The sequence below is a fragment of the Cellulomonas sp. RIT-PI-Y genome (assembly GCF_025642745.1).
In the GTDB taxonomy this organism is placed as follows: domain Bacteria; phylum Actinomycetota; class Actinomycetes; order Actinomycetales; family Cellulomonadaceae; genus Cellulomonas.
Map to the genome: position 1 here is coordinate 1 of NZ_JANZKP010000005.1, position 57,671 is coordinate 57,671.

The following is a 57,671-nucleotide window of genomic DNA, read 5'->3' on the forward strand; positions in this document are numbered from 1 at the left end:
CTGGCATCGGCTCGGTGGGGGCCGATGCGGTGTGGGTCGGCTCAGCCGGAGTCGGGTTGGTGGGAGTAGCAACGGCCTGCGCCGGCTCGGCGGGAGCCGGCTCCGTGGTGGATGCCGCAGGCGGTGTCGCGGTCTCGGTCGGCACCGCGTCGGCACCGGTGGCCGCGTCGGTGGGGTCGTCCCCGGCGGCCTGCGCCGGGCGGGGAGTGATGGTCGATCCGTCCGTCGGCCCGGCCGTGCTGCGCAGGGACGGCCAGGAGCGAGCAGAGCTCGGGGCGCCCGCCGGGGTGCCACCGCTCGGGGCCGAGGGGGCGGCGTCGGCGACCGGCCAGGACCAACCCGGGGGAGCAGCCGGAACCGTGGCCCCGCCCGTGGAACCGGCGGAGTCCGCCGGGGCCGAGGGCGCGCCGGCAGGGGACGCAGGGGGCTCCTGCGCGTCGGACGGGCTGTCCGTCGTGGGGGCGGTCTCGGCCGGAGCGGGGTCCGATCGAGACAGGTCGGGCTCGCCCGCCGCGGGAGGGTCGGACGGACGACCAGGGGCGGTCTCGGTCGTGGGGGCGTCATCCGCGCCCGTGGCAGCGGCGCCGGTCGCGGCTGCAGTCGCGCCCACGCCAGCAGCGATCGAGCCGGCCGCACCGGCCGCACCGATCGAGCCGGCCGAGCCGCCCGCACCCCCGGAGCTCGCCCCGGTCGGCCTCGCGCCCACCGGACCCGCACCGCCCGCACCGCTCCGACCCGGACCGCCCGACGCGCTGGTCACGGAGGGCCACCGCCCGGCGTCCGCCGCATGGAAGAGCTCCTGCGCGTGCACCGGTCGCCACGGCTCCAGCTCGCGGACGACCTCGCCGGGGCTGTGCGGGCCGTCCTCGTGCGGTCCGAGCGTGACGGCGCACAGGGTGTCGAGGTCGGCCGGGACACCGGGGACGACCTCGGTGGGCGGTGCGGACGCGGTGCCCAGGGTGGGCGCGGCGGGCAGACCCGGATCGGGCTCCGTGAGCGGGTCGTCCGCGCCGGGCGTCTGCCACTCGGCGAAGGTCGGCAGAGCGCCGGTCGTCGTCGGCGGGGCGGGCCACCGGCCGGTGAGCGCCGCGTAGAGCACCCGAATCAGATCGATGGCGTCACGCCGACTGGCGGCATGGGCACGGGTGTCGGCGAGTCCGAGCAGGGCTCCCTCGACCGCGAGTCCGCGCAGGGTGACCCGTCCGGCGGGGGTGATCACGATGGAGCGGGGCCGCAGGGCCAGGTGGTGCAGGCCGCGGCGGCGCGCCTCCTCGAGCGCTCCGGCGACCTCACCGACGACGGCGCGGGCCTGGTCGGGTGCGAGCGGCCCGGCGGCGGCGAGGTCGGCGAGCGAGCGGCCCTCGACCTCCCCGGTGACGATGATGCCGAGATCCCCGTCCTGGGTGACCTGCAGGATGCGCGCGAGCCGCGGCTCGGTGACCAGGGCGGCCCGGCGAGCGGCGTCGAGGGCTGCGGCGGTGCGCGGTCCGGTGAGGAGATCGACCCGGACCGGGCGGTCCAGGATGGTGTCGGTGGCCGACCAGGGCTCGGCGCCGGGCACGTCGGGGACCAACGGTCGCACCAGCCGATAGCGGCCGCCGACGGTCGTCCCGGTCGACCCCCGACGGGCGCCGCCGGGAGAGGTGCCGGGGCGCTGCTGTGCCACGGGGGTCCTCCTCGGTGTGCTCGGTGCAGGGTGGTCGTTCCCGTCCATGCTAGCCAGCCGACCCGTGCGCGGCGGGGCGGCGCGGCCGGGCGATCAGCGCTTGAGCCGTCGCAGCAACGGGGCCACGGCGGACCGCAGCTCGGTGACGCGCAGTGCCACCAGGACTCCGACGTAGACCCCGGACATCAGCGCACCGCCCAGCACGCAGGCCAGCAGGGCGTCGGCGAAGCTCTGCACCGGGCCGAGGACGGCCAGCAGCCCCAGGCCCGCCGCGGCGGCGAGCACGGCGGCGATCAGCGCCTTCACGTGGGTCTGCAGGACACGGCGGCCGTCGATGCCGTGCAGTCGCCGCCGGATCAGCACCACGGCGACCGCGGCCCCGATCCAGTACGACAGCGCCATCGAGGCACCGGCCGCGGCGACCCAGGACGTCCGGTCGAGGGTGAAGCGGCCGAGCACGGTGCCGGCGACCACGATCGCGGCCATCAGGACCTGGATCGGGAACATCGACCGGGCGTCCTGATAGGCGTAGTAGATCCGCTGGCAGAGGGACCAGACGCCGAAGCCGGTCAGGCCCAGCACCATCGGGACGACCACCTGGGCGAGCGCGTGCACCGCGGCGTCCGGCTGGCCGACGATGAGCAGCCGGCTGAGTGGATAGGCGAGCACGGCGATGCCGGTGGTGCCCAGCACGGTGAACAGGCCGACGGTGCGCAGGCCCAGCGAGAGGTCCGCACGCACTCCCGGGACGTCCTCCGCGGCGGCCTTGGCGGACAGCCGGGTGAACAGGGCGGTGGCCAGCGACACCGTGACCAGCGAGTGCGGCAGCATGAAGATCAGGAACGCCCGGTCGTAGATCGCGTTGCCGGCCGAGCCCCCGTCGCCACCGGCCGCACTGGCGACCACGCTGATCGCCCACACGCCGACCTGTCCGACCAGCAGCCCGGCGAAGGTCCAGCTCGCGACCCGTCCGGCGGAGCCCAGTCCGGAACCGCGCAGTCCCCAGCGCGGGCGGTAGCGGAAGCCGCTGCGATAGAGCGGGATCAGCAGGATCAGCGCCTGGGCGACGATCCCCAGCGTGGCCGACCCGCCGAGCACGACCGTCTGCGCGGTGGACCAGGTGTCCAGGTCGGTGGCCTGCTCGACGCTGCCGAACAGCCGGGAGAACAGCAGGATGCCGCTGATGAACACCAGGTTGTTGACCACCGGTGCCCACATGTACGGCCCGAACGATCCCCGGGCGTTCAGCACCTGGCCGAGCAGGGAGTACAGCCCGTAGAAGAACACCTGCGGGATCGACCAGAACGCCAGCGCGGTGGCGATCGCGGTGGTGCGTGGATCGGCGTAGTCCGAGTACACCCGGACCCACAGCGGCGCTGTCATGGTCAGCAGCAGGGTGAGTCCGCCCAGGAACACGATGCCGACCGTGAGCAGCTTGTCGACGTAGGTCTGCCCGTCGGGACGCCGGTACGCCCGGACCACCTGGGGGACCAGCACCGCGTTGAGCACGCCGCCCGCGATCAGCAGGTACAGCGTGTTGGGCAGCTTGTTCGCCACCGAGAACGCGTCGGCGACGTTGGTGACCGTGCCGATCGCCGCGCCGAGCAACGTGATGTTCAGGACGCCGAACAGCCGGGAGACCGCGGTGCCGGAGGCCATGATCGCCGACGCGCGCCCGAGCCGGACGGTCGAGGCCGCTGCCTCCTCGGTCGACGCGCTCGCGGGGTCGGGGGCGTCTTGGCTCATCAGTCGTCCTTCGTGGTCTCCGCCGACCCTTCGGCCAGCACTCGTGCCCCCCGGCGTGTGGTCTGCCCGCGGCGCACGGTGCGGTAGATGCCGAATGCGAGTCCGGCGGCGAGCAGGGCACCGATCACGATGGTGCCGACGCTCTCGATCGTGGGCGCCACCCGCAGCGAGATGGTCTGCGGCGTCGACAGCTCCCGGCCGTTCTCGGCGATCAGCGAGACGTCGACGTCCACGTCGCAGTTGGCGGTGGCACGCAGGGTGAGGACCACCGGGGTCTCCGAGTCGGCGGCGACCGGCACCAGCGGCGATCGGGTGGTCTCCAGGCAGCCCTTCTGCGGGCGCAGCTCGACCCGGACCGTCGCGTCCTGATCGAGCTCGTTGCGCACGTTCACGGTGATCTGGGAGGACGAGCTGATGACGGTGAACTGTTCGTTGAGCAGGACGGACAGCCCGCTCTGCCGAGCGGTGGCCTGGGCGATCGCGGCCTCGACCGCGGCGGCCCGGCCGTCGGCGTCGGCGCGCCAGGCCACGGACAACGGGGCCAGCACATCGGTGTCCAGTCCGCGCAGCAGCGTGGTCGGGTCCTCGACCACGCTGGCGAAGTCCTCGGCCGACTCCCACTGGGTGGCCAGCGCGTTCACCCAGGCGGGGGTGAGCTCGGCGCTGTCCCGCTCGGTCTGCGGCAGGTCGGCCCGGGTGCTGCCGGTGACCTCCCCGGCTGCCTGGGCCGCGACCAGCTCGCTGATCGAGGTGCTCTGCACCCACGGCGCGGACTCCAGGGCGGTGAGCTGCGCGTCGGCGGCACTGCTCTGCGGGCTCCAGTCGCGCGGGGTGGTGATCAGCACGTAGCTGCCGCCGGAGTCGTCGCCGCGGGCGATGACGGCGGTCTCGGCGAGCATCCGCTGCGCGGCGACGGCCGGGCTGCTCCCGGCCTGCACGGCGTCGGGGTCGGTGAGCAGCTCCGACAGCTGGGTGTCCGGGATCAGCGCGGTGACCGCGCCGCCGTCCGTCTGCACCGTGGCGGGGGCCGAGGCGGTGCCGGAGTCGGAGGAGGGCATCGACCCGGTGCCGGCGACCAGGGCGGCACCCTCGCCCTGCGCGGCGGCCAGCTCGGCGGTGTCCTGGTCGAGGACGGTGTTCGAGCCCCAGAGCAGACTGCTGGAACCGGTGAGCAGCTCGTCGGTCGCGGCCGTCGACGACGTGAGCGCCTGGCTGAGCAGGTCGGTGCTGCCGGAACGGCCGGAGTGCGCCAGCGCGGCGAGATCGGGATCCCCCCAGGGCAGGCGCAGCACCTCGCGGTCCGCGCCGGCGGTGGTGAGGGCGTCGGACCAGGCCCGGTCGGCCCGGCTGCCCGCACTCACCTGGCGGAGCAGGGCGGGGTCGACGGCCCAGGACACCGACTCGTGCTCGGCCGTGGCCTGCAGCAGCCGGTTCAGCCGCCCGCCGGAGGAGGTCAGGGCGTCCAGGCCGCTGTCGGTGCTCCCCGAGTCGGCGGTCGGATCGGCGGTGGGGGTGTCGGCGGGCGTCTCGGTGGCGGACGCCGTCGGGGCGCCCGTCGCGCCCGTCGTTGCGGTGGCGGTCGGGGTGGGCGTGGGCTCTGGCTCGACGCCCTCGTCCTCAGCGGCGGTCGGGGTGACCGCCGGCCCGGTGATCGGGGTCAGGACGCTGACCTGGGTCGGCGTGACCTCCGCGTCGGAGTTCCACAGCAGGAAGCTGCGCTCGATCCCGACCCGGCTGGACCCGTCGCCGACGTCGACCGTCAGCCCACGGGGCCCCCAGGCGTCGGAGGTGCGCGACAGCCCGATGGACCGGGACGGGACGGTGATCGTGACCGAGGCGGTCCCGCCGGGCGGGATCGGGGTGTCCAGGGTCTGGGTGGCGGCCACGTCGCCGTACGGTCCGCTGTCGGTGCTGCTCGCCCACTGCTCCAGCTGCTCCCGGGTGGACATCCGGTAGCGGTAGATCCGGACCGACGCCCGCGGGGAGGTGATCTCCTCGTCGCCGTTGTTCCGCAGGGTGACCGTGACGGTCAGGTCCTCGCCCGGGTCCAGCACCTGCGGGGTGATCGCGGTCAGGCTGACCGCCACCGGCAGATCGTCGCTGGACGGCGCGGCGCTCGCGGGGACGGCGACCAGGCCGGCCAGTCCGAGAGCGACCAGCACGGTGAGCAGCAGCGCCGACCTGCGACGCCTCGGGGCGACCTGCCTCATGCCCCGCCGGCCAGCACCGCGGAGGCGGTCTCGGCCAGTCGACGCTCGTTCGGGTACGCCAGCCGGGACGGCAGTTCCGAGACCGGGACCCACGCCGCGTCCTCCGCCTCACCGTCGGGGTCGTCCTCGACGGTGAGCTCGCCGCCCACGGCGCCGAGCAGATAGTGGTGCACCATCTTGTGCACCCGGCGGTCGTCGCCGGTGAACCAGTAGTCGATGACCCCGAGGCGCCGCACGATGGTGCCGATGATGCCGGTCTCCTCCGCGATCTCGCGGACCGCGGCCTCCTCGGTGGTCTCGGTGCCCTCCAGGTGACCCTTGGGCAGGCACCACTCCAGGCGACCGGCGCGGTTGCGACGGGCGATCACCGCCGCCACGTGCACGCCGCCCGCGACGCGGACCACCAGGCCACCGGCGGAGGTCTCCTCGACCACCGGGAGGGTCCCGCGGGACCGGGTGCCGCGCGGGTCGATCCGCAGCGCGTGACCGCCCGGGGGCGCGGGGATGCCGGCCGGGGGCATGGCTCGGGTCGGCTCGGGCATGCGGCCACTGTAGCCAAGCCACCTCGGCAATAGGCGGGAGCGGCGATCTGGCAGGCTTGGACACCGTGTCCGACCCTCAGAACCCCGACGACTCCCTGGCGACCCTGCGCAAGCGGGCGTTGACCGTCATCGCCGAGCTGGCCCCCGCCGCGCTGGAGCTCGGTGAGCTGTTCCGCGCCGCCGGGCACGAGCTCGCCCTGGTCGGCGGCCCGGTCCGTGACGCGTTCCTCGGCCGGGCCAGCGCGGACCTCGACTTCACCACCTCCGCGACCCCGGACGAGTCGGAGCGGATCCTGGCCCGGTGGGGCGACGCGCACTGGGACATCGGCCGCGAGTTCGGCACCATCGGCGCGCAGAGGCACGGACGCGGTCGCGGCGACGACGTGGTCGTGGAGGTCACCACCTACCGCACCGACGCGTACGACCCGGCCTCCCGCAAGCCCGAGGTCGCGTTCGGCGACACCCTCGACGGCGACCTGTCCCGCCGGGACTTCACGGTGAACTCGATGGCGATCCGGCTGCCGGACCTCACCTTCGTGGACCCGTTCGACGGGTTGAGCGACCTGGCGCGCGGCGTGCTGCGGACACCGGTCGACCCGCGGCAGTCCTTCGACGACGACCCGCTGCGGATGATGCGCGCCGCCCGCTTCGCCGCCCAGCTCGGCTTCACCGTGGACGACGCGGCGCTCGCGGCCGCCACCGACATGGCCGAGCGGATCACGATCGTCTCCGCCGAGCGGGTGCGCGACGAGCTGGTGAAGCTGCTGCTGTCCGCGAACCCCCGTGCCGGCCTGCGGGTGCTGGTCGACACCGGTCTGGCGGACCGGGTGCTGCCCGAGCTGCCGGCGCTGCGGCTGGAGATCGACGAGCACCACCGGCACAAGGACGTCTACGAGCACTCGCTCACCGTGCTGGACAAGGCGATCGCGCTGGAGACCGGCCCGGACGGCGCCGTGCCCGGCCCCGACCTGGTGCTCCGGCTGGCCGCCCTGCTGCACGACATCGGCAAGCCGCCGACCCGCCGGTTCGAGGACGGCGGTGGCGTGAGCTTCCATCACCACGAGGTGGTCGGCGCCAAGATGACCGCCAAGCGGCTGCGAGCGCTGCACTTCGACAAGAACACCGTGAAGCAGGTGTCCCGGCTGGTCGAGCTGCACCTGCGGTTCCACGGCTACGGCGACGGCGCCTGGACCGATTCCGCGGTGCGCCGCTACGTCACCGACGCCGGTCCGCTGCTGGAGCGGCTGCACCGGCTGACCCGGTCCGACTGCACCACCCGCAACCAGCGCAAGGCCCGGCGGCTGTCCGAGGCCTACGACGACCTGGAGCAGCGGATCGCGGAGCTGCGCGAGCAGGAGGAGCTGGCCTCGATCCGGCCCGACCTGGACGGTTCGCAGATCATGGCGATCCTGGGCATCCCGCCGGGGCGCGAGGTGGGTGCGGCGTACCAGCACCTGCTGGAGCTGCGGATGGAACACGGCCCCCTGGGCGAGGAAGCGGCCCGCGAGGCGCTGCTGGCGTGGTGGAGCGAGCGGCAGCAGGGCTGAGACGGTCAGTCGTCGCTGAAGTAGGCGTCGGGGTCTGCGGGGTCGAAGTCGGCGAAGTCGTCGGGGGAGAACTGGCAGGGGCCGATGACGTGGATGTTGAGGAAGAACGGGCCATCGTCGGTGTCGTCGTCGGTGACGGTGGGGCTGAACCGGATGGCGACGCCGTCCTTGCTGATCTGCAGGGAGGGTGAGACGCGGTAGTCGAGCTGGTCGCGGTCGATGGTCCACCCGTGGTCGAGGAAGGCTTGGGCGATGGGTTCGACGAGGTGGACGGTGCCGGGTGGCTCGGCCGGGGTGACCGTGAGGAATCGGCTGGGGGTCCAGTGGATGGTCTCGGGAGCTTCCGTCCAGGTGCTGGTTGCACCGGCGCAGGCAGACCAGTCGTTGTCCCGCCGCTGGTCGAAGTTCAAGTCGAAGTTCAAGTCGGGGAAGGTCTCGCGGGCGTGGGTGACCACGGCATCGGCGAGGGTAGTGGTGTAGTCGTAGGTGCGTTCGGCGTCCCGATCGCGCACCTGCGCCGACGGGCGGTGCGCACACCCCGTGAGCAGTAGGGCCAGCGCCACCGCTGCGGCCAGGATCCGACCTCGGGGCCGGATGGTGGGTCTCGGGTCCCGTTCAGTCATCGGTGAAGTAGGCGTCGGGGTCTGCGGGGTCGAAGTCGGCGAAGTCGTCGGGGGAGAACTGGCAGGGGCCGATGACGAAGATCTTGAGGAAGAACGGGCCATCGTCGGTGAGGTCGTCGGTGACGGTGGGGCTGAACCGGATGGCGACGCCGTCCTTGCTGATCTGCAGGGAGGGTCTGACGCGGTAGTCGAGCTGGTCGCGGTCGATGGTCCACCCGTGGTCGAGGAAGGCCTGGGCGATGGGTTCGACGAGGTGGACGGTGCCGGGTGGCTCGGCCGGGCTGACGATCAGCTGGCGGTCGGGGATCCATTGGATGGTCTCGGGAGCTTCCGTCCGGCTGCTGGTCGCACCGGAGCAGGCAATCCAGTCGTCGTCGAACTTCTGGGTGTAGTTCAGGTCGAAGGTGAGCTCCGGGAAGACCTCCCGCGCATGTGCGACCACCGCGTCGGCCAGAGTGGTGGTGTAGTCGTAGACCCGCTTCGCGTCCCGATACCGCACCTGCGCCGACGGGCGGTGCGCACACCCCGTGAGCAGCAGCGCCAGCACGGCGAGTGCGGCCACGACCCGGCGCCGCGCGTTCACGGCACGTCCCGGGTGGCCGGAGTGAAGGCGGGGTCCTGCATCGGGTGCTCGTACTGCGGGTCCATCAGGCCGAGGGCGACGGCGTCCCGCCGGTCGGTCCACACCGAGACCTGCCCACCGGTCATCACCTGCTCGATGTTCTGCCACGCGTCGGTCTGGGTGTCGAACACCTTGCTGTGTGAGTCGAAGCCCTGGAGGATCGGGCTGGTCGGGTCGGTGCGATCGGTACGGCCGGTCTCCAGGCGGGTGATCCCGGCGAGCCGGTCGGGGTCGGCGCCGTGGCCGAGGATGCCGCCGTTCTTGCCCTGGGTCAGCTCGATGAAGTCGCCGGGGGCGGTCATGGAGTAGCGGGGGGTGTCGGGGGCGGCGTAGTCCTGGATCGAGGTCACCCCGGGTCCGGCGCCGGCGGACTCGATGTGCACGATCCGGTCCACGACCATGCCCTTGGCTTCGGCGGCGCCGACCACCGAGCCGCCGTAGGAGTGCCCGGCCACGGTGATCGTGGCGCCGGTGACCGCCCGTACCCCGTTGGCGAAGGACGCCAGCTTCGGGGCGATGCACGTCGCGTAGATCGACAGGGGTGCTTGGTAGAGCTCGGGCGGCATCGGACCGCCGAGGTAGGTGATCACGGCCAGGCTCTTGCCGTTGTCCGTGACCAAATCCCAAGCACGGGCCCGTTGCTTGTCCATGTTCCCGAACTCGGTCCCGGTCCCGCCCAGCAACACCGCGACGTTGGGGGCACCGGCATGGCCCACCAGCTCCCCGAACTGCCCAAGTGCCGGGTCGAACAGCACGAGCTGGTGCCCGGTGACGATGACGGGTCGACCGTCGGCATCGATGGTGTCGACCTTCTCGGTCAGCAGCCCGTCGTACCAGGCCCGGCTCACCTGCACCGCGCTCAGCTCGGTCAGCAGCTCGGCCCGCTCGCGCAACGCGGACGTCTGGTGGTTCCCCTCGCCGGCCTCGATCAGCTCCAGCAGCGCGGCGATCCGGTCGTCCGCCTCCGTCCGTGCGGCGATGACCGCGATCCGGTTGGCGTCGATCCGGGTCTGCAACGGCATCCCGTCCAGGTTGCCGACCAGGCCGGGGTGGAGCCGGGACAGCATCGCCAGCTCGGCGGCGTCCAGTCCCGCCGTGGCCGCGACGATCGCCGCGATCCGCTGGTCGGTGTCCCGGATCCGCATCGCGGCCACCAGCTGCGGGTACCGGGCGGCGAGCGCACCGGTGGTGTCGGTCCGCATCAGCCGGATCGCGAGTCGGGGGCACGCGGCGAGCAACGCCTCGAACTGCTCGGCGGTCAGTTGTTCGGCCAGCCACCGTGCCGCGGCGTCCCCTGGTGCGCCGTCGGGCAGCGTCTGGACCCACTCCGCCATCGCGGGGGTGGAGCGCGCGAGCAGGTCGACCGGTGCGTCACTGGTGAGTCGCCCCGCCCCGGACCACAACGGCGAGACATCCGCCTGGAGGGCGGCGATCATCGCGTCGTCCAGGCTCTGTCGCTCCCAGCCGAGGCGGTCCAGGACGGCACGGTGGTCCAGGACCTCCTGCTCCCAGCGCTGGACCGCGAGCAGCGCCAGGCGCCGGTCGTCCTGGTCCGGATCGTCCTGGCGCTGGATCGCATGCCAGGCGTCCTCGGCGCGCTGGAGCGCACGCTGGGCGTCCGCGAGGTCCTCGTGGGCGTTCTGCGCCCGGGTGCGGATGCTGTACAGGGTGTGCAGGTAGGTGTTGATCGCCTCCGCCCCGCGCCGTTCCTGCGATTCCAGGGCCGTGATCCGGGCCCGCCGGGCGGCCACCGAGGCCCGCCAGGCGTCGGCGCTCTGCCCGGTCCAGGTCGCCTCGGTGCGATGGGCGACCGCGCCGATCTGCTGGCCGATCTCGGTCAGGGTGTCGAGGTGGTGGGCGAGTCCGAGGACCAGATCCTCCAGCGCGTCCGGGTCTCCGGCACCGGGGTCGTCCGGGGTCCAGGCGCTCATCGCGCGGCCTCGACCCCGGTGGTGGACCGGGTGGCGGCCGCGATCCGGCGGTCGGCGTCCTCGATCAGTTCGCCGCTGCGCCGGATCTCGTCCCCGGCGGTCCAGAGCGCGGCGGACAGGGACCGGCCGGCCTGCGCCTGCCACGACAGCCAGGACTCCAGCGCCGTCTGGACCCGCGGCGACCCGCAGTCGGCCGCGGACAGGTCCAGACCGACCCGCGCGGACCAGTGGTGCAGCTCGGCCTGCGCGGATCGAGCCTCGGCGTCGTCGAGTCGGAGATCGCTCATGGCGACCACCGTCGTGGCGATCAGGCCCGGACGGGGCCGGACCGATCAGATCTGAGTGGTGCCCGCCCGGAATTGAGTGGCACCGCTCAGGTCAGGCCGCGGCCCCCACCGGGTTCGGCTCCGTCGCCCGGGTCCGGTAGAGCACCCCGACCGCCAGGTACGCCACCGCCAGCACCGCGAACACCGGCCGCGACCACCCGGTGTCCGGCAGGGTGAACGCCCCGAGCGCCGCCGCCCCGACGAAGGCCGCGTTGTAGAGCACGTCGTAGAGCGAGAACGCCCGGCCGCGGAACTCGTCGGCGGTGTCCCGCTGCACGATGGTGTCGACGGCGATCTTCGCGCCCTGGGCGGCCAGGCCCAGCAGCAGCGACCCGGCGATCACCGCGGGCCAGGCCACCGTGAACGCGAGCAGCGCCTGGGTCACCGCGGCGAGCACCATGCAGGCGGCGATCCACGAGTGCGGGCCGATCAGCGGGGACACGATCGGGGTGACCACGATGGCCAGGGCGAAGCCGATGCCGGTGGCCGAGCCGATCACGCCGAAGGTGAGCAGTCCCTGCCGGGTGTCGGCCGGGTCGGACAGCAGGTTGCGCGCGATCAGGATGCTGGCGATGAAGACCACGCCGTAGAGGAAGCGGTGCACGGCCATCACGCCCAGTGCACGGCCGGGGGTGCCGCGGCGGACCAGGTAACGGGCCCCGTCGGCGAAGCCGTGGGCGATGGTGCCGAGCCGGCGACCGATCTGCCGGGCGCCGGCGATCACGTCGGGGCCGAGGCGGTCGGGGCCGATCCGGCGGGCGAGCAGGGACGCGCAGACCATCACGACCGCGGCCAGCAGCAGGATCACGAAGTCGCGGATCGAGGTCTGCGGCAGGATCAGGCTCAATCCCAGGCCGATGCCGGTGCCGAGCCCGTTGCACAGGGTGCCCAGGGTGGGGGTGATCGAGTTGGCGGTGAGCAGCAGCTCCCCGGCGACCACCCGCGGCTGGGACGCGGACATCGCGGCCAGCAGGAACCGGTTGACCGACAGGGTGACCAGGGCGAGGACGTAGACCACCGGGTTGACCCCGACGGTCAGGATGACGGTGCCGATCACCACCGCCAGCACCGCGCGGACCAGGTTGCCGATCAGCAGGACCTGACGCCGACGCCAGCGGTCCAGGAGCACGCCGGCCCACGGCCCGACCAGGGTGAACGGCAGCAGCAGCACCGCGAAGGCGGCGGCGACCCCGGTGGCGGTCGTGGCGTTCTCCGGGGAGAAGAAGAACAGCGTGGCCAGTCCGGCCTGGAACAGCCCGTCGGAGCACTGGCTGGTGAGGCGGACGACCAGCAGCTTCCGGAAGTCCACCAGGGGCCAGAGCTGCTTCAGATCGGAGACCACCTGCACGGCGGTCAGGGTAACGGGTCCCGGTGGTGGGGCAGCGGTCCGATCTCGGGTCGCACTTACCCGGTCCGGGCGACGGCACCCACAGGACCGGACGTCCGCCCACTCAGATTGCCCGGATCTCCACCTGGACACCACTCAGATCGTCCTCGGAAAACGCTCAGGCCTCACGGACGAATGCGGTTTCACAGCAACGCTTCGAGTGCTCGATCACTCGCCCCCTGGAGGACCCCATGACGACATCCGCCGCACCCCGGCACCGCCGTGCGGGATCGTCGTCGCGCGCCTGGGCCCGGTCGGCGGTCGCGGCCCTGATCGCCTCGGCCCTGGTCGCCACCGGCATCACCGCCGCACAGAGCGCGCCGCCCGCGATGGAGTTCCTGGTCAACTCACTGGGCACCACCGGGGACGCGTCCCCGGGCGACGGGGCGTGCGCCGACGCGAGCGGGCAGTGCACGCTGCGGGCGGCCATCCAGGAGTCGAACACCCTGAACCGGGCCGCCGGGGAGATCCGGATCGGCGTGGACCCGGCGTTCGCCGGCGGACGGATCGACCTGACCGGTGCCACCTCCACCTGGATGCGGACCACCAGCGTGGCCACCGGTGGGTCGATCGGCGGTGACGGCGGGGCGGTGTTCGAGGTGACGGCCCCGGTCGTCATCGACCTGGAACATCGGATCACTGCCGCGCCGGTCACCACCCTGGACGGACCCGGCGCCGCGGCGTTCTACCTCAACGGCCCGGACATCGAGCTGATCGGGGTGGACCACACCTACACCGGTGAGACCAGCTTCTACGTCGGACCGAACGCCTCCCGCGTGACCATCCGCGACGGTGAGGTGCAGACCGCGAACTACTACCCCGAGCGGTTCGTGGTGGTCCGGGGCGGTGCGAGCGACATCACGATCAGCAACTACGACATCACCGGGTACGCGTCCTCGGAGTCCGAGTGGGGCTGGGGGTTCGTGGACGGTGCGACCACCGCCGCGACGGCGGTGAACCGGCTGACCATCGACAACGTCCGCTATCACGCCAACCTCTCCGGGTCCTGCAACGGCTCGGACGCCACCGGCTGCTCCTCGACCCCGGTCCAGCTGCGGAACCAGCAGGTCAACGGCCTGACCTTCACGAACAACACGGTGACCAACTTCAACCGGGCCGCGGACAACAACAACCGGCTGCTGGACCTGCGCTCGGCGACGGTCGACGGCCTGGTCTGGTCCGGCAACACGATCGTCAACCCGCGGATCTACTCCGGTGAGGCCCTGATCGACTTCGGGGTGGCCGGGGTGGGGGCGACCGTCGGCAGCTTCTCGATCACCGACAACGTGTTCACCGACGTCACGGCTGCCAGCGAGGAGATGAACGGCCTGATCCGCCTCCCCGCGAACACGTCCATCACCGGTTCCGGCCTGATCGCGGGCAACACGTTCCTGGCCGGGGACGCGCAGATGCAGGCGATCTACTGGGACGGCCCGTTCTCGGACGCGGTGAACGTCTCCGCCTCCGGTGTGGTGATCGAGCAGAACCACTTCGACGGGTGGGGGGACAACTCCTCCCGGTCGACGATCCGGCTCTACCAGACCGGTGCGGTGACCGTCCGGCAGAACACCTTCGGCACAGCGACCGGGACCCAGGCCAACACCGTGACCGAGGAGGGCACCGCCTCCGGCTCGTACGCGACCACCATGCTCAGCAACTGGTCGTACGGCGCGAACGGGAAGCTGAACACCTGGTACCCGACCGCCCGGACCAGTGCGAACGTGCAGTCGGCGAACCTGACCGCCCAGCGCTGCACGATCGACCTGGAGGTCGCGCCGCCCAGCGATGCGACCAACAGCGCGGACATCACCGCGGCCCGCTACCCGGCCGTCCCCGCGACCCTGGACCTCTACTGGACGGCGGCCCGCACCGCGGAGGTGTACCTGGAGTCGGTCACCGTCTCCGCGAACGAGCGCACCACGCTGACCGTGGACCTGCCGCTGCCGGGCGACTCCCGTCTCGCGCACCTGCCGGACGGTGCCACCCAGCCGGTCGACCCCACGACCGGCGTGGTCTCGGGCGGCCTGCGGGTACAGACCCAGGACCCGAACGCGGGCGCGACCACCGCGTCCTCGCAGTTCTCCCGGGTCGCGCTGATCGACGGCACCTGCCAGCCCCTGCTGACCATCGACCAGGCCGACGACCAGAACGACCCCACCCTGGCCCGGGACCTGCACTACACCCTGCGCTCCACCATGCCGCTGGACCCCACCAGCCTCACCGTCGACGACGTCACCCTCACCGCCACGGCGACCGCCGACACCATCGATCCGGCCCGGCTGAACCCTCGCGTGGTCTCGGTGACCCCGGTCGAGGGCAGCGACGCCACGGTCTTCACCGTGATCGTCCGGGTGGACGACTCCGCCACGGTCACGGTGGCGCTGGGCGCCGACACCGTGCGGTCCGCACTCGGCCTGAGCAACTCCCAGCCCGCGACCAGCACCGACGACGCGATCACCTTCACCAACCCGCTGGTGGTGAGCCCGGCGAGGTTCACGCTCGTCACCGGCGAGCCGCACGGCAAGGACTACACGATCGGCATCCGCGCGGGCGCGCCGTCCCCGAGCGCGGAACTGGTCTTCACCAGCACCGTGGACCGGTCGGACGTGACCCTGTCCACCAGCGCACCGGTGATCGCCGTCGACGGGGAACGCACCGACCCGATCACCGTCACCGCGGCCGCGGGCGAGGTGCCGGCGAACACCCCGGTGCTCATCTCGCACACCGTGACGTCCGCCGACCCGGACTTCGACGGTCTGGTGGTCCCCTCGGTCACGCCGTACCTGTTCTCCACCGATCCCACGATCGAGATCACCAAGCGTGCCTACACCGAGGTGACCGACAGCTCCACACCCGAGCGGATCGAGGCGACCGGCACCCCCGCGTTGACCGGCGCCCGGCTGATGGACGGCCAGGCGGTCTGCTGGGTCTACACGGTCACCAACATCTCCGCCGACGACTGGGCCACCGTGCTGACCGACGTCGTGGTCACCGACTCGGACACCCGGCTCGGCACCGGCGGGGTGATCGGCACCGTCGCCAGCCTGGGGATCGGCGAGCAGCGCACGCTGTCCGCCTGCGCGGTGCTGATCCCGGCCGACACCACGGCGAGCACGCCGTGACCGCCCGGCGCGTGCTCCCGGCCGCGGGGGTCGCAGGCCTGGTCGTGGCCCTGCTGCTGGGTGGGACGCTGGCGCTCTGGGTGACCGGGACCACGGCCGGCGGCGGACAGGTGACCGCGGGCGACCTGGACCTGACGAGCGGGACGACCACCTGGCGCCAGACCACCCCGGGCGTCACCGAGACCAGGTCGGGGATCGTCGACGGCACCGTCCCGGCGGACTTCTTCACCATGCCGGGCGACGTGATCGAGGTGGTCCAGCCCGTCTCCGCGACGCTGCGGGGGGACAACATCGAGGCCGGGCTGACGGTGCGGTTCGCCGACCCGTCCACGGTCGCCCCGGACGTCGCGGCCGGCCGGATCGCGGTCGGCTTCGCGGTGCTGGACGCCACCGGGGCGCAGGTCGCACCGGCCACCGGCTCCGCCGCCCTGGGCGACACGGTCGCCGTACCGGGCCTGACGGGCGACGCCGCCGGGATCACCACCGACTGGACGGTGGTGATCCGGGTGGACGTGCTCGGTGAGTACGTGTGGACCGACGGCGCACCGATCGCCGCGGTGGGACTGTGGTCGGCCGGCGACGTGCTGGTCGAGCTCCGGCAGGTGCGGACCGGGGGAGCGGGATGACCCGGGCGCGCGGTCTGCGGACGCTGATGGCGGGCGGGGCCCTGGTCCTGGCCGGGGGGCTGGTCGCCCAGGCCCTGTGGTCCGCCGGGCAGCAGAGTCTCGAACCGCGGATGCGCACCGGCGCGGTGAGCTTCGCCGCGCAGGTCGGCCACGACGCGAGCACCCGGGTGGTGTCCACCGCGGGCGAGGCGGTCACCCTGACCCTGCCCGGCACGCAGGTCACCCAGGTGCTGGACCAGCTCGGACCCGATCCCGACCCGGTGTTCTGGCGGTTCCGGCTCACCGGCGCCGCGATGGGCATCACCGGTCTGGTCGCCGACGTGTCGGTGACCGCGCAGGTCGGCCCGGACGGCGACGAGCACGACCTGTCCGCCGGGGTCGCCCAGGAGGGCACCGTGCTCGCCGGGTCCGTGGTCAAGGTCTACCCCGCCGCGGCCGGCGGCGACTGCTCCGTCCTGCCCGCCACCCCTGAGGGGGAGGAGCACCGCAACGTGCTGGTCTACTCCGGCACGCAGCACCCGGTGCAGGAGGCCGGGGCCAACCCCGCCGGCGACCTGGTCACCAGCGAGTGGTGCGTCGCGATCGACTGGGACGACGACCCGGACGGGCGCTACGCCAACGAGGTCCAGGTCGCCGGGACCGCCGTGGACGGGAGCGTCAACCACGACCTCGACGCGTGGGAGAGCGCGGTCGCCTTCCCGCGGACGCTCGACCCGATCGGCGACTACGTCAATGACGCCTGGGTCCGGGCGCTCGCGGCGGACGGCACCACGGCCCGGGACGACGACTCCTGGCGCGCGGTGCTCTACCCGGACCCCTCCGCCGAACCCGATGTCGTCCTCACGATCGACCCGGCGATCACGAACCTGAACCCGCAGGTGGCGACCGGCGACCGACCGGTCCTCGCCCCATGAGTCCAGCACCCCGAACCCCCCTGCCCCGAGTCCGGGGCCATCAGAGAGGAACACCCGAGATGCACACCACCCCTGAGACCCCGGTCGTCGTCGTCACCGAGCAGAGGAGGCGCCGGACCGGCCTGCTGTGGGTCGCCGGCGGTGCCGCCCTGCTGCTCGGCGGCTCGACCTTCGCCCTGTGGTCGGCCAGTGACACGTTCGCCGGCGGCGCCGTCACGGCCGGTGACCTGAACATCGTCCAGGCCGCCGACACCAGCTTCTGGGACGTCTCCGCCGACCGGGCGGACGCCACCGCCACGGTGACCGGCACCGACGGGTCGCAGAAGGGCCACGCCGTCACCAGCATCGCCGACTGGCGGATCGTCCCGGGGGACAAGGTCGCCGCCTCGTTCTCCGCGGACGTGACGCTCGAGGGCGACAACCTGGTCGGCAAGCTGACCCTGGACGGCGCCGAGGCGAACAGCCTGGCCAACACCGGGATGACCTACACCTACGAGGTCTACCAGGCGGGCACGCTGGTGGTCGCGGAGACCGCGCTGCCGACGACGGCCGGTGCCTCGCTGCTGTACCTGTCCGCGCCCGGCACCGGCCAGGCGACCGGAGCCGAGGACGCCGACGGCACCACGGTGCTCGCGATGTCCGCCACCACGGAGGACCTGACGGTGGTGGTCTACGGCAGCTTCGACGAGGCGACCGCCGACCGGGACCAGGTCGCCGCCGTCGACACCCTGGCCGGACTGACCGTGACCCTGGAGCAGGTGCGCGACACCGGCGTGCAGTTCTCCTGATCACCGTGGGGGGTGGCCTGCGCGCCACCCCCCACCCCGACCGTCCGCACCCCGCGCCGCCGACCCCGAGAGGAGCACCGTGGCCCGATTCCGCAGCCCTCGCCGCTGGTACGACTCGCCCTGGCGGATCGCCGGACAGGCGGTGTCCAGCGCGCTGGTGATCGCCCTGATCGCCGTGGTCGTGGCCCTGCTCGGGGTGCCGAGGCTGACCGGCGGTGCCTCGCTCACCGTCCTCTCCGGATCGATGGAGCCCACGTTCGCGCCCGGCGATGTCCTCGTCGTGCGCGGCGTGACCGGCGACGACGTCTGCACCGACGTCGGGGTCGGTGACGTGATCAGCTACTTCCCCGAGCCGGGCGATCCGACGCTGATCAGCCACCGGGTGGTCGGCAAGAGCATCGGCGACGTCGGCGACGGCACCCGCTGCCGCCTGGTGACCCGTGGCGACGCCAACACCGCGGTCGACGCGCCGGTCTCACCGGAGCAGGTGCGCGGGGTGCTGCTGTACGGCGTGCCCAAGCTCGGCTGGGTCCGGCAGTGGGCGGGGGAGCACGTGCAGACGCTGATGGTCGCGGCGGCCGTCGCGCTGATCGGCTGGGGCGTGTGGTCCTCGACCCGGCGGCCGCGGACCCGGGTGTACGCGCTGCCCACCGGCCCGGACGGGGACGGCGGGGCCCCGGTGGCTCGGACCGGCACCGTGCCGACCTCTCCCACCCGGGCGGCGACCGCCCTCGACGACCGCGAACTGCGCGCCCGGGAGCTCGACCTGCACGCCCGCGAGCTCGCGCTGCGCGAGCGGGAGCTGGCGTTCGCCCGGCACCGCGCGGGCCTGGAGCCGTCCGGTCCCGGACCGGTTCTCGCGCCGGCCCCGACCGCCCCCTCGACCGTTGGACGTGACACCTGATGGCCGCCCGCACCCTTCTGCTGCCCACCGCGACCGGCGATCCGCGGGCTGTCCGCTACGACGACGGCACGCTGTCCGCGCGCGGCCGCGGGCTCGCGGGGATCCTCGCCACTCTGCTGCTGATCGGCGGCGTGGGGGTGCTGGCGGCCGCCGGGATCACCCCGACCACGGGCGGTTCCCGCAGCGGCGCGGTGGCCACGTCCGCCGCGCCGACCGGCGATCCCGCAGCGTCGAGCGGGGGCCGGGCCGCCACGAGCGCAGGCCGGACCGCCACGAGCGCGGTCCCGGCCGCCGAGACGGTCGCCAGCGCGATCGTCGCCGAGTGGGACGGGCCCACCGTGCACGTCGACTGGACCGGTCGGACCTATCGCACCGTCGAGGCGGACTTCGTCGGCGACCGGGTGGCGGTGCCCGGGGACCGGGTCTCCCGCACCCTCACGCTGCGCAACGACGGGCCCTCGGACGCGGTGCTGACCGTGGCGCTCGCGGTCGGTCAGGATCTGCCGGCCGGCACGGCGAATCCCGACCTCGCCCAGGCCGTCGAGCTGTTCTGGGACGTCGCGGGCGTCACCGGCGCCGAGCGGTTCGCCACCCTGCTCGACCGGACGACGCCGACCGTGGCCGAGGTCGCGGTGCCCCGCGGCGGGACCGCTCGGATCACCCTCGGCTTCGAGCTGCCCGCCGACACCACCGCCCACCTGAACGCGGCCACCGACTCCACGGCGTTGACCTTCCGGGTCGAGGCCCGGATGCAGGGCGACACCACCGTGACCCCCCGCTCCGGCGTGCTGGCGGTCACCGGGTCGCAGGTGCTCGGCGCGGTCCTGGTCGTGGTCGGCCTGCTGCTGGCCGGCTGGCTGCTGCTGCTGATCGCGCGACGCCGTCGACGGTGCGCGGACTGCGGTCGGCCCGTGCATCGTCGCGAGCGCGACTGACCGCTCAGAGCCGCCCGGAGGCCACCAGCGCCGCGACCACGATCCCGGCGGTCGCCAGGATCCCGCCGACCGACCCGGCCACGACGATCCCGGCCAGCTGCACGCCGCCCATCCGCTCCTTCCAGCCGAGGGCACGGGCCGGTTCCCGGATGATCCGGTGCCCGTCGTCGGAGGAGAAGCGGTAGTCGACCACCTGCTGCCCGTCCGGACCCCAGATCTTCTCGGAGGACCGCCGGATCGTCCGGCCCTGGAACTGCTCGGTGCGGGCCGACGCGGACAGGACCGGCAGCCCGGCGGACCAGGTGAGGTCGTCGTGGTCGTCCACGATGGTCAGGCGGTGGGTCGACTCGTCCAGCCGCACCCGGTGCTGGACCACGACGCGTCGGCCACCCGCGCCGAGCGGACCGTGCCAGTGGGCGTCGGCGAGCCGGATCCGGAGGTCGAGGCCCTCGGCGGTCGGGACCACCTCGTAGGGGGTCCCGGCGGCCCGGGCGGTGACGGCGGTGATGAGGTCGGCGGCTGTCGAGGTCACCCAGGATGGTCGCACGCGGAACGGCCCCGCCTCTCGTTCGTGAGAGACGGGGCCGTTCGTGCGTTCCGTCAGGGGCGAGGTCTCGCTGCGCTCGTCCTCACCCCGCGCCGGACTCCGGTCAGCGCTCGATGTCGCCGCGGATGAAGGCCTCGACCAAGCCGCGACCCTCCTGGTCCTCGTGCTGGACCGGCGGGGACTTCATGAAGTAGGTCGACGCCGACAGGATCGGGCCGCCGATCCCACGGTCCTTGGCGATCTTCGCGGCGCGGACGGCGTCGATGATGATGCCGGCCGAGTTCGGGGAGTCCCAGACCTCGAGCTTGTACTCCAGGTTCAGGGGCACCTCGCCGAACGCGCGACCCTCGAGGCGGACGTAGGCCCACTTGCGGTCATCGAGCCACGCGACGTAGTCAGACGGGCCGATGTGGACGTTGCGGTCGTCCTTCTTGCCCGCCAGCGGACCGTCCTGCAGGTTCGAGGTGACGGCCTGGGTCTTGGAGATCTTCTTGGACTCCAGGCGCTCGCGCTCGAGCATGTTCTTGAAGTCCATGTTGCCGCCGACGTTCAGCTGGTACGTGCGGTCCAGGATGACGCCGCGGTCCTCGAACAGCCGGGCCAGGACGCGGTGGGTGATGGTCGCGCCGACCTGGGACTTGATGTCGTCGCCGACGATCGGGACACCGGCGTCCTCGAACTTCTTGGCCCAGACCGGGTCGGAGGCGATGAACACCGGCAGGGCGTTCACGAACGCGACGCCCGCGTCGATGGCGGCCTGCGCGTAGAACTTGTCGGCCTCCTCGGAGCCCACCGGCAGGTAGGACACCAGGACGTCGACCTTGGCGTCCTTGAGCACCTGGACCACGTCCACGGCCTCGGCGTCCGACTCCTCGATGGTCTGCGCGTAGTACTTGCCCACGCCGTCCAGGGTCGGGCCGCGCTGCACGGTCACGCCGAGCGGCGGGACGTCGGCGATCTTGATCGTGTTGTTCTCCGAGGCGCCGATGGCCTCGGACAGGTCGAAGCCGACCTTCTTCGCGTCCACGTCGAACGCCGCGACGAACTGCAGGTCGGAGACGTGGTAGTCGCCGAACTGCACGTGCATCAGACCGGGCACCTTGCCCGACGGGTCGGCGTCGGCGTAGTAGTGCACGCCCTGGACAAGCGACGAGGCGCAGTTGCCCACACCGGCGATCGCAACGCGGATGGCAGTCATCCTCGCTCCTTCTGAGGTTGAGCCGCTGGGTCAGCACCCGCGGCGTTCGTGCGGTGATCGACCTGCTGGTCGGCTCCGCTGGGACGGGCGCCGCGGGTGCCGCGCTCGTGGTCGATGAGGTCGTCGAGCCAGCGGACCTCGCGCTCGACCTGGTCGAGCCCGTGGCGCTGCAGCTCGAGGGTGTACTCGTCCATCCGCACGCGGGTGCGGGTGAGCGAGTCGTGGATCAGCTCCAGCCGCTCGGTGAGCCGGGTCCGCCGGCCCTCCAGGATGCGCAGCCGGGTCTCGGCGTCGGTCTGCCCGAAGAACGCGAACCGGAAACCGAAGTTCTCGTCCTCCCACGCGGCGGGGCCGGAGGAGGCCAGCACGTTCTGGAACTGCTCCTTGCCGTCCGCGGTGAGCTGGTACACGATCCGTGCCCGCTTGCCGGACAGGGCGTGCGCCGGGGCCTCGGACCCGTCGGAGCCGGAGATCCAGCCCCGGGCGGCCAGCGACTTCAGGCACGGGTACAGCGATCCGTAGCTGAGGGCGCGGAACGATCCGAGCAGGAGGTTGAGCCGCTTGCGCAGCTCGTAGCCGTGCATCGGGGAGTCGTGCAGCAGCCCGAGGATCGCGGACTCGAGCACATCGGACCGTGCGCGCATCTGCCCTCCCTCGACCCTGAGCGCCCCGACCGGTCCGATCCGGACGGATCGAACCGAGAGCTCGACGTGATGTATCGAATTGATACATCGAGGACGATAGGGGACCGGGACGATCCGGGCAAGCACCCGGAATCGGCAGGGTGCGGCAGCCGCCAGGGAGCGAGCTGAGAGGATCGCGCGGGCTCGAAGACGCCTCGTAGCGATCGCGTGAAGGTCGGACCCGGACGGGTCACCCCGGTCGGCCGGCGGAACCCGCTCCCGCATACTGATCCGGGCCCGGCAGCCTGGACGGCGGGGAACGGCGGGGGACACCGAAGACAGGAAGGCACACCGTGGCAGGCACCAACCGACGGTCGACCGGCACGTCCGGCTCCCGCTCCGGGAGCGCGTCGACCCGGTCCACCAGCGCCCAGCGCACCGTGAAGGACCCGCGGGGCCGTCGGCGGCTGATCGACTACCCGCGCCGCGGCTACACCGGCTTCCGGCGCTGGATCCCGTCCTGGCGCTTCGTGGTCGGCTCGATCACCGGCTTCGTCTTCCTGTGCCTGGGCGTCGGCGTCGCCGCGTACGCGCTGACCGAGGTCCCGGAGCCGGACGCGTTCGTCGAGGACCAGACCAGCACCGCCTACTTCTCCGACGGAACCACGCCGATCGGCACCTTCCCCGGCCCGAACCGCAACCTGGTCGACTACGACTCGCTGCCGGCCTACGTCGGGCAGGCCGTGGTCGCCGCCGAGGACCGGACCTTCTTCGAGAACCAGGGCGTGTCGATCACCGGCATGGCCCGGGCGTTCTACAACAACATCACCGGCGGCAAGACCCAGGGCGGGTCGACCCTGACCCAGCAGTACGTCGAGCGCTACTACGTCGGATCGACCACCACGTCCTACCTCGGCAAGGCCAAGGAGACGCTGATGGCGATCAAGATCGCGCAGACCGAGACCAAGGAGCAGATCCTCGGCCGGTACCTCAACACCATCTACTTCGGCCGGGACTCCTACGGCATCGACGCCGCCTCGCTCGCCTACTTCGGGCACTCCTCCGCAGAGCTGACCGTGCCCGAGGCCGCCATGCTGGCCGGGATCATCCCGTCGCCGAACAACTGGGACCCCGCGGTCAGCCCGGACAAGGCCGAGCAGCGCTGGAACTACGTGCTGGACCACATGGTCGAGGACGGCTACGTCACCCAGGCCGACCGGGACGCGATGACGTTCCCGGCCGTCGTGCCCTTCGAGCGGTCGGACACCTACGGCGGCACCAACGGTTACCTGCTGCAGTACGTGAAGGCCGAGCTGATCGCCAACGGCGTCAGCGACGAGATCATCAGCTCCGGCGGCCTCAAGATCACCACCACCGTGGACGTCAGCGCCCAGCAGATGGCCGTCGACGCGGTCGGCCGGCTGCGCAGCGGTGAGCTGTCCGACGGCGAACAGCCGAGCGCCAACCTCAAGGTCGGGGTGGTCACCACCGATCCGGCCAGCGGCGGCATCGTCGCGATGTACGGCGGTGACGACTTCCTCGCCGACCAGTACAACCGCGCCACCTACGCGGTGCAGGCCGGGTCGACGTTCAAACCGTTCACCCTGCTCGCCGCGCTGGAGGAGGGCATCCCGCTCACCAGCCGGTACAACGGCAACAGTCCGCAGACCATCGACGGCTGGGACGGCAGCGCGGTCAACAACTTCGGTGGCACCGACTACGGGAACATCGACCTGATCAAGGCGACCGCGCAGTCGGTGAACACGGTCTATGCCCAGCTCAACCTGGAGGTCGGGCCGGAGAAGACCGCCCAGATCGCCACGGACTCCGGCATCACCACCCCGGTGAGCTCGGTGGCGTCCAACGTGCTCGGCGTCGACGACGTGAAGCCGGTGGACATGGCCAACGCCTATGCCACGCTCGCGGCCCAGGGCCAGCACCACCAGACCTACATGGTCCGGGAGGCCGCCTACCCGGACGGCGACGTCGCCTACAGCGGGGACAACCAGGCCACCACGATCTACAGCGCCGACGTCGCGGCCGACGCGACCTACGCGATGACCCAGGTGGTCCAGCAGGGTTCCGGCAAGACGTGGGTCAAGCCGCTCGGCCGGGAGATCGCCGGCAAGACCGGTACCTCCAACGAGAACAAGTCCGCCTGGTTCATGGGCTTCACCCCGAACGTCGTCACCGCCGTGGCCCTGAGCCAGGTGGGCGAGGACGGCAACTCCCGGGTGACGATCGACCCGTGGGGCGGCGTGAGCGAGGTCACCGGGTCGACCTGGCCCGCCGCGCTCTGGGCGTCGTACATGGAGCAGATCTTCACGCTGCCGCAGTACGCCGAGGAGCTGAGCTTCCCGGACCGCGCGAACGTCGGGGCGACCTCGGCGCCGGTCCAGACCGCGGTGCCCACCGAGGCGCCGACCGAGGAGGCGCCGGCGGAGCCGGAGCAGCCCGCCACCGTCGCGGTGCCGTCGGGGCTGGAGGGCCTGCTGTCCAGTGACGCCCAGGCGGCGGTGACCAACGCGGGCCTGGCCGCCCAGGTGGTCGAGCAGCCGTCGTCGTCGGTGGCCAGCGGCCGGGTGATCTCGATCAGTCCGGGCGCGGGCAGTCAGGTGGTACCCGGATCGGCGGTGACGATCGTGGTCTCCACCGGACCGGAGGTGGTCCCGGACCCGGCGCCGACGGCGACCCAACCCGCGGCCGACGCGGCCGACCCCGGGACCGGCGGCTGATCGGGTCCCGCGACCGTCGTCCGACCGGGTAGACTCGTTGGCTGCTGTGCCCTCACGTCGTCGCCATCGACGAACCGGAGGGCACGGTCACGCAGCTCGCACGTCATGTGCGAACCCTCCTGCCACGGAACGACCGTGGCCGCCGAGACCAGAGGAGGTGGGTATGAGCCTGCGTCAGTACGAGATGATGATCATCCTCGACCCCGAGACCGACGAGCGCACCGTCGCTCCGTCGCTCGACAAGTACCTGTCGGTCATCAAGACCGAGGGCGGCACCGTCGACAACGTCGACATCTGGGGCCGTCGTCGTCTGGCCTACGACATCCAGAAGAAGTCCGAGGGCATCTACGCGGTGGTCGACTTCTCGTCCACCCCGGCGACCGCCAAGGAGCTGGACCGTCAGCTGGGCCTGAACGAGGTCGTCCTGCGCACCAAGGTGCACCGCAAGAACGCCTGAGCGTCGGTGCACGCGGATAGCGTGCAACGGAACTCACCCCTTCACGAGCCCGAGGAGCACCCATGGCCGGTGACACAGTCATCACGGTGGTCGGAAACCTCACCGCCGATCCGGAACTGCGGTTCACGCCGTCCGGAGCAGCGGTGGCCAACTTCACCGTGGCGTCCACCCCGCGCACCTTCGACCGTCAGAGCAACGAGTGGAAGGACGGCGACACGCTGTTCCTGCGCTGCTCGATCTGGCGCGAGGCCGCGGAGAACGTCGCCGAGTCCCTGACCAAGGGCACCCGGGTGGTCGTCCAGGGCCGGCTGGTCCAGCGGTCCTACGAGACCCGTGAGGGCGAGAAGCGCACCGTCTACGAGATGCAGGTCGACGAGGTCGGCCCCTCGCTCCGTTACGCCTCGGCCAAGCTCACCCGGACCCAGCGGTCCGGCGGTGGCGGCGGCTTCGGCGGCAACGGCGGCGGCGGGGGCAACTACGGTGGCCAGCAGGGTGGCGGCTTCAACGGTGGCGGCGGCGGGGGCAACCAGCCCGCCGACGACCCGTGGGCCACTCCCCAGGGTGGCGGCGGTGGCGGCTACTCGGACGAGCCTCCGTTCTGATCCGCATCCGGGTGGCCTGAGCGCCACCCACCCCATTCACACCCCATCCCGGGGCATGGCAACGCCCCGGGCTCCAAGAGAAGGAGCACCACGATGGCCAAGGCCGTTGTCCGGAAGCCCAAGAAGAAGCAGAACCCGCTCAAGGCGGCGAAGATCGAGTCGGTCGACTACAAGGACACCGCTCTGCTGCGGAAGTTCATCTCCGACCGCGGGAAGATCCGCGCCCGCCGCGTGACCGGCGTGACCGTCCAGGAGCAGCGCGCGATCGCGCGGGCCGTGAAGAACGCCCGCGAGATGGCTCTGCTGCCCTACTCGTCGTCGGCTCGCTGAGAAGGAGCACCACCATGGCCAAGCTGATCCTGACCCACGAGGTCACCGGTCTGGGTGCCCCCGGCGACGTCGTCGACGTCAAGGACGGGTACGCCCGCAACTACCTCATCCCTCGCCGCCTCGCGACCCCGTGGTCCAAGGGCGCCGAGAAGGAGGTCACCGCGATCCGTCGGGCACGCAAGTCCCGCGAGATCGCGACCCTGGACGACGCTCGCGCCGTCCGCGACTCCCTGCAGTCCTCCGGCGTGACCGTGTCTGCCAAGACCGGTAACGGCGGTCGCCTGTTCGGCGCCGTGTCCACCGCCGAGATCGCCGACGCCGTCAAGGCGGCCGGTGGCCCGTCGGTCGACCGTCGCAAGATCGAGGTCGCCCAGCCGATCAAGGCTCTGGGCGAGTACGAGGTCCAGGTCCGCCTGCACCCCGAGGTCTCCGCCAAGCTGAAGGTCACGGTCGTCGCGGCCTGAGCCTTCGCCTCGCGGCAGCGCCCCGTCCCGGATTCCGGGGCGGGGCGCTGTGCTGCCCGGTGTGCGACTCTGGCGGTATGCCGACCACCTCCGAGCCGCACCGCACCGCTCTGGCGGCGAGCCTGAGCTCGGTGGGGATCGGGCTGTTCCTGCTCAGCATGGCCCTGGACGGCGCGGCACGGGCGCTGTTCCTGCTGGCCGGGCTGGCGTTCCTGGTCGTGGGCGGCGGGTGGTCGTTGGCGGCGTTGCAGCAGAAGCAGCGCGAGCAGCAGCCGCCGCCCGGGGACGACGACGGTCCCGGCCCTCGGCGGGCGGGCGACGAGTCCGAGGAGGACGCACCGGGGACCGACGTCACGCCCCGGTGACCATCCAGGCCTCGCCCCGGGCACGCAGGCCGGTGGTGACCGCCCGGGCCAGCATGAACACACCCGCGAACGCACCCCAGAGCCACGCCAGCCCGACCCAGCCGTCCGGCGCCCAGGCGTGCACCGCCAGCGCGCAGGGCAGGTAGACCACCAGGGTCACCATCCCGGCCCAGGCCAGATAGCGGCCGTCGCCCGCGCCGATCAGGACGCCGTCCAGGACGAACACCCAGCCGGCCATCGGCATCAGCACCGCGACCACCACCAGCGCGACGGTGATCGCGTGCCGGACGTCGCCCTCGGTGCTGAACAGCGCGGACAGCCACCAACCGCCCGCGCCGAGCACCAGGCCGAGCACCGCCCCCGCGCCGACCCCCCAGGTGAGGGTGCGGCGCAGCAGGGCGCGCACCCGGTCGACATCCCCGGCTCCGAGCCCGTGGCCGATCAGTGCCTGGGCGGCGATGGCCAGGGCGTCCAGCGCGAAGGCGGCGAAGCCCCACAGCGAGTTGACCACCTGGTGCGCGGCCAGCGCGACCGGTCCCAGTCCGGTGGCCACCCACACGGTGACCAGGATGGCTGCGCGCAGCGACAGGGTGCGGACCAGCAGCGGGATGCCGGTGCGGACCCCCACCACGATCCCGCCGGGAGCCGGCCGCAACGAGGCGCCGACCGCGCGGGCACCTCGGACCACCACGACGACCAGCACCGCCCCCATGCCGAGCTGGGTGATCGCGGTGCCCAGTCCGGAGCCCGCGATCCCGAGGCCAGCGCCGTAGACGAGGACGATGTTCAGTGCCGCGTTCACGGCCGCGCCGACACCGGCCACGACCAGGGGCGTCCGGGTGTCCTGCAGACCGCGCAGCGCGCCGGTGGCCGCCAGTACCAGCAGCATTCCGGGCAGCCCCGGGGCGGAGGCGCGCAGGTAGTGCTCCGCCTGGGTCGCGACGTCGCCGGTGGCGCCGAGTGCGGCGATCGCCCAGGGCGCGGTGACCAGTGCCAGGGCCGCCAGCGCCACGCCCAGGCCCGCGGCCAGCCAGAGGCCGTCGACCCCGGTCTGCAGCGCCCCGGCCCGGTCGCCGCCGCCGAGCTTGCGGGCCACCACCGCGGTGGTGGCGTAGGCGAGGAAGACGCACAGCCCCACCACCGTCACCAGCAGGGTCGAGGCGAGGGAGAGGCCCGCCAGCTCCGTGGTGCCCAGCCGGCCCACGACGGCCGAGTCGATCAGGACGAACAGCGGTTCGGCGATCAGCGCACCGAGTGCCGGGACGGCCAGACCGAGGATCTGGCGGTCGACGGTGGACTCAGAGCGTCCGGAACGTGAAATCGAGGTCAACTTTCTGGTGTCCACATCGGTGTACAGCGTTATGGCCGGTGAGAAGGGGCAGGTGAGCCCGGTTGCCCACAGTTCTCCACAGCTGTGTCCACGGGTTGTGGACAACCGTGTGCGGGCCGTCCACAGCCTTCCACAGACTCGTCCCCAGGCCCTGTGGACGACTCGCTTGTGCCGGGGATCGGCGGCACCTAACCTCGCGTGGGCGCCCGGCAGACGATGTGGGTGGCGCCGGGTACACCTGGTGCTCGGGCAGCACACGCGAGGCGGGAAGAGGTCCACTGTGTCGATCGACGAGCTGGAGTACGCGGCACCGGCGGACCCCGGTCGCGGCGGGAACAGCTACGACCGCACGCCCCCGCAGGACCTGAACGCGGAGCAGTCCGTGCTCGGCGGCATGATGATCTCCAAGGACGCGATCGCCGACGTCGTCGAGCAGGTGCGCGGCGCCGACTTCTACAAGCCCGCGCACGAGTCCATCTACGACGCCATCATCGACCTCTACGGCCGTGGCGAGCCCGCCGACGCCGTCACCATCGCCGACGAGCTGACCAAGCGCGGCGAGATCGGCCGGATCGGCGGCGTCTCCTACCTGCACACCCTGATCAGCATGGTGCCCACCGCCGCCAACGCGGGGTACTACGCCCGGATCGTGCGCGAGCGGGCCGTGCTGCGCCGCCTGGTCGAGGCTGGCACCAAGATCGTCCAGATCGGCTACGCCACCGAGGGCGGCGACGTCGACGAGCTGGTCAACAACGCCCAGGCCGAGATCTACGCCGTCTCCGAGCGCCGCACCACCGAGGACTACCACCGCCTCGGCGAGGTCCTTGGCGGCACCGTGGACGAGATCGAGGCCGCCGGGCACCGCGGCGACGGCATGACCGGTGTGCCCACCGGGTTCGCCGACTTCGACCGGCTGACCAACGGCCTGCACCCCGGCCAGATGATCATCATCGCCGCCCGCCCGGCCATCGGTAAGTCGACGCTGGGCATCGACATGATCCGTTCCGCCTCCATCAAGCACAACATGGCGTCGGTGGTCTTCTCGCTCGAGATGAGCCGCAACGAGATCACCATGCGGCTGCTCGCCGCCGAGGCCCGCATCGCGTTGCAGAAGATGCGCACCGGCCAGATGGGCGACGAGGACTGGCAGAAGCTCGCCAGCACCATGGGCCGGATCTCCGAGGCCCCGCTGTTCATCGACGACTCGCCGAACATGTCGCTGATGGAGATCCGCGCCAAGTGCCGGCGCCTGAAGCAGAAGCACGACCTGAAGCTCGTGATGATCGACTACCTGCAGCTGATGAGCTCCGGCAAGCGCGTCGAGTCCCGCCAGCAGGAGGTCTCCGAGTTCTCCCGGGCGCTCAAGCTGCTCGCCAAGGAGCTCGAGGTGCCGGTGATCGCGCTGTCCCAGCTGAACCGTGGTCCCGAGCAGCGTGGCGACAAGAAGCCGCAGATGAGCGACCTGCGTGAGTCCGGGTCGATCGAGCAGGACGCCGACATGGTGGTCCTGCTGCACCGCGAGGACGCCTACGAGCGGGAGTCCCCGCGTGCGGGCGAGGCGGACCTGATCGTGGCGAAGCACCGTAACGGGCCGACGGACACGATCACGGTGGCGTTCCAGGGGCACTACTCGCGGTTCGTGGACATGCAGGCCTGAGGTCGACTGCCGGGCCAGCGCGGTCAGCGCACCGCCGCCCGCCACCGGAACCGCTCGACCAGACCGCCGAACCCCGGCACCCGGCCGAGCAGCGCCAGCAGCCCGGCCCCGAGCGCGCCTCCGAGCACGTTGCACAGCAGGTCGTTCACGTCCGCGACGTGCCCGCCGCCCAGCAGGTGCGCGGTGACGTACTGGGTCACCTCGATCGCCAGGCTGCACGCCGCGGCGACCGCCGTCACGCGCCACCACGACCCCGGGGACAGGACGAGGCCGAGCAGGATCCCGAGCGGCACGAACACGGCGATGTTCATCACCGCGTCGCCGGCCTCGTAGTCGACTAACGGCGACAGGACATCGCCTCGGGCGAGGTGCCATTGCCCAGATCGGACAGTAGTCCTCGTGCTGGGGAAGAGGAAGTCCACGCCGTATAGACGCTCTGTCCCGCTGCTCGTGAGCAGTTCGCGCGAGTGCCAATGTCGTCTGTCACGCCTCGGCGGCGATGACCCGCAGCGCCGTTGCACCAGGACGAGCGCTGGCAGATCCGCCGATCAGCCGCTCTGTTCGACGACAGGGCACGCGTTCACCAGCGGCTCCGCAGTGCTCGAACCACAACGAGCGTTGTCACGCCACGAAGCCGAGCACCGTCATTGGTCGAGAAGGTCCGGCCGGCAGAGGTGGCAGCGTGATCGATGCTGGGCGTCGTCCATCCCGGCCGCGGCGACTGTCGTCAGCATCAGCCGCCGTGCTGCGAGAACCGCTGACTGAGCGTCCAGCTGATACTTGACCCGGCCGCGCTTCTCGTCGACGTGGATGAAGATCGTGTGCCCACCGGTTCTGCTGCCACTTCCGATGAAACGCATTCCAAGGGGAGCTGCAGGTGCGGTGGTGCTCTGCTGCGCGTGTCCCTCGCCGCTCAGGTACGCGTCGTAGTGCTCCAGACGGTCTCTGAGGCTTTTCATGCTCGGCACGTCCGAATCGAACTGCCTCAGCGCGTCATGGTCGCCGTCGAGTACGCGCTGCGCGCCGCGCTCCACGTTGCGGAGAGCGTCGATTAGTACGAGCGACAGAGCGTCGCGCTCCCCGATCGAGTTCATCGGGTCGTCGTCGTCCCAGTTTGACTCAATCGCCCGGTCGGTCCGGACAGCTGCAGAGAACCACAGGTGGGCCCAGGACGTTAGTTGTGTCATGAGTGGACCGCTGACCAGCGAAGTCTGTTCCATCAACGTCGACTCCAAGTAATCGCGAGGCGTCTGGCTTGCTGGACGGATACTGCCCCCTGGACGCCGTTCCTGGGCGGCAGCTTGTTCATATCGCGCGTCGGACGTAGCGGCAGAGCCCCTTGCTTGGGGTTCTGATCTGCCAAGGAGTCTGATCGATCATGGCGAGACCACCGGTGATGCCGGTGGAGGAGAAGGTCCGGATCGTGCTGTCGGTCCTGGCCGGTGAGGTGAGCGCGGCCGAGGCCGCGCGCAAGGCGAAGGTCTCCGAGCAGTAGGTCGGAAACGGGAGGCGGCAGTTCCCTGGAGTCCGGCCGTGCGGGACTGGTTGCGGGGAGCTCCCGCCCCTCGAGCGGTGAGCAGCAACTGGAGGCCGAGGGTGCCGACCTGACCCAGGCTCTGGGTTGAGGCCGCGGTCGAGCCGCGGGTGTGGAAGAAGTCCGCAACCTCCCCCGCCACCGGTGCCGTCGGCGAAGTGTCAGCAGATGAGTGATACCCAGCCCTACTGGAGGCCGCGCGTGGTTCGATGCCCGCATGGGTTACGAAAAGCGTCTGTTGATGGAGGCTGAGGAGCGCGGCTTCAACTCTCTCGACGGCGCAATCTGCACGGAGCACATCACCGACCCACACCTCCTCGAAGCGATCGGACGCCGGGTCCCCCATGCGACTTGCGTTGTCTGCGAGCGCTACGGCTCCGAAGATGGCGAGCAGTTCGCGGTTGGGCTGGATGACCTCATGGGGCCCGTGGTCGACGCGATCCGATTCCTGTTCGAGCCAGCGGACACCCTGCCTTGGGACTCGGAGGACCACGTGTACGTCGGCCCGGTCCGCGACGGCTTCGACGTCATTGAGACGGTGTGTGCAGGCGCCCTCGAGGATTCCGCGTTCGACCGGATCATCGAGATGATGGCCGCGTCGCTGCATGGCGACGAGTGGACGTCCTTCGGCGCACCCGGGCAGACTGAACACCTCGAGTTCGGGTGGGAGAGGTTCTCCGAGACCGCTAAGCACTCCTCGCGGTTCGTGTACGTCGGCGACCCAGGCAACGACCGTGAAACGCCGGGCACGTCAATGCTGGCGTTCTTGCACCAGCTCCGGGTCTACGTGGACGGCAGTCTCGACCTCGTGGAACCGCTCCCCAAGGGCTCTATGGTTCACCGCGGACGTCTCGTCGAAGGACGCGGCGAGGTTGCCCCAACAGCCGCGGCCCTGGGTCCGGCGCCGGAGGATCGAGCCGCGGCGAACCGCATGTCGCCTGCCGGAATCTCGCTGATGTACGCGTCGCAGGATCCGCAGACCGCGATCGCAGAGATCGCGGCGCACGGCCCCAAGCCGCGGGCGCTCGTCGGCGGGTTCCGTACGACGAGGCCGCTCCAGGTCCTCGACCTCACCAAGGCGCCGAAAGTGCCGTCGATCTTCGACGTTAGCTCGCGCGCGGAGTACGTCATGGCGCAGTTCCTTCACGACTTTGTCCGCACCGCCACCGCTCCTATCATCCCGGACGGCCGCGAGCACGTCGACTATGTGCCCACCCAGGTGGTGACCGAGTACCTGCGCTGGGCGCCGGAGACGCCGCTCGACGGGATCGCGCTTCCGAGTGCGCAGTCGGAGAACCGAGCGAAGACGTACGTGTTCTTCTTCGGCCCGGCCGACGTGGTTGACGCCGGCGCCGAACGCCAGACGCCGCGGTCAAGCTTCTTGAACTGGGAGGAGTCCGACCCTGTCTTCACGTTGGACTCAGACGACGTCGAGTTGTGGGACGTGGTGCGCAGCTACGACGCCAAGCGCGCTTCTCGGTGGGCGTGACGGCGACGAGAACAGCACGTGCTGGGCCGGGCGCTCGGTGTGCCACGGCGTGACGGCTCACCTGTTCCTTCGACGCGATGCCGAAACTGGCGCGTGCGGTCGCCGCGACTTGGTGACGTTCGTCCTATCGGTCGCCGGTGCCCTCGGCGCCTAGGCAACCGGACACCACGAGGGAGCCCGCGATGCGCCCGTCGACCAACGCTCCGACGAGCCACCCCACCGCGCCGCGAGTCCACCAGGGCTGCCCGAGCAGAAGCATGGAGGCGACACCCGCCAGCGCCCAGGCCAGCACAAACCGCGACTAGAGCCCACCCGTTCAGCAAGACGACTTGGAACGTGAACGTATCTGCTGGCTCCCGACGGACGGTCCTCTTCACCCGGATGGCCGCGCTGCGCGTCCCAGGTCTAGCTGCCGCCTATGTGCCGACGCCGAGTCGACGACCTGGGACACAGTCGCCTCTTCCTCGAGGCGAAACGAAGGTAGTGGAGTGAAGTGTCCCGCCTTGTCGTGCGTCTCGGTGCGCCGCGTCCATGGGTCTCTCCAGTCAGAAGTTCCGCCAGGTGCACGGCCCATCTCGTGGTGATGGCGTCGAGTTGCGTCGAAGTGAAGCGGGAAGCCGCTAGTTTTGGCGCATGGGTACACCGGACGTGGTCGTGTCGCGTGACTTGGCGCCACCGGTCCCAGACACGGCCCTCACCGCGGCGCGTTCGGAGCGCGGCCCCCGCCTCGCGGCGCGCAAGGTGATTCAGACCTATGACGCAGACGAGTGGGAGGTCTTCATCGAGGAGTGGGCCATTAGTCTCGAACCTACGTACGCACAGGTCAGGCGATTTGGCGGCCCCGGCGATCGCGGTGTCGACGTCGCTGGATTCATGAGCGATCGTGGCTTTGAAGGCGAGTGGGACTGCTTCCAAGGAAAGCACTACGACAAAACCCTCAAGCCGTCACACGCATGGCCTGAGATGCTCAAGACCTTCCTGCTTCCCGTGAAGTACCCGCGCTACAAACTCCCACGCCGATACCACTTCATCGCGCCTCGTGGGCTTGCTACGAGCTTGGCCCATCTTGTGTCGACCCCGACGGAATTGCAGCGGGAGTTCATCGCGCAGGTCGAGAAGCCAACGGCGAAGCCGTTCAAAGACCTCGATGAAGCCAGCCGCGGATCGGTGCTGGAACTCGCGCGTATCACCGACTTCGGCATGTTCGGGACGGTTGAGGTTCTGCAACTGATCAAACAGCACGGCACGACTGGGTACGCCGCAGCTCGGTTCGGCGGTGGGCTGCGTGAGCGGCCCCGGCCACCGCTTCCCCCGCGCGAGTTGCGAGCCGACGAGATGGGATACGTTCGCAAATTGGTCGACGCGTACCAGGAGCGGTACCTGACGACCGACAGCGTCGAGGCGGTTGAGGGGCATAAGAAGGCTGGTGCCCACTTCAGGCGCCAACGAGAGTCATTTTTTCGCGCCGAGGCGCTGCGAAGCTTTGCTCGGGACAGCGTTCCTCGCAACACGTTCGAAGGACTGCAGGACGAAATTTTCGACGCGGTTGTCGAGACAGTCGAAGGTGAGCACGCGGACGGATTGGAGCGTCTGCAGAAGACGCTAGAGCTCGCCGTCACAGCGCAGCTGAGCGCGAATGCGCTGATCCACGTAACCGAGCCGGCCGACCGGCGAGGCATCTGCCATCAACTGGCGAACGACGATCGCCTGACGTGGGTGGTCGCAACGTGAACGAGATGCTCAACAGCCCACTCGAAGTCGGGGTGCGCGTCGTCGCGACGCTGACGGCGCTGTACCCGAAGCACGCAGACCTCGCGCGCATCGTCTTGCTTGACCACGTCGTTCTTCACAGCGCCGACTTCCATGGCGAGGACAGCCTTCACCCGCAGGTTCCAGGAAGAGTGGCGGAACTCGGGGTTAAGCGCGAGCTTGTTCAGCAAGGCATTCGTCTCATGGGAGCGCGAGGGCTGGTCGTGCGCGAGCTGAAAACTGCGGGCCTCTACTACATGGCAAGCGAGGACGCGCGCCCCTTCCTCGACTCTATCGACGCCCCGTACCTCCGGCGACTGCGAGAAAGAAGTGCCTGGGCGGTGAATGAGTTTGGAGGGATGCGTGACGACGCGATCCGCATGCGGTTAGGAGACACTTTCGGACGTTGGGCTGAAGAGTTCGAGCCCGTCGCTGAGGATGGATCTCATGGTTGATCGGCTTCGCCTCGTCCACCTCACAGTCGTCGGCGCGGCGGTGGCACCCGCCACGATCGAGTTCGGCGACCATCTGACGGTCGTTCACGGCGCGTCCGACACTGGGAAGTCCCACGTGTTCGACCTCATCCACTACGTTTGCGGCCTCGCCAAGGCGATCGAACTACCCCCCGAAGGCAAGGGGTACCAGTACGTCCACCTCGGAGTGCGGACCGAGTCTGGAATGGCAGTGACGTTGGTCCGGGACATTTCAGGAGGGTCAATCGGGGTGGTGCACGGAGACCTCCGCCAACTGACCACCGATCCGATCGAACGCACGCTGGAGCCCCGACACGTATCAGCGAACCCGGACAGTGTCTCCCGGTACTTGCTGTCTCTGGTCGGTATGGACGAACTCGTCGTGCGCAAGAACCAGTACAACGAGACGCGGATTCTCCAATGGCGCGACGTGATGCACCTCACTGCCGTGGGCGAGGAGAGCATCCTGTCCAAGAGATCTCCGATCGAGTTCGGACAGCACTCTGACCGACCCGTAGAGTCGGCGATCTTCCGGCTCTTCATCGAGGGCAGAGATGACTCCGGGCTCGTCGCGATCCCTAAGGAGGCGGACCTCAAACAGATCTCAGCGAACCAGCTCGAAGTCCTCGACCGGCTTGTCACGAGGCTTGAAGACGAGCTGAAGAATGCCGCGCCGCTTGACCAGCTTCGCGATCAACTCACGCGCTTGAACGTAACGATGCGGCAGGCGGGTCAAGACGTGGAAGAACTCAGCGCCACGCGCGATCAGCTCGTCGATGAACGCTCGGCTGTTAGAGAGAGGCTTGTGACGTTTCGCGCGCGACGCGACGAACTGGCCGACCTGCACGCACGGTTCAAACTCCTCAACGCCCAGTACGACTCCGACCTGTCGCGTCTGGAGATGGTCGCTCAGGCGGCCGATGTCCTGGCGAGGGACGACGGAGCGGACTGCCCGTTCTGCGGTGCGGAGCCGACGCACCAGCACTGGCCGAGCGTTGACTTTGCCACGACCGACGAGGTCACGTTCTCGGCCGCGATCGAGTCGGAGATGACCAAGATCGAGATCCTGCGGGGCGACCTTCGCCAGGCGATCGACGCCATCGAATCGGAGCGCGTCTCAACGGAAGCCGAAGTGGCGGCCGGCGAGGACCGTACCGTCGAGCTCAAGCGAGAGATCTCCCGGCTAGATGGTGCGATGCGGGGACCGCGTGCGGAACTCGCGCCGCTCATGGATAGTCGCGCTCACGTCGAACGGCTGATCGAGACTCACGCTCGGCTGTCGGACTTGCTGGTGTTTCGGGCATCGGTCGCGCGTGTCGAGCGACCGAAGACCTCTGCGGAGGTGCCGATTTCCTCAAGCGACCTCAGGATGTTCGACGGACTCGCACGAGAGGTGCTCCGGCTCTGGACATTCTCCGAGGACAGTGTCGTGAACTACTCGACGCGCGATCGCGACCTCGTCGTCGACCAGAGGCTCCGAAGAACACGAGGAAAGGGCGTCCGCTCCATCCTCCACGCGTTGTTCAACGTGGTGTTGGCGCAGTACTGCCTCGAGCGGAACTACCGACACCCGGGTTTCCTGATCCTCGACTCGCCGATCGTCACCTACCGCCAGCCTGGTGAGCCTGAGCCGGGCGGAGAGGACGAGACGATCGGCTCCAACGTTGTCGACGCGTTCTACTCGTACCTGCAGGACGGCTTCTCGGGACAGTCGATCATCCTGGAGAACAAGTCGCCGCTGTCTCCCCTGCCGCCCGGGAGTCAGGAGTACTTTTTCGGCGGTCAGACAGGTGAGTCGAAGCGAAGCGGCTTCTATCCGACCGCCGACTAGCACCTGATCCACTGCCTTGAGGCCGCGACCGCCGTGCTCGCCGAGGTCGCGACGCAACCGCTCCAACTTGTGACCAGGAGGTTGTCGGCGTTGGCGATTGAGCGAGATTAGGGAGGAGGGCCTCGACGGGTGCTGCCTCGCAGCGCACGCTGGAGCGACTAGCCAGCACCTGGCCCACACGTGACTGGCGTGACGGGTGTGAGGGAAGAGGCGCCCCTCCCAGAACTACCGATCGAGTGAGTCCCAGAACGGCTGACGTGGCCAGTGGACTTCCTGCCAAACCCGAACCCCGGCAGCCGGTGCCGGGCAGCGCGGTCAGCGCACCGCCGCCCGCCACCGGAACCGCTCGACCTGACCCCGAACCCCGGCACCCGGCCGAGCAGCGCCAGCAGCCCGGCCCCGAGCGCGCCTCCGAGCACGTTGCACAGCAGGTCGTTCACGTCCGCGACGTGCCCGCCGCCCAGCAGGTGCGCGGTGACGTACTGGGTCACCTCGATCGCCAGGCTGCACGCCGCGGCGACCGCCGTCACGCGCCACCACGACCCCCGGGACACCACGAGGCCGAGCAGGATCCCGAGCGGCACGAACACGGCGATGTTCATCACCGAGTCGCCGAGCTCGTAGTCGACCAACGGCGTCAGGACGAGGGAGTCCGACCACCGGCCGTCGTGCGCCGGCTTGTCCAGGAAGATCGGGAAGACCGTGTTGGCCACGATCCCGGCGGCGTAGACGCAGAGCGCGAGCGCGACCGCGGCGCGGGGCACGGTGAGCCGGTCCCGGCGGTGCAGGGAGCGGAGCAGCACGGCGAACGCCACCGCTGCGATCGGGATGACGACCGGCAGCACCGGGACCTGACGGAACACGCGACATCTCCTCCTGTGACCCGCACGAGCCGGGCCGCCTCATCGACCCGGGTCACGATGCCGTCCGGGCGATCCGCGCGGCATCCACCCCGGGTCGGACCCGCAGGGGGACCGGAGGACCAGAGCCGTCGACCGGGGTCCGGCACGGTCCCGGACAGCGGTCGGCCCGGGACCGTGAGCGGCCGCTCACAGGGAGCGGAGGGTCCCTTCCAGGTCGCGCTCGGCGTCCCGGTCGCTCTGCACGCCGGCGGCGAGCTGCGCGAGGGCGAAACCGGTGACCTCGGGGAGGTAGATGCCCATCCCGGCGCGGCCCTCGTGCTGGTAGACCTCGACCGGCGCGGGCGGCACGGAGGCGTCGACCACCTGCTTGATCGCGGCGACCACCTCGGGCCGCAGCCGCGCGATCCGTCGGGCGAGGTCGGCCACGAAGTCGTCGATCTCGTCGGCCGGCAGTGCGCGGTTGATCAGGCCGTAGCGCTCGGCGAGCTCGGCGCCCACGAGCTCGCCGCCGAGGATGAGCTCGAGTGCGCGGGCGCGGCCGAGCAGCCGTGGCAGGTTCACGGTGCCGCCGCCGCCGGGCAGGATCTGCTGGGCGGTCTCGGGCTGGGCCTGACCGGAACGGCCGATCGCGGCGAACCGCAGGTCGAGGTAGGTGAGGAACTCGTTGCCACCGCCCCGCGCCAGCCCGGCGAGCTTGCCGATGGTGACCTGGGGGAGGTCGCGCAGCTCGACGTTGAGGGCCTCGAGCGGGTTCAGGTCCGCAGGGACGTCGACACCGGGTGCCGCGTCGGCGAACTCCTGCAGCGCGGTGGGCAGCGCCTCGAGGTCGGTGAGGAACCGCAGGTCGCCGTGCGCGCTGAAGAACTCGTCGTCCGCGCTGTCGAAGACGATCACCCGGATGTCGGGGTCGTGGCGGACCCGGTGCGCGAATGTGCGCAGCGAGGCGAGCAGGGTGCTGTCCATCAGGTTGAACGGCGGGTGGTCCAGCGTGGCGGTGGCGACGCCGTCGGCGATGGCGATGCGCAGGCCGGTGAGGTCCTGATAGTTCATGGGTGCTCCTCGTGCGTGCCCGTCCTGAGTCTCAGGACTGCGAATGACGCTGAGTGTCACAGTAGATACGGGGTACCGAAACGGCAACTCCGTTACGATCGACGCATGATGAGCAGTGGCGCGTCGATCCGGGACGTGGGGCGGCATGCGATCCGGCTGAGCCTGGCGCGGGTCGCGTTCGAGCGGTTCTGCCTCCAGGGCTTCGGCCAGGTGACCTTCGACGAGCTGGCCGAGGCGGCCGGGGTCTCGCGGAGCACGTTCCTGCGGCACTTCCGGACCAAGGAGGACGCGGTCCTGTTCGTGTTCGACCCGGTCGGTGCGACGGTCGCCGCGCGGATCGAGGCCGGTGACGAGGCCGGCGCGGCCGTCCGGGCGGCGGCGGACCTCCTGGTGCGGGACGTGCCGGAGCTGCACGCGGTGCTGGAGCTGGTCCGGGACACGCCGGAACTCCGGGCGGGCCTGTCGGCGAAGCGGGAGCACTGGCTCGCCACCGCGCTCCCTGTGGCGCTCGCCGCGGCACCGGACGCGGACGAGGTGGTCGTCGAGGCGCGGCTCGCGACGGCGCTGGCCTGCTTGGACGTCGCGCTGCGACGGTGGGGGGCCGGCGACCACGAGGAGCTCGGCGCGCTCCTGGACCGAGCGCTCCCCGTGGCCGGCTGAGTCGATCCGGCCGAGAGGTCAGGTCGTCGGCGTGAAGCGCTGCGACCCGGTGACCCGCAACAGCTCCAGCCGCTGGCCGTCCTCGCTCCCCGGTGCGGCGGTGTAGACCACGATCCGCAGATCGCTGCCCGGCACGGTCAGCACGTCGCAGTCCAGCGTGATCGGGCCGACCGCGGTCCGGGTCATCGTCTTGCGGCTCGATCGGTGCTCGGCGACCCGGGCCTCGGCCCAGCGTTCCGCGAAGTCGGCCGACTCCGCCCGCAGCGCGTTCACCAGTCGTTCCAGCGCCGGATCGCCGGGGTAGCGGCCGACGGCGGAGCGCAGGTCGGCGACCAGGTCGCGGGCGAAGTCCTCCTCGTGCGCGGGGTCGAACTCGATGCCCGGGTGCCCGGTGGTGAACATCCGCCAGACCAGGTTGCGCTCGATGCCGGTGTAGCCGGCGGGGTCCGAGCCGAGGGACGCCCACAGCGGGTTCCAGAGCAGGATGTCCCAGGCGGCGTTGAACACCCCGAGCGGGACGTCGGACAGGCGGTCGATCATCCGCTGGACTCCGGGGGTGATCTGCTGCGGGACCAGGCCGGGGTCGGGCGGGGCGGCGCCGCCGACCCGGTACAGGTGGTCGCGTTCGGCGTCGGTGAGGCGCAGGGCGCGGGCGAGGGCGCCGAGCAGCTGCGGCGAGGGGTGGGCGGCGCGGCCCTGTTCCAGACGGACGATGTAGTCGACGCTGACCCCGGCGAGGGCGGCGAGCTCCTCGCGGCGCAGGCCACGGGCACGTCGGCCGGTGCCGGCGGGCATGCCGACGTCCGCCGGGCCGATCCGGTCGCGCCAGGACCGCAGGACGGTCGCGAACTCGCTCACCGGTCGATTGTGGCCCCGCGGCCGCCGGGCTGGGTGGTACTGGCGGTCCCACCGTCGACCGGGGCCTGGGGATCCTGGCTGGGTCCGCGCACGCTGGAGCCATGACCACGACACTGATCACCGGGGCCAATCGGAGCCTCGGACTGGAGACCGCTCGCCGCCTGATCGAGGCGGGCCACACCGTGTACGCCGGGATGCGGGACCTCGCGACCGGCGACGAGGCACGACGGATCGGGGCGCACCCGGTGCAGCTCGACGTGACCGACCAGGTGAGCGTCGACGCGGCGCTCGGCGCGCTGCCGGAGCTGGACGTGCTGATCAACAACGCCGGGGTGCTCGGCACCTCCTTCGGCGTGGACGACCTGGACGCGGCGGCGATCGCCACGGTGCTGGACACGAACGTGGTCGGTGCCGTCCGGGTGACGCAGGCCGCACTGCCGCTGCTGCGCCGGTCGGCGAATCCGGTGATCGTCAACGTGGCGTCGGGGGTGGGCTGGCCGCGGTTCCTCACCACCGAGGGCACGGACGAGTTCCCGATCCCGGCGGTGCCCTACGCGACGTCGAAGGCCGCCGTGATCGCGATGACCGTGCAGTACGCCAAGAACCTGCCGGCCTTCCGGGTGAACGTCAGCGACCCGGGGTACACCGCGACCGACTTCAACCGGCACAGCGGGCACCAGACCGTCACCGAGGGGACCGACGCCACCGTGGCGCTCGCCCTGCTCGGGCCGGACGGGCCGACCGGGGAGTTCCACAACCGGCACGGGCGGATCGACTACTGAGCGGGGTGGTCCCCTGACCGGGGGCGGTCGGCCGGTGTGAGAGCCTCGTCCCGATGAGTGGCGTCCTGGTCGGCTTCGCGATCATCGGCGCCGTCATCGGGACGGGGTACGTGGTCGGGCGTTCCGGCCTGCTCGGATCCCAGGCGCAGTACGTGATGAGCCGGCTGGTGTTCTTCGTCCTGATGCCGTGCCTGCTGTTCCACACCCTGGCGACCGCGGACGTCGGGACGTTGTTCTCGGCCGCGCTGTGGGTGTCGCTGATCGCGGCGGGCGCGGTCGCGCTGGGCACCGGCCTGGTGCTGCGGCTGGTGCTGCGCCGGTCGGTCGTGGCGACGACGGTCGGGGCGCTCGCGGCGAGCTACGTGAACGCGAACAACATCGGCCTGCCGGTGGCGGCGTACGTGATCGGGCGGACCACCGCGGTGGTGCCGGTGATGCTGTTGCAGCTGGTGGTGATGGCGCCGATCGCGCTGACGATCCTGGATGCGGCGTCGTCGCCGGGCGGGGCGGGGTGGCGGCGGGTGCTGCGGCCGATGCTGAGCCCGTTGATCGTGGCGTCGTCGGCGGGGCTGCTGTGCTCGGCGACCGGGGTGCGGCTGCCGGATCCGGTGCTGGAGCCGTTCGGGCTGGTGGGCGGTGCCGCGGTGCCGGTGGTGCTGCTGTCGTTCGGATGAGCCTGCACGGGGCGCCGCCGCTGCGGGACCCGGCGATCCGGACGGACGTGCTGCTGGCGAGCGGGGTGAAGCTGCTGGTGATGCCGGTGGTGGCGTTCGTGCTGGCCCGGTACGCGTTCGGGCTGGACGCCACGGAGACGTTCGCGTTGACCACGTTGGGGGCACTGCCGACGGCGCAGAACGTCTTCAACTACGCGCAGCGGTACGACGCGGCGGTGCCGGTGGCGCGGGACGCGGTGCTGCTGACCACCGTGGGATCGGTGCCGGTGCTGGTGGTGATCGCGGCCCTGCTGCACTGAGCGTTCAACTTATTTGAAAGTTGAGCCAAGGGAAGGTTAGCCTAACCTCGGCGCCGCCGATCTGCGCCGATCCCGCGCGACGAGAGGACCCTTCCGCATGCGCACCACCCTGTCCCGACCCCGTGTCCTGGTGGCCACGCTGGTGGTCGGTGTGCTCGCGCTCAGCGCGTGCGGCTCCTCCGGTGACGACACCGCCGAGACCTCGACGGCCGACAGCTCCGACTGGGAGACGGTGACCATCGAGCACGCGCTCGGAGAGGCCGTGATCACGGAGAAGCCCGAGCGGATCGTGACGCTGGGCCAGGGCTCCGCCGAGACCGCGATCGCGCTGGGCACCGTGCCGGTGGGCATCGAGGAGTACGCCTGGGGCAGTGACGACTCCGGCTACCTGCCGTGGATCCACGAGGCGCTGACCGAGTCCGGCGACGAGCTGCCCGAGCAGTTCACCGGCAGCACGGAGCTGGACATCGAGGCGATCGTCGCGCTGGAGCCGGACCTGATCCTGGCGCCGTGGTCCGGGGTGACGCAGGAGCAGTACGACGTGCTGACCGATATCGCGCCGACCGTGGCCTACGCGGAGGAGCCGTGGGTGATCACCTGGCAGGAGCAGATCGAGGTGATCGGCGAGGCGCTCGGCCAGCAGGACGACGCGGAGCAGCTGATCGCGGACATCGACGACGAGCTCGCCTCCGCCGCGCGCCCGGAGTACGAGGGGATCACCTTCTCCTACATCTACAACACCGGCCCGGGGTCGCTCGGGGTGTTCTTCCCGGGTGAGCAGCGGGTGGCGATGGTCTCCGCGCTTGGCCTGACCGTGGACCCGGTGGTCGAGGAGCTGCGCCAGTACGAGGTCGAGGGCACCGACTCGGCGTCGATCGGGCTGGAGAACGCGGACAAGCTGTCCGACTCGGACCTGATCTTCACCTTCTACTCGGACGAGGCGAACCGGACCGAGATCGAGTCCCAGCCGCTGTACCAGCAGATCCCCGCCGTGCAGCGCGGCTCGGTGGTCGCGCCCACCGACCAGCCGTTCGTCACCGGGTCCTCGATCATCAACCCGCTGACCGTGCCGTGGACGCTGGAGCGGTTCGTGCCGCTGATCGACGAGGCCGTCGCGCAGCTCGACCAGTGAGCCGCCGCACGAGCTCCGCACGCGCGGCGACGGTCGTCCTCGCGCTGGCGGGGCTCGTGCTCGCGGTGGTCGCGAGCCTGTTCCTGGGGGGCAGGACGACCGACCCGGCCGCGGTGGTCGATGTGCTCACCGGTGGGCAGGACGACTACCTGGCCGCGGTGCTGGACGCGCGGATCGACCGGACGGTGATGGGGCTGCTGTGCGGGGCGGCGCTCGCGGTGGCGGGGGTGGTGATCCAGGCGATCACCCGCAACCCGCTCGGCGATCCCGGCCTGCTCGGCGTGACGGTGGGATCGGGGGCAGCGATCGTGACGGCCGCGGCGATCACCGGTTCCGGGATCGGCAGCCGCTCGGTGTGGGTGGCCTTCGCGGGGGCGCTGGTCACGGTGGTGGTCGTGTACGCGGTGGGAGCGCGGTCGGCGTCGGGCAGCGTAGTCGCGCTGCTGCTGACCGGTGCGGTGGTGTCCGCGGTGCTCAGCGCCTACATCCAGGCGATGATCCTGACCAGGCCCGGGGTGTTCGACTCCTTCCGGTTCTGGGTGATCGGGTCGCTGGGCGGGCGGGACCTGGCGGTGGCCGGGTCGATCGCACCGGCGTTGGTCGCCGGGCTGGCGCTGGCCCTGGTGCTGACCCCCTCCCTGAACAACCTGGCGCTGGGCGAGGACGTGGCGACGTCGCTGGGGACGCCGGTCGCCCTGGTCCGGGCCGGGGGCATCCTGGCGGCGGCGTTGCTGGCCGCGGCGGCGACCGCCGCGGTCGGGCCGATCGCGTTCGTCGGACTGGTGGTGCCGCACCTGACCCGGTCGCTGGTGGGGATCGACCACCGCTGGCAGGTGCCGGTCTCCGCGCTGCTCGGCGCGGGGCTGCTGGTGGTGGCGGATGTGGTCGGCCGGCTGGTGGCCCGGCCGGAGGAGATCATGGTCGGCATCGTGACCGCGCTGGTCGGCGCGCCGTTCCTGCTGGTCGCGGTACGACGCGGCTGGGCGACCCGATGAGCGGGCTGGTCGAGCGCCGCGCGCTGGTCTACTGCGCGCTGACCGCCGCCGCGCTGGTGGCGGTCGCACTGGCGACCCTCACGCTCGGGAAGCTGGGCATCCCGATCGCCGAGCTGCCCTCCGCGTTGTTCGGCGGAGCGGACGCCACGACGACCTTCGTGCTGGAACGGCTGCGCGGTCCGCGTCTGGTGACCGCGATCCTGGCGGGCGCGCTCCTCGGCGTGTCCGGCGCGCTGTTCCAGACCGTGACCCGCAACCCGCTGGGCAGCCCGGACGTGATCGGCCTGGGTGCCGGGGCGGGTGCGGGGGTGGCGATCACCGCGCTGGCCTACCCGCTGGTGCCGTCGTCGATCGGCGCGGTGCTGGGTGCCGGGGCGGCGACCGCGCTGGTGTTCGTCAGCACGGGCCGGGGCTTCCGGTCGCCGAACCGGACGATCATCGCCGGCATCGCGGTGGCGGCGCTCGCCTACGCCGTGACGCAGTACGTGGTGAGCACGCAGCTGCGGGACGCGGCCTCGCAGCTGGCGGCGTACCTGGTCGGGTCGCTGAACGCGGCGAACGGTCAGGACGTGCTGGTCACGGCGATCGCCGTCGTCGTGGTCCTGCCGCTGGCGGCCGCGCTGTCCCGGGACGTGTCGCTGCTGGAGATGGGGGACGACACCGCCTCCGGGGTGGGAGTCGACCCGCACCGCACCCGGACGCTCGCGGTGGTGCTGTCGGTGCTGGCCGCGGGGGCGTCGGTGGCGGCGACCGGTCCGGTGTCGTTCGTGGCACTGACCGCACCGCAGATCGCCCGGCGACTGATCGGCACCTCGGGTGCGAGCATCCTCCCGTCGGCGTGCACCGGTGCGCTGATCCTGGCGCTCGCCGATCTGGCCGCCCAGCAGGCGCCGGTGGTCGCCGGGCTGCCGGTCGGCGTGCTGACGCTCGGCGTCGGCGGGCTCTACCTCGGCTATCTGCTCGTCCGCGAGCACGCGAAGGGACGACTGTGACGCTGCGGATCCAGGACGCACAGCTCGGCTACGACGGTCGGGTGGTGAGCGACGACCTCGACTTCACCGTGCCGGAGGGCGAGTTCACCGCGATCGTCGGCCCGAACGGCTGCGGGAAGTCGACGCTGCTGAAGGCGCTGGCACGCACGCTGCGGCCGATGGCGGGGCAGGTGCTGCTGGACGGGGCGGAGGTGCGCACGCTGCGCCCGAAGGCCGCCGCCCGGCGGATCGCCGCACTGCCCCAGCACCCGGTCGCGCCGGAGTCGTTGCGGGTGCGGGACCTGGTCGCCCGCGGTCGGCACCCGTACCACTCGCTGCTGCGGCAGTGGCTGCCGGGCGACGCCGAGGCAGTGGACGCGGCGATGGCGGCGACCGGGGTCGTCGACCAGGCGGACCGCCTGCTGACCGAGCTGTCCGGCGGCCAGCGGCAGCGGGTGTGGATCGCGATGGTGCTGGCGCAGCAGACCGACTACGTGCTGCTGGACGAGCCGACGTCCTTCCTGGACCTGGCCCACCAGATCGAGCTGCTGCACCTGTGCCAGGACATGCGCGACGACGGCCGGACCGTGGTGGCCGTGCTGCACGACCTCAACCAGGCCGCGCGCTACGCCTCCCGGCTGGTGGTGATGCACGAGGGGCGGATCGTCCGGGAGGGTGCGCCGGCCGACGTGCTGGACGCGACGCTGGTGCGCGAGGTGTTCGGCATCGACGGGGTGATCGAGCGCGACTCCCAGAGCGGGGCGCCGATGATCACCGTGCGAGGTCGTCGCGCTCGCGCTTGAACCGCTCCCACTCACCGGGTAGCCGGGCCTCGATCAGCCAGCCCATGTAGTCCCGCATGTTCCGGACCCGCTCCCAAGACCGGCCGCCCTCCTGGACCAGCGGCAGCGTGTCCTGGGCGAGGCGCCGCTGGTCGTGCAGGTACGCCTGTTCGGCGGCCAGGAACCCGGCCCAGACGTCGCCGTCCATCCGGAAGAAGTGCGCGCGCTCACCCGGCCGCCGGACCCGCCGGACGAACCCGCGGCCGACCAGCTGCCGGGTGTAGGTCGACACCGAGCCGCGGCTGATGCCCAGCTCGGTGGCGAGCTCCTCCGCGCTCACGCCGTCGGACTCGTCCAGCAGGAGGTAGCCGGCGATCAGCCCCTCGATCCGGGATCCGCCGCCGCCGGACCAGTGGTCCGCGAACCGGGTGACGAAGGCGGTGCGGGGGTCGGGGGCGTGCGCGGGCATGGGGGTAGTGAACCACTGGGCGGGGATGTCGCCGCAGGTCCGCGACCGGTCGTTCGTCGAACCGGTTCCTCAGACGTGCGTCGCAGGTACGGAAAAATGGGCGACATCGACTCTTGCGCGTCGGTTCGGGGATCATCTACTGTCGAACCGGTTCGCAACTGAGGAGGCAACGTGGCCACCATCGGAGATGTCGCACGAGTCGCGGGAGTGTCGCGGAGCACGGCGTCCTACGCCCTGTCCGGCAAGCGTGCGATCTCCGAGGACGTGCGCCGCCGGGTCGAGGAGGCCGTGGCGTCGCTGGACTACACCCCGAACGCCGGGGCCCGGGCGCTGGCCACCAACCAGACGATGGTGATCGGGCTGCTGGCCCAGTTCCTCCCGGACGAGTTCGCCCCCGCGATGCTGCAGTACATGCTCGGCGTCTCGGACACCGCGCGGGAGCTGGGCTACGACATCCTGCTGGCCACCGACGCGGACGGGACCCGGTCGCTGCGCCGGATGACCGACTCCCGGATGGTCGACGGCGTGGTGCTGCTGAACGTCGCGGACCAGGACGAGCGGCTGCCGATCCTGCGCGCCGCCCGGCAGCCGGGGGCGCTGGTCGGTCTGCCCGAGGACTGCTCCGGGGTGGACGTCTTCGACCTGGACTTCGAGGAGACCGGCCGGCTGATGGTGGATCGGCTGTACCGGCTCGGGCACCGCGAGCTGGTGCTGGTCTCGCAGCCGGAGCACGTGGTCGAGCGCGGCGGCGCGTACGTGTGGCGGTTGCAGAACGCCGCGCACGAGGCCGCGAAGGCCCGGGGGATCACCCTCACGTCGGTGCACGCGGCATCGAGCCAGCCCGCGGTCGGACGGGAGCTGTCCGCGCTGCTGGACGCGCATCCCAGCGCCACCGGCCTGCTGATCAACAACGAGGCCGCGGCGGCCGCGCTGCCGTCGGTGCTGCACGAGCGCGGGCTGTCCGCCCCGCGCGACCTGAGCGTGATCGGGCGGTACTCGGACGAGTTCGCCCGCACGTTCTCGCTGCCCTTCTCCTCGGTGGAGTCGGCGCCGGACCGGCTGGGGCGGATGGCCGTCCGGCAGCTGGTGCGCCGGATCGAGGGGCAGGTCGGACCGGGTGAGCCGCACGTGGTGCGGTTCGTGTCGCCCGAACTCGTCGACCGGGGCAGCACGGGGGCGCCCCGGACCGCCGGGGCCTGACCCGGCACACCGGCCCGCGCCGACGCGGGCCGTCCGCACACAGTTCAAGGGAGAACTCGCATGCAGAGCATGAGGCGCAAGCCCGTCACCGTGCTGACGGCCGCCGCTGCGGTCGCCGCCCTCGCCCTGGTCGGCGCCTGCTCGTCCGGCGGCTCCGGCGGCGGCTCGTCCACCGCGTCGTCCGGCACCTACACCTGGTGGGACCCGTACCCCCAGCACGACAAGAACTCCGACTGGGAGCAGCGGGCGCAGCGCTGCGGCGAGGACGCCGGGGTCACGATCCAGCGCACCGCCTACGACACCACCGCGCTGACCAACCAGGCGCTGCTGTCCGCGCAGGAGGGCACCTCGCCGGACATCATCCTGCTGGACAACCCGGCGGTGTCGACGCTGGCGGACACCGGGATGCTCACCACCACCGAGGAGCTCGGGCTCGACACCTCGGAGATCGACGAGAACCTGCTCGCGGCCGGAGTCGTCGACGGGGAGACCTACGGCGTCCCGATCGGCGCCAACACGCTGGCGCTCTACTACAACAAGGCGGTGCTGGACGCGGCCGGCGTCGACCCGTCGACCCTCACCGACTGGGACTCGCTGACCGCGGCGCTCCAGGCGGTGACCGACTCGGGCAAGAAGGGGATCACCTTCGCCGGGATCGGCACCGAGGAGGGCTCGTTCCAGTTCCTGCCCTGGTTCTGGGGCGCGGGGGCCGATCTGACCGACCTGGACTCGCCGGAGGCCGTGCAGGCGCTGGAGCTGTGGACCGGCTGGGTGGACGCGGGCTACGCGCCGAACTCGGTGATCCAGAACTCGCAGAACACCACCTGGGAGGAGTTCCTGACCGGGGACTTCGGCTTCGTGGAGAACGGCACCTGGCAGGTGAACAGCGCCGCGGAGGCCGGGTTCGAGACCGGCGTGATCCAGCTCCCGGCGATGGACGGCGGGGTCGCCCCGGCACCGACCGGCGGTGAGTTCATCGTCGCGCCGGTGCAGCAGGACACCGACCGCTACGACGTGACCCGGCAGATCGTCGAGTGCATGACCACGCCGGAGGGATTCGTCGACACCGCGAACACCTTCGCCTACTACATCCCGCCGACCGAGGCCGGTCAGGAAGCCCTGCTCGCGGAGAAGCCCGAGCTGGAGACCTGGGTGGAGGCGGTGCGCAGCGCCAAGGGCCGCACCAGCGACAACCTCGGCACCGACTACCCGATGATCTCCGAGGCGCTGTGGACCGCGGTCCAGAACGCCCTCTCCGGGGCGCAGACCCCGCAGGACGCGCTCGCCGCGGCACAGACCGAGGCCGAGACCGCCACCAGCTGACCCGCGCAGTCGAGATCCGATCGAAGGACGTTCCATGACCACCCTCCCGACCGCCGTCGGGACGCGCCAGAGCGCCGGGGGGTCGGCGGGTCGCGCACCCGCCGCCCCCTCGGGGCCGCGCCGCCGGCGAGGACCGAACGCCAGTCAGTGGGCAGCGGTGGGGTTCGCCGCCCCGCTCCTGGTCTACCTGGTCGTCTTCTACGCCTACCCGCTGTGGCGCAACATCGACCTGAGCCTGCACGACTACACGATCCGCGCGTTCGTGCAGGGCGACCCGGAGTTCGTCGGCCTGGACAACTTCGCCGACGTGTTCTCCTCGCCGCTGTTCGGCACCGCGCTGTGGAACACCGCGGTCTTCACTCTGGTGTCGATCGCGTTCCAGTTCACCATCGGGCTGGCGCTCGCGGTGTTCTTCCGGACGTCGTTCCGGCTGTCCGGGGTGCTGCGTGCGCTGTTCCTGGTGCCGTGGCTGCTCCCGCTGATCGTGTCCTCGTCCACCTGGGCCTGGATGCTGAACAGCGACAACGGCATCGTGAACTCGGTGCTCGGGGCCTTCGGCATCGGGCAGATCAACTGGCTGACCTCGCCGGACACCGCACTGCTGGCGGTGACCATCGCGAACATCTGGCTGGGCATCCCGTTCAACCTGGTGATCCTGTACTCCGGGCTGCAGAACATCCCCGGCGACGTGTACGAGGCGGCTTCGCTGGACGGGGCGAGCGCGTGGCGGCAGTTCCGCAGCATCACGCTGCCGCTGCTCCGTCCGGTGTCCGCGATCACGATCCTGCTCGGCCTGATCTACACGCTGAAGGTCGTCGACGTCATCTGGATCATGACCACCGGCGGGCCGGCGAACGCGTCGACCACGTTCGCGGTCTGGTCCTACCGGGAGGCCTTCGGCACCGGACAGCCCGACTTCTCGCCCGCGGCGGCAGTGGGGAACATCCTCATCCTGGTCGCGCTGGTCTTCGGGTTCCTGCACCTGCAGCTGCAACGCCGTCAGGAGGCGTCATGACCTCGTCCCGTCCCTGGTGGAAGACCGCACTCGGGGTCCTCTTCACCGCGGTCATGCTGTTCCCGGTCTACTGGATGGCGAACGTCTCCCTGACCCGGACCGGCGACCTGCGCTCGGACCCGCCGCACTGGTTCCCGTGGAACCCGACACTGGAGGGCTACCGGGCGGTGATCGCCCAGCAGCTGCCCGCGCTCGGCACCAGCATGCTGGTCGGGCTGGGCTGCGTGGTGCTGACCGTGCTGATCGCGGCACCCGCCGGGTACTCGATCGCGCTGCTGAGGCTGCGGGGTCGGGGGCCGCTGAACTTCCTGCTGCTGGTGGCGCAGATGATCCCGGCGGTGGTGATGGCGATGGGCTTCTACGCCATCTACGTCCGGCTCGGCCTGCTGAACACCATCCCGGGGCTGATCGTCGCGGACTCCACGGTGGCGGTGCCGTTCGGCGTGCTGCTCTACACCGCGTTCATGTCCGGGATCCCGCGCGAGCTGCTGCAGGCGGCCCGGGTGGACGGCGCCGGCACCTGGCGCACCTTCACCTCGATCGTGCTGCCGATCAGCCGGAACTCCACCGTCACGGTGTCCCTGTTCGCGTTCCTGTGGGCCTGGTCGGACTTCATCTTCGCCTCGACCCTGAACCGGAACGGCGACCTGATCCCGATCACGCTCGGCATCTACCACTACATCGGCAACAACACGACCCAGTGGAACGCGATCATGGCGACCGCCGTCGTGGCCTCGGTGCCGGCCGCGGTGCTGCTCGTGCTGGCCCAGCGCTACGTCGCCGCCGGCGTGACCGCCGGAGCGGTCAAGGACTGACCGTCTCCTCCGACCCGAAGGACCCTTCTGTGACCCAGTCCAGCACCACTGTCCCCGTCCGACCTGCGCCGCGGCCGGGACCCGCCGACGCCCGCCCGGTGATCCCGGCCGGGGACGGGGTCCGGCGCGGGCTCGGGCTCGGTGAGGTCCGTCTGACCGGCGGCTTCTGGGGCGACCTCCAGGACACCAACGCGCGGGCCACCCTGAGCCACTGCCTGGACTGGATGGCCCGGCTGGGCTGGCTGGCGAACTTCGACCGGGTGGCCGCCGGGACCACCGGACCGGAGCGGCCGGGCTGGGAGTTCTCCGACTCGGAGGTCTACAAGCTGCTGGAGGCGATGGCCTGGGAGCTGGCCCGGACCGACGATCCCGCGCTCGCGGACCGGTACACCGCGCTGGTGGACCGGGTGGCCGCGGCCCAGGACGACGACGGCTACCTCAACACCTGCTTCGGCCACCCCGGCCGGCCGGACCGGTACACCGACCTGTCCGGCGGCCACGAGCTGTACTGCGTGGGGCATCTGCTCCAGGCGGCGGTCGCCCGGTTGCGCACCGCGGGGGAGGACCTGCTGGTCCGGGTCGCCCGGCGCGCGGCGGACCACGTCTGCCGCGAGTTCGGCCCCGACGGCCGTCAGGCGATCTGCGGGCACCCGGAGATCGAGGTCGGTCTCGCGGAGTTCGGCCGGGCGCTGGGCGAGCCCCGGTACACCGAGCAGGCCCGGCTGTTCGTCGAGCGGCGCGGCCACGGCACGCTGCCGCCCCGCCCGCTGCTCGGTCCCGGCTACTTCCAGGACGACCAGCCGGTGCGCGAGACCGAGGCCTGGCACGGGCACGCGGTCCGGGCGCTCTACCTCGCGGCCGGCGCGGCGGATGTGGCGGTCGACACCGGGGACGAGGACCTGCTCGACGCGGTGCGGCGCCAGTGGCGGCACACCGTCGAGCGGCGGACCTACCTGACCGGCGGCATGGGCTCCCGGCACCAGGACGAGGGGTTCGGCGACGACTGGGAGCTGCCGGCGGACCGGGCCTACTGCGAGACCTGCGCCGGGATCGGCTCGACCATGGTGTCCTGGCGGCTCTACCTGGCGACCGGCGACGTCCGCTACGCCGACCTGATGGAGCGCACCTTCTTCAACGTGCTGGCCACCTCCCCGCGCGGCGACGGGCGGGCGTTCTTCTACGCGAACCCGTTGCAGCAGCGGGTCGCCGGGCAGGACGTGCTGCCGGACGCGGAGAACCCGCGCGCCGAGGGCGGGGTGCGGGCGCCCTGGTTCGACGTGTCGTGCTGCCCGACCAACGTGGCCCGCACGCTGGCGTCCTGGCACGCGTACGCGGCGTCGGTCGACGGTGACCGGTTCACGGTGCTGCAGTACGCGGCGGGGGAGTGGGACGTGCGGCTGGACGGCGGCGGACGGCTCGCGGTCCGGGTGTCGACCCGGTACCCGGACGACGGCGCGGTGCGGGTCGAGGTGCTGGCCGCGCCCGAGCGGGCCGTGACCGTGCGGCTGCGGGTGCCGGAGTGGGCCGGGAACGGCGTGGGTGACGGTGCGGCCGCCACGCTGACCGGCGTCGACGGGGTGACCCGGACCGTGGCCCCCGGCTGGGCCCAGTGCACCGCCGAGTTCCGGCCCGGCGACACGGTGGTGCTGCGGCTGCCGACCGCTCCCCGTCTGACCTGGCCCGACCCGCGGATCGACGCCGTGCGCGGCTGCGTCGCGGTGGAACGCGGACCGCTGGTGCTGTGCCTGGAATCGCCGGACCTGCCGTCCGGCATCGCGCTGGACCAGGTGCGACTGGACCCGGCCGTGCCGCCCCGGGCGGAGGGCGACGGCGCCCTGGTGCGGGTCCGCACGGTCGGCGCCCGGGTGGAGTCGTTCCCGTACACGCCGGTTCCCGCACGCCCGGCGACCGGAGAGGAGATCGACGTGCGGCTGACGCCGTACCACCGCTGGGCCGAGCGGGGGCCGTCGACCATGCGGGTCTTCCTCCCGGTGACCTGACGTGCCCCGCGCGCCCGTCGGCACCGAGAAGCCAGTTCCTGTCGCCGTCCGGGCGGATCGGGCGACAGCGCACGGCTTCTCGGCGCAGCGGCCGCCCGTGTCGATCGAATCCAGTCGAAGGAGACCCGATGACCAGCCCCGTCCGATCTGATTCCCCGGTGCGCGCCGAGGGCACCCGCCTGATCTGGCGCGGCGGCGGGGAGACGCTGGTGGTCGAGCCGTGGGGGCCGGACGCGGTCCGGGTGCGGGCCACGCTGATGGGCGACGTGGTCGACTCCGAGCACGCGCTGCTGCCGCGGTCGGAGGTCCCGGCCGATCGGGCCCGGGTGGAGCTGCGTCCGGACGGGGCGACCCTGATCAACGGCGGGCTGCGGGTCGAGCTGCGCGCGGCGTCCTGGTTCCACGAGCCGGTCGGCTACCCGCGATCCAGCTGTGAGCTGGCGTTCTACGACGCCGAGGGTCGACTGCTGCTGCGCGAGCTGGACCGGGGCGGGTCGCTGGACCTGCAGGCCCGCCGGTTCCGGCCGCGGCTGGGCGGTGACCTGGAACTGACCGCCTCCTTCGAGTCCGACCCGGCGGAGACGTTGTACGGGATGGGGCAGTACCAGCAGCACGTGCTGGACCTGAAGGGGTCGACCTTCGAGCTCGCGCACCGCAACTCGCAGGCCAGCGTGCCGTTCGTGCAGTCCAGCGCCGGATACGGATTCCTGTGGAACGACCCGGCGATCGGACGGGCCACCTTCGCGCGGAACCGCACCGAGTGGTACGCGGAGAGCACCCGGCAGCTGGACTACTGGGTGACCGCGGGGTCGTCACCGGCCCGGATCTCCCGGGCGTACGCCGACGCCACCGGGCACGTGCCGATGATGCCGGAGCGCGGGCTCGGATTCTGGCAGTGCAAGCTCCGCTACCGCAGCCAGGAGGAGCTGCTCGCGGTGGCACGGGAGCACCGGCGGCGCGGACTGCCGATGGACGTGATCGTGGCGGACTTCTTCCACTGGCCGCACATGGGCGACTACCGGTTCGAGGACGAGTTCTGGCCGGACCCGGCGGCGATGGTGGCCGAGCTGACCGAGCTGGGCATCGAGCTGATGGTCTCGGTGTGGCCGCAGGTCGCGCTGGACTCGGAGAACTACGCCGAGCTGCGGTCGGAGAACCTGCTGGTCCGGGCCGAACGCGGACTGGACGTGCAGATGGCCTTCCAGGGCCCGAGCGCCTTCCTCGACGTGACCAACCCCCGGACCCGGCAGTGGCTCTGGGAGACCTGCCGCCGGAACTACGGCGCGCACGGCATCCGCACCTTCTGGCTGGACGAGGCCGAGCCCGAGTACGGGGTCTACGACTACGACGCGTACCGGTACCACGCGGGGCCGGCGCTGCGGGTGGGCAACCTGTACCCGCAGCTGTTCGCCCGGGCGTTCTGGGACGGTCAGCGGGCGGACGGCGAGGACCAGGTGGTGAACCTGGTGCGCTGCGCCTGGGCCGGGAGCCAGCGGTACGGGGCGCTGGTCTGGTCCGGGGACATCTCCTCGACCTTCGAGGACCTCGCCCGGCAGATCACCGCCGGGATCCACATGGGGGTGGCCGGCATCCCGTGGTTCACCACCGACATCGGCGGCTTCCACCGAGGGGACGTCGATGACCCGGCGTTCCACGAGCTGCTGATCCGCTGGTTCCAGCTGGGCGCGTTCAGCCCGGTGATGCGCCTGCACGGCGACCGGCTGCCCTACGAGGACGTCACCGCCGCCGACGGCTCGCCCCGGCTGCGGACCGGAGGGCCGAACGAGCTGTGGAGCTTCGGCGAGGAGGTGTACCGGGTGCTGGCACGCTACGTGCACCTGCGGGAGTCGATGCGGCCCTACCTGCGCGAGGTGATGCGCACCGCGCACGAGCAGGGACAGCCGGTGATGCGCGGACTGTTCCACGACTTCTCGGACGACGACCGCGCGTGGACGGTGGACGACCAGTTCCTGCTCGGTCCCGACGTGCTGGTCGCGCCCGTGCTGGCCGCGGGGCTGACCGAGCGGGAGGTCTACCTGCCCGCGGGTGCGCGCTGGACCGACGTCGCCACCGGCCGGGTGCACGAGGGCGGGCGGACCGTGCCGGTGGCGGCGCCGCTGGACGTGGTGCCGGTGTTCCTGCGGGACGGCGCGCTGCCGGAGCTGGTGGGCCGCACCGCGGCCTGACGGACGAGAGGAGGAACGACCGCACCGGGCACATCCGGCACGTCGTCACCGGCGTGCCCCCACGAGAGAGGTACTCGATGAAGAGCACATCAGTCTCCCGACGGGCAGCGATCGCGCTGCCCAGCGTCCTGGTCCTGACCCTCGGTTCCCTCGGCGGCGCACTCGCGCTGCCCGCGACGGCCGCGACCCCCGATCCCGCACTGCACTGGACGATGGACGAGGTGGTGGACGGCACGGTCGCCGACGCCTCGGGCCACGGCCTGACCGGCAGCGTCGCCGGGACCACCTCCTTGATCGACACCGGCGACGGCGGCACCGCGCTGGACCTGGCGGGCGGAGCGGCCGGCGGGTACGTCGCCGTGCCCCGCGGGGCGCTGGAGGGCGCCACCGATCTGACCGTGTCCACCCGGATCCGCTGGGACGGCACCGGCGGCTCCTGGCAGTGGGCCTACGCGCTGGGCACCGACACCTCGCGCTACCTGTTCACCACGCCGTCGACCAACGAGGGCAGGCTGCGCACCGCGATCACCCAGGCGGGCGGTTCGGCCGAGTCGCAGGTCACCGGCAGTGCGGCGCTGCCCAGCGGTCGGTGGGCCACCCTCACCACCACGCTCGACACCACCGCCGACCGGCTGACCACCTATCTGGACGGGGTGGCGGTCTCCTCGGCGGCGACCTCGCTCAGCGCCGCGGACCTGCTGACCGCGACGGCGAGCGGTGCCGGGTTCGTGGGCAGGTCCTTCTACGCCGACCCGCTGTTCGACGGCGCGGTCGACGACTTCCGGATCTGGCACGCGGCACTGTCCGCCGAGCAGGTCGCCGAGGTGGTCGGCGGTGAGCTGCCCGCCCTGACCGGACTGAGCAGCGACGAGTTCACCGCACGGACCGTGGTCGGAACCGCGCCGGAGCTGCCGGACACCGTGCGCGGCACGTTCTCCGACGGCTACGACCGGGACGTCCCGGTGAGCTGGGACCCGATCGATCCCGAGCGGTACGCCCGGACCGGGGAGTTCACCGCCACGGGCACCGCCGCGGGTCAGGCGGTGTCCGCGCAGGTCACCGTGCACCGGGGTGAGCTGCGGGTCGATCTGGGCACCGACACCGGGGAGTTCCTCGGCGGCGCCTCCGGCCTGCTGTACGGGCTCTACGGCGACGGGATGCCGAGCGACAACCTGGTCGAGGGGATGAACGTCCGCTCGGTGGCCACCAAGGCGCAGGACGGCGCGCAGCACCCCGGCTCGGACGCGCTGGAGGTGGTCGGCTCGCTGGCCGACACCACCGACGGGGACGTCTACCTGCGGGTCACCGACTGGTACCGGGGCTTCCCGTACCAGTGGCCGGGGGACACCCCGGAGGAGAAGCTCGCCGACTACGCGACCGTGCTGGACAACCAGCTCGACATGATCGCCACGCTGCCAGACGAGGACCGGGACAACCTGGTGATCGAGCCGTTCAACGAGCCCGAGGGCAACATGTTCGGCACCGGTGAGTGGAGCCTGGACGGCACCTCCTGGCTGGACGACCCGACCGACTACTTCGCCGCCTGGGACCGCACCTACCGCACGATCAAGGAGCACTTCCCGGACATGCGGGTCGCCGGTCCGGGCACCAGCGTGCTCTTCGACCAGGTCGAGGGCTTCCTGGCGCACACCGTCGAGGCGGGCACCGTGCCGGACATCATCACCTGGCACGAGCTGACCCATCCGGAGGCGATCCGGGACTCGGTGGCGACCTTCCGCGGCTGGGAGGCCGGGGTGTTCGCGGGCACGTCCCACGAGGGCACCGAGCTGCCGATCAACATCAACGAGTACGCCTTCAACTACCACACCTCGGTCCCCGGCCAGATGATCCAGTGGATGTCCGCGATCGAGGACACCAAGGTCGACGCGATGATCGCGTTCTGGAACATCAACGGGAACCTGTCCGACTCGGCGGTGCAGTCCAACCGGGGTAACGGGCAGTGGTGGCTCTACAACGCCTACGCCCAGATGACCGGGCACACCGTCGAGGTCACCCCGCCGAACCCGGGGCAGAACTACACCCTGCAGGGCCTCGCCACCCTGGACGAGGAGCAGGCGATCTCCCGGACGCTGCTCGGCGGCGGCACCGGCTCCGCGCCGGTCGACCTGGTGAACGTGCCGGCCGACGTGTTCGGCGACCAGGTGCGGGTGACCGTGCGGGAGATCCCGTGGACCGGTCAGCTCGGCGACTCCGCCCAGCCCCGGCACCTGGCCGAGCTGACCCTGCCGGTGGTCGACGGCACGGTGGCCCTGGACTTCGGTGGGGACACCCTGCCGGCCCTGGCCGAATCGTCGGCGTACGAG

52 protein-coding genes (1 of these 52 running past the window's edge) are annotated in these 57,671 nt (G+C 71.3%); 33 read left to right on the top strand and 19 right to left on the bottom strand.

The window, feature by feature from the left end; all coding sequences use genetic code 11:
* The 4 genes from OGL89_RS02900 to OGL89_RS02915 form a co-directional block, all read right to left on the bottom strand.
* Positions 1 to 1,666, bottom strand: a 1,666-nt coding sequence (locus tag OGL89_RS02900; protein WP_263118366.1) for a hypothetical protein, incomplete at its 3' end; no start/stop codon positions are given.
* 93 nt (positions 1,667 to 1,759) lie between these two features.
* Positions 1,760 to 3,412 (bottom strand): lipid II flippase MurJ, encoded by a 1,653-nt coding sequence (locus tag OGL89_RS02905; RefSeq protein ID WP_263118367.1) that lies wholly within the window; start codon positions 3,410 to 3,412, stop codon positions 1,760 to 1,762.
* Positions 3,412 to 5,622, bottom strand: a complete 2,211-nt coding sequence (locus OGL89_RS02910; protein WP_263118368.1) for a DUF6049 family protein — start codon at positions 5,620 to 5,622, stop codon at positions 3,412 to 3,414. Before OGL89_RS02910 ends, OGL89_RS02905 begins: the two co-directional genes overlap by 1 nt.
* Positions 5,619 to 6,164, bottom strand: a complete 546-nt coding sequence (locus tag OGL89_RS02915; protein WP_263118369.1) for an NUDIX hydrolase — start codon at positions 6,162 to 6,164, stop codon at positions 5,619 to 5,621. Before OGL89_RS02915 ends, OGL89_RS02910 begins: the two co-directional genes overlap by 4 nt.
* A 65-nt stretch (positions 6,165 to 6,229) precedes the next feature.
* On the opposite strand from OGL89_RS02915, the gene OGL89_RS02920 reads away from it, so the two are divergent.
* Positions 6,230 to 7,711, top strand: coding sequence for a CCA tRNA nucleotidyltransferase (locus OGL89_RS02920; protein ID WP_263118370.1), 1,482 nt, complete (start codon positions 6,230 to 6,232; stop codon positions 7,709 to 7,711).
* Between the two features lie 5 nt (positions 7,712 to 7,716).
* On the opposite strand, the gene OGL89_RS02925 is transcribed toward OGL89_RS02920, so the two are convergent.
* The 5 genes from OGL89_RS02925 to OGL89_RS02945 form a co-directional block, all read right to left on the bottom strand.
* Complete coding sequence (locus OGL89_RS02925; protein WP_263118371.1) at positions 7,717 to 8,166, bottom strand: hypothetical protein; 450 nt, start codon at positions 8,164 to 8,166, stop codon at positions 7,717 to 7,719.
* 160 nt (positions 8,167 to 8,326) lie between these two features.
* Entirely contained in the window at positions 8,327 to 8,917 is a 591-nt protein-coding gene (locus OGL89_RS02930; protein WP_263118372.1) for a hypothetical protein, read from the bottom strand.
* A complete protein-coding gene (locus tag OGL89_RS02935; RefSeq protein ID WP_263118373.1) occupies positions 8,914 to 10,887 on the bottom strand; it encodes an alpha/beta hydrolase family protein in 1,974 nt (657 codons plus the stop codon). Before OGL89_RS02935 ends, OGL89_RS02930 begins: the two co-directional genes overlap by 4 nt.
* On the bottom strand, positions 10,884 to 11,174 hold the full coding sequence (locus tag OGL89_RS02940) for a hypothetical protein (protein WP_263118374.1): 291 nt from the start codon (positions 11,172 to 11,174) through the stop codon (positions 10,884 to 10,886). Before OGL89_RS02940 ends, OGL89_RS02935 begins: the two co-directional genes overlap by 4 nt.
* 91 nt (positions 11,175 to 11,265) lie before the next feature.
* Positions 11,266 to 12,561, bottom strand: coding sequence for an MFS transporter (locus OGL89_RS02945; protein ID WP_263118375.1), 1,296 nt, complete (start codon positions 12,559 to 12,561; stop codon positions 11,266 to 11,268).
* Positions 12,562 to 12,791: 230 nt separating this feature from the next.
* On the opposite strand from OGL89_RS02945, the gene OGL89_RS02950 reads away from it, so the two are divergent.
* The 6 genes from OGL89_RS02950 to OGL89_RS02975 all read left to right on the top strand — a co-directional run bounded on the left by OGL89_RS02950 (position 12,792) and on the right by OGL89_RS02975 (position 19,889).
* Positions 12,792 to 15,722, top strand: a complete 2,931-nt coding sequence (locus OGL89_RS02950) for a hypothetical protein (protein WP_263118376.1) — start codon at positions 12,792 to 12,794, stop codon at positions 15,720 to 15,722.
* Positions 15,719 to 16,348, top strand: a complete 630-nt coding sequence (locus OGL89_RS02955; protein WP_263118377.1) for a hypothetical protein — start codon at positions 15,719 to 15,721, stop codon at positions 16,346 to 16,348. The genes OGL89_RS02950 and OGL89_RS02955 overlap by 4 nt, the downstream gene beginning before the upstream one ends.
* A complete protein-coding gene (locus tag OGL89_RS02960; RefSeq protein WP_263118378.1) occupies positions 16,345 to 17,262 on the top strand; it encodes a hypothetical protein in 918 nt (305 codons plus the stop codon). Before OGL89_RS02955 ends, OGL89_RS02960 begins: the two co-directional genes overlap by 4 nt.
* Positions 17,263 to 17,321: 59 nt before the next feature.
* Positions 17,322 to 18,050: an alternate-type signal peptide domain-containing protein gene (locus OGL89_RS02965; RefSeq protein ID WP_263118379.1), complete on the top strand. Its 729-nt coding sequence runs from the start codon at positions 17,322 to 17,324 to the stop codon at positions 18,048 to 18,050.
* 79 nt (positions 18,051 to 18,129) lie between these two features.
* Entirely contained in the window at positions 18,130 to 18,954 is an 825-nt protein-coding gene (locus OGL89_RS02970; RefSeq protein ID WP_263118380.1) for a signal peptidase I, read from the top strand.
* Positions 18,954 to 19,889 (top strand): hypothetical protein, encoded by a 936-nt coding sequence (locus OGL89_RS02975; RefSeq protein ID WP_263118381.1) that lies wholly within the window; start codon positions 18,954 to 18,956, stop codon positions 19,887 to 19,889. Before OGL89_RS02970 ends, OGL89_RS02975 begins: the two co-directional genes overlap by 1 nt.
* Before the next feature lie 4 nt (positions 19,890 to 19,893).
* Here the strand turns inward: OGL89_RS02975 and OGL89_RS02980 are convergent, their stop codons facing one another.
* The 3 genes from OGL89_RS02980 to OGL89_RS02990 all read right to left on the bottom strand — a co-directional run bounded on the left by OGL89_RS02980 (position 19,894) and on the right by OGL89_RS02990 (position 22,278).
* Positions 19,894 to 20,421, bottom strand: a complete 528-nt coding sequence (locus OGL89_RS02980; RefSeq protein WP_263118382.1) for a hypothetical protein — start codon at positions 20,419 to 20,421, stop codon at positions 19,894 to 19,896.
* A gap of 118 nt (positions 20,422 to 20,539) precedes the next feature.
* Positions 20,540 to 21,634 carry an inositol-3-phosphate synthase gene (locus tag OGL89_RS02985; RefSeq protein ID WP_263118383.1) on the bottom strand — a complete coding sequence of 365 codons (1,095 nt, stop codon included), beginning with the start codon at positions 21,632 to 21,634 and terminating at the stop codon, positions 20,540 to 20,542.
* Entirely contained in the window at positions 21,631 to 22,278 is a 648-nt protein-coding gene (locus OGL89_RS02990) for a PadR family transcriptional regulator (protein WP_263118384.1), read from the bottom strand. Before OGL89_RS02990 ends, OGL89_RS02985 begins: the two co-directional genes overlap by 4 nt.
* Positions 22,279 to 22,610: 332 nt before the next feature.
* On the opposite strand from OGL89_RS02990, the gene OGL89_RS02995 reads away from it, so the two are divergent.
* The 6 genes from OGL89_RS02995 to OGL89_RS03020 all read left to right on the top strand — a co-directional run bounded on the left by OGL89_RS02995 (position 22,611) and on the right by OGL89_RS03020 (position 27,210).
* The gene (locus OGL89_RS02995; protein ID WP_263118385.1) at positions 22,611 to 24,992 is read left to right on the top strand and encodes a transglycosylase domain-containing protein; all 2,382 of its coding nucleotides are present in this window, start codon (positions 22,611 to 22,613) and stop codon (positions 24,990 to 24,992) included.
* A 163-nt stretch (positions 24,993 to 25,155) separates the two neighbouring features.
* Complete coding sequence (gene rpsF / locus OGL89_RS03000; RefSeq protein WP_263118386.1) at positions 25,156 to 25,449, top strand: 30S ribosomal protein S6; 294 nt, start codon at positions 25,156 to 25,158, stop codon at positions 25,447 to 25,449.
* A 62-nt stretch (positions 25,450 to 25,511) separates the two neighbouring features.
* A complete protein-coding gene (locus OGL89_RS03005; protein WP_263118387.1) occupies positions 25,512 to 26,051 on the top strand; it encodes a single-stranded DNA-binding protein in 540 nt (179 codons plus the stop codon).
* Positions 26,052 to 26,144: 93 nt separating this feature from the next.
* Positions 26,145 to 26,381 (top strand): 30S ribosomal protein S18, encoded by a 237-nt coding sequence (rpsR, locus tag OGL89_RS03010; protein WP_122149621.1) that lies wholly within the window; start codon positions 26,145 to 26,147, stop codon positions 26,379 to 26,381.
* 14 nt (positions 26,382 to 26,395) lie between these two features.
* A complete protein-coding gene (gene rplI / locus OGL89_RS03015) occupies positions 26,396 to 26,845 on the top strand; it encodes a 50S ribosomal protein L9 (protein WP_263118388.1) in 450 nt (149 codons plus the stop codon).
* Positions 26,846 to 26,922: 77 nt separating this feature from the next.
* A complete protein-coding gene (locus OGL89_RS03020; RefSeq protein WP_263118389.1) occupies positions 26,923 to 27,210 on the top strand; it encodes a hypothetical protein in 288 nt (95 codons plus the stop codon).
* Here the strand turns inward: OGL89_RS03020 and OGL89_RS03025 are convergent.
* Positions 27,197 to 28,555, bottom strand: coding sequence for an MATE family efflux transporter (locus OGL89_RS03025; RefSeq protein ID WP_263118390.1), 1,359 nt, complete (start codon positions 28,553 to 28,555; stop codon positions 27,197 to 27,199). The two genes, OGL89_RS03020 and OGL89_RS03025, sit on opposite strands and share 14 nt — an antisense overlap.
* Before the next feature lie 265 nt (positions 28,556 to 28,820).
* On the opposite strand from OGL89_RS03025, the gene dnaB reads away from it, so the two are divergent.
* Positions 28,821 to 30,197 (top strand): replicative DNA helicase, encoded by a 1,377-nt coding sequence (gene dnaB / locus OGL89_RS03030; RefSeq protein WP_263118391.1) that lies wholly within the window; start codon positions 28,821 to 28,823, stop codon positions 30,195 to 30,197.
* Positions 30,198 to 30,220: 23 nt separating this feature from the next.
* On the opposite strand, the gene OGL89_RS03035 is transcribed toward dnaB, so the two are convergent.
* Positions 30,221 to 30,718 carry a VanZ family protein gene (locus OGL89_RS03035; RefSeq protein ID WP_346770663.1) on the bottom strand — a complete coding sequence of 166 codons (498 nt, stop codon included), beginning with the start codon at positions 30,716 to 30,718 and terminating at the stop codon, positions 30,221 to 30,223.
* A gap of 123 nt (positions 30,719 to 30,841) precedes the next feature.
* On the bottom strand, positions 30,842 to 31,417 hold the full coding sequence (locus OGL89_RS03040; RefSeq protein ID WP_263118393.1) for a hypothetical protein: 576 nt from the start codon (positions 31,415 to 31,417) through the stop codon (positions 30,842 to 30,844).
* Positions 31,418 to 31,948: 531 nt separating this feature from the next.
* Between OGL89_RS03040 and OGL89_RS03045 the strand changes: the two genes are divergently transcribed.
* The 4 genes from OGL89_RS03045 to OGL89_RS03060 all read left to right on the top strand — a co-directional run bounded on the left by OGL89_RS03045 (position 31,949) and on the right by OGL89_RS03060 (position 37,273).
* A complete protein-coding gene (locus OGL89_RS03045) occupies positions 31,949 to 33,220 on the top strand; it encodes an RES domain-containing protein (protein WP_263118394.1) in 1,272 nt (423 codons plus the stop codon).
* A gap of 633 nt (positions 33,221 to 33,853) precedes the next feature.
* Positions 33,854 to 34,951, top strand: a complete 1,098-nt coding sequence (locus tag OGL89_RS03050; protein ID WP_263118395.1) for an ABC-three component system protein — start codon at positions 33,854 to 33,856, stop codon at positions 34,949 to 34,951.
* Positions 34,952 to 34,956: 5 nt separating this feature from the next.
* Positions 34,957 to 35,424: an ABC-three component system middle component 2 gene (locus OGL89_RS03055; RefSeq protein ID WP_346770666.1), complete on the top strand. Its 468-nt coding sequence runs from the start codon at positions 34,957 to 34,959 to the stop codon at positions 35,422 to 35,424.
* Positions 35,417 to 37,273, top strand: coding sequence for a hypothetical protein (locus tag OGL89_RS03060; RefSeq protein ID WP_263118397.1), 1,857 nt, complete (start codon positions 35,417 to 35,419; stop codon positions 37,271 to 37,273). Before OGL89_RS03055 ends, OGL89_RS03060 begins: the two co-directional genes overlap by 8 nt.
* Positions 37,274 to 37,431: 158 nt before the next feature.
* On the opposite strand, the gene OGL89_RS17085 is transcribed toward OGL89_RS03060, so the two are convergent.
* Together OGL89_RS17085 and OGL89_RS03070 are read right to left on the bottom strand one after the other, a co-directional pair.
* The gene (locus OGL89_RS17085; protein ID WP_263118398.1) at positions 37,432 to 38,136 is read right to left on the bottom strand and encodes a VanZ family protein; all 705 of its coding nucleotides are present in this window, start codon (positions 38,134 to 38,136) and stop codon (positions 37,432 to 37,434) included.
* 186 nt (positions 38,137 to 38,322) lie between these two features.
* Positions 38,323 to 39,186: an enoyl-CoA hydratase/isomerase family protein gene (locus OGL89_RS03070; RefSeq protein ID WP_263118399.1), complete on the bottom strand. Its 864-nt coding sequence runs from the start codon at positions 39,184 to 39,186 to the stop codon at positions 38,323 to 38,325.
* Between the two features lie 105 nt (positions 39,187 to 39,291).
* Between OGL89_RS03070 and OGL89_RS03075 the strand changes: the two genes are divergently transcribed.
* Complete coding sequence (locus OGL89_RS03075; protein WP_263118400.1) at positions 39,292 to 39,846, top strand: helix-turn-helix domain-containing protein; 555 nt, start codon at positions 39,292 to 39,294, stop codon at positions 39,844 to 39,846.
* An 18-nt stretch (positions 39,847 to 39,864) separates the two neighbouring features.
* Here OGL89_RS03075 and OGL89_RS03080 read toward each other — a convergent pair whose 3' ends face one another.
* The gene (locus tag OGL89_RS03080; RefSeq protein ID WP_263118401.1) at positions 39,865 to 40,704 is read right to left on the bottom strand and encodes a helix-turn-helix transcriptional regulator; all 840 of its coding nucleotides are present in this window, start codon (positions 40,702 to 40,704) and stop codon (positions 39,865 to 39,867) included.
* 101 nt (positions 40,705 to 40,805) lie between these two features.
* Between OGL89_RS03080 and OGL89_RS03085 the strand changes: the two genes are divergently transcribed.
* The 7 genes from OGL89_RS03085 to OGL89_RS03115 all read left to right on the top strand — a co-directional run bounded on the left by OGL89_RS03085 (position 40,806) and on the right by OGL89_RS03115 (position 46,360).
* The gene (locus tag OGL89_RS03085; protein ID WP_263118402.1) at positions 40,806 to 41,486 is read left to right on the top strand and encodes an SDR family NAD(P)-dependent oxidoreductase; all 681 of its coding nucleotides are present in this window, start codon (positions 40,806 to 40,808) and stop codon (positions 41,484 to 41,486) included.
* 53 nt (positions 41,487 to 41,539) lie between these two features.
* A complete protein-coding gene (locus OGL89_RS03090) occupies positions 41,540 to 42,160 on the top strand; it encodes an AEC family transporter (protein ID WP_263118403.1) in 621 nt (206 codons plus the stop codon).
* Positions 42,157 to 42,459: an AEC family transporter gene (locus OGL89_RS03095; RefSeq protein ID WP_263118404.1), complete on the top strand. Its 303-nt coding sequence runs from the start codon at positions 42,157 to 42,159 to the stop codon at positions 42,457 to 42,459. Before OGL89_RS03090 ends, OGL89_RS03095 begins: the two co-directional genes overlap by 4 nt.
* Before the next feature lie 97 nt (positions 42,460 to 42,556).
* Entirely contained in the window at positions 42,557 to 43,591 is a 1,035-nt protein-coding gene (locus OGL89_RS03100) for an iron-siderophore ABC transporter substrate-binding protein (protein WP_263118405.1), read from the top strand.
* Positions 43,588 to 44,586, top strand: coding sequence for an iron ABC transporter permease (locus OGL89_RS03105; RefSeq protein ID WP_263118406.1), 999 nt, complete (start codon positions 43,588 to 43,590; stop codon positions 44,584 to 44,586). Before OGL89_RS03100 ends, OGL89_RS03105 begins: the two co-directional genes overlap by 4 nt.
* Entirely contained in the window at positions 44,583 to 45,578 is a 996-nt protein-coding gene (locus OGL89_RS03110; protein WP_263118407.1) for an iron chelate uptake ABC transporter family permease subunit, read from the top strand. Before OGL89_RS03105 ends, OGL89_RS03110 begins: the two co-directional genes overlap by 4 nt.
* Positions 45,575 to 46,360: an ABC transporter ATP-binding protein gene (locus tag OGL89_RS03115; RefSeq protein WP_263118408.1), complete on the top strand. Its 786-nt coding sequence runs from the start codon at positions 45,575 to 45,577 to the stop codon at positions 46,358 to 46,360. Before OGL89_RS03110 ends, OGL89_RS03115 begins: the two co-directional genes overlap by 4 nt.
* Here the strand turns inward: OGL89_RS03115 and OGL89_RS03120 are convergent.
* Complete coding sequence (locus OGL89_RS03120) at positions 46,329 to 46,808, bottom strand: MarR family transcriptional regulator (RefSeq protein ID WP_263118409.1); 480 nt, start codon at positions 46,806 to 46,808, stop codon at positions 46,329 to 46,331. The two genes, OGL89_RS03115 and OGL89_RS03120, sit on opposite strands and share 32 nt — an antisense overlap.
* Before the next feature lie 171 nt (positions 46,809 to 46,979).
* On the opposite strand from OGL89_RS03120, the gene OGL89_RS17090 reads away from it, so the two are divergent.
* From OGL89_RS17090 to OGL89_RS03155, 7 genes are all read left to right on the top strand, one after another.
* The gene (locus OGL89_RS17090; protein WP_263118410.1) at positions 46,980 to 48,008 is read left to right on the top strand and encodes a LacI family DNA-binding transcriptional regulator; all 1,029 of its coding nucleotides are present in this window, start codon (positions 46,980 to 46,982) and stop codon (positions 48,006 to 48,008) included.
* Between the two features lie 69 nt (positions 48,009 to 48,077).
* Entirely contained in the window at positions 48,078 to 49,331 is a 1,254-nt protein-coding gene (locus OGL89_RS03130; RefSeq protein ID WP_263118411.1) for an extracellular solute-binding protein, read from the top strand.
* Positions 49,332 to 49,365: 34 nt separating this feature from the next.
* Positions 49,366 to 50,346 carry a sugar ABC transporter permease gene (locus tag OGL89_RS03135; RefSeq protein WP_263118412.1) on the top strand — a complete coding sequence of 327 codons (981 nt, stop codon included), beginning with the start codon at positions 49,366 to 49,368 and terminating at the stop codon, positions 50,344 to 50,346.
* The gene (locus tag OGL89_RS03140; protein WP_263118413.1) at positions 50,343 to 51,161 is read left to right on the top strand and encodes a carbohydrate ABC transporter permease; all 819 of its coding nucleotides are present in this window, start codon (positions 50,343 to 50,345) and stop codon (positions 51,159 to 51,161) included. The genes OGL89_RS03135 and OGL89_RS03140 overlap by 4 nt, the downstream gene beginning before the upstream one ends.
* A 29-nt stretch (positions 51,162 to 51,190) precedes the next feature.
* Positions 51,191 to 53,161: a glycoside hydrolase family 127 protein gene (locus OGL89_RS03145; RefSeq protein ID WP_263118414.1), complete on the top strand. Its 1,971-nt coding sequence runs from the start codon at positions 51,191 to 51,193 to the stop codon at positions 53,159 to 53,161.
* Between the two features lie 128 nt (positions 53,162 to 53,289).
* Positions 53,290 to 55,347 carry a TIM-barrel domain-containing protein gene (locus OGL89_RS03150; RefSeq protein ID WP_263118415.1) on the top strand — a complete coding sequence of 686 codons (2,058 nt, stop codon included), beginning with the start codon at positions 53,290 to 53,292 and terminating at the stop codon, positions 55,345 to 55,347.
* 77 nt (positions 55,348 to 55,424) lie between these two features.
* Positions 55,425 to 57,671: the 5' portion of a LamG-like jellyroll fold domain-containing protein gene (locus tag OGL89_RS03155; protein WP_263118416.1), read on the top strand. Its footprint extends 1,647 nt past the window's final position; only the first 2,247 of its 3,894 coding nucleotides appear in the window; the start codon lies at positions 55,425 to 55,427; the stop codon falls past the right edge of the window.

Coding starts and splice junctions, on each gene's coding strand:
- OGL89_RS02990 (WP_263118384.1), bottom strand. CDS start 22,278: ATGCGCGCACGGTCCGATGTGCTCGAGTCCGCGATCCTCGGGCTGCTG.
- OGL89_RS03120 (WP_263118409.1), bottom strand. CDS start 46,808: ATGCCCGCGCACGCCCCCGACCCCCGCACCGCCTTCGTCACCCGGTTC.
- OGL89_RS03020 (WP_263118389.1), top strand. CDS start 26,923: ATGCCGACCACCTCCGAGCCGCACCGCACCGCTCTGGCGGCGAGCCTG.
- OGL89_RS03045 (WP_263118394.1), top strand. CDS start 31,949: ATGGGTTACGAAAAGCGTCTGTTGATGGAGGCTGAGGAGCGCGGCTTC.
- OGL89_RS02905 (WP_263118367.1), bottom strand. CDS start 3,412: ATGAGCCAAGACGCCCCCGACCCCGCGAGCGCGTCGACCGAGGAGGCA.
- OGL89_RS03150 (WP_263118415.1), top strand. CDS start 53,290: ATGACCAGCCCCGTCCGATCTGATTCCCCGGTGCGCGCCGAGGGCACC.
- rpsF (WP_263118386.1), top strand. CDS start 25,156: ATGAGCCTGCGTCAGTACGAGATGATGATCATCCTCGACCCCGAGACC.
- OGL89_RS03005 (WP_263118387.1), top strand. CDS start 25,512: ATGGCCGGTGACACAGTCATCACGGTGGTCGGAAACCTCACCGCCGAT.
- OGL89_RS03095 (WP_263118404.1), top strand. CDS start 42,157: ATGAGCCTGCACGGGGCGCCGCCGCTGCGGGACCCGGCGATCCGGACG.
- OGL89_RS02935 (WP_263118373.1), bottom strand. CDS start 10,887: ATGAGCGCCTGGACCCCGGACGACCCCGGTGCCGGAGACCCGGACGCG.
- rpsR (WP_122149621.1), top strand. CDS start 26,145: ATGGCCAAGGCCGTTGTCCGGAAGCCCAAGAAGAAGCAGAACCCGCTC.
- OGL89_RS02910 (WP_263118368.1), bottom strand. CDS start 5,622: ATGAGGCAGGTCGCCCCGAGGCGTCGCAGGTCGGCGCTGCTGCTCACC.
- OGL89_RS03075 (WP_263118400.1), top strand. CDS start 39,292: ATGATGAGCAGTGGCGCGTCGATCCGGGACGTGGGGCGGCATGCGATC.
- rplI (WP_263118388.1), top strand. CDS start 26,396: ATGGCCAAGCTGATCCTGACCCACGAGGTCACCGGTCTGGGTGCCCCC.
- OGL89_RS03070 (WP_263118399.1), bottom strand. CDS start 39,186: ATGAACTATCAGGACCTCACCGGCCTGCGCATCGCCATCGCCGACGGC.
- OGL89_RS03135 (WP_263118412.1), top strand. CDS start 49,366: ATGACCACCCTCCCGACCGCCGTCGGGACGCGCCAGAGCGCCGGGGGG.
- OGL89_RS03060 (WP_263118397.1), top strand. CDS start 35,417: ATGGTTGATCGGCTTCGCCTCGTCCACCTCACAGTCGTCGGCGCGGCG.
- OGL89_RS03090 (WP_263118403.1), top strand. CDS start 41,540: ATGAGTGGCGTCCTGGTCGGCTTCGCGATCATCGGCGCCGTCATCGGG.
- OGL89_RS03040 (WP_263118393.1), bottom strand. CDS start 31,417: ATGGAACAGACTTCGCTGGTCAGCGGTCCACTCATGACACAACTAACG.
- OGL89_RS02975 (WP_263118381.1), top strand. CDS start 18,954: ATGGCCGCCCGCACCCTTCTGCTGCCCACCGCGACCGGCGATCCGCGG.
- OGL89_RS02985 (WP_263118383.1), bottom strand. CDS start 21,634: ATGACTGCCATCCGCGTTGCGATCGCCGGTGTGGGCAACTGCGCCTCG.
- OGL89_RS03100 (WP_263118405.1), top strand. CDS start 42,557: ATGCGCACCACCCTGTCCCGACCCCGTGTCCTGGTGGCCACGCTGGTG.
- OGL89_RS03055 (WP_346770666.1), top strand. CDS start 34,957: ATGCTCAACAGCCCACTCGAAGTCGGGGTGCGCGTCGTCGCGACGCTG.
- OGL89_RS02940 (WP_263118374.1), bottom strand. CDS start 11,174: ATGAGCGATCTCCGACTCGACGACGCCGAGGCTCGATCCGCGCAGGCC.
- OGL89_RS03050 (WP_263118395.1), top strand. CDS start 33,854: ATGGGTACACCGGACGTGGTCGTGTCGCGTGACTTGGCGCCACCGGTC.
- OGL89_RS02965 (WP_263118379.1), top strand. CDS start 17,322: ATGCACACCACCCCTGAGACCCCGGTCGTCGTCGTCACCGAGCAGAGG.
- OGL89_RS03110 (WP_263118407.1), top strand. CDS start 44,583: ATGAGCGGGCTGGTCGAGCGCCGCGCGCTGGTCTACTGCGCGCTGACC.
- OGL89_RS02960 (WP_263118378.1), top strand. CDS start 16,345: ATGACCCGGGCGCGCGGTCTGCGGACGCTGATGGCGGGCGGGGCCCTG.
- OGL89_RS03085 (WP_263118402.1), top strand. CDS start 40,806: ATGACCACGACACTGATCACCGGGGCCAATCGGAGCCTCGGACTGGAG.
- OGL89_RS03130 (WP_263118411.1), top strand. CDS start 48,078: ATGAGGCGCAAGCCCGTCACCGTGCTGACGGCCGCCGCTGCGGTCGCC.
- OGL89_RS02950 (WP_263118376.1), top strand. CDS start 12,792: ATGACGACATCCGCCGCACCCCGGCACCGCCGTGCGGGATCGTCGTCG.
- OGL89_RS02915 (WP_263118369.1), bottom strand. CDS start 6,164: ATGCCCGAGCCGACCCGAGCCATGCCCCCGGCCGGCATCCCCGCGCCC.
- OGL89_RS03140 (WP_263118413.1), top strand. CDS start 50,343: ATGACCTCGTCCCGTCCCTGGTGGAAGACCGCACTCGGGGTCCTCTTC.